The sequence below is a fragment of the Paenibacillus sp. sgz302148 genome (assembly GCF_056120465.1).
Genome location: NZ_JBVYOJ010000003.1, coordinates 1 through 57,671, shown reverse-complemented (window position 1 = coordinate 57,671; position 57,671 = coordinate 1). Strand labels below are relative to the sequence as shown.

At 51.6% G+C, this 57,671-nt stretch carries 52 protein-coding genes (1 of these 52 running past the window's edge); 36 read left to right on the top strand and 16 right to left on the bottom strand.

What is annotated here, in order from left to right; translation table 11 throughout:
• The 3 genes from AC0LWM_RS05685 to AC0LWM_RS05675 form a co-directional block, all read right to left on the bottom strand.
• A protein-coding gene (locus AC0LWM_RS05685; protein WP_474673944.1) for a hypothetical protein crosses the window boundary here: on the bottom strand, positions 1 to 102 show its 5' portion. It extends 60 nt beyond the left edge of the window; the window shows 102 of its 162 coding nt (coding positions 1-102); it begins with the start codon at positions 100 to 102; the stop codon falls past the left edge of the window.
• A gap of 5 nt (positions 103 to 107) precedes the next feature.
• Positions 108 to 299: a hypothetical protein gene (locus AC0LWM_RS05680; protein WP_474673943.1), complete on the bottom strand. Its 192-nt coding sequence runs from the start codon at positions 297 to 299 to the stop codon at positions 108 to 110.
• Between the two features lie 282 nt (positions 300 to 581).
• On the bottom strand, positions 582 to 1,145 hold the full coding sequence (locus tag AC0LWM_RS05675) for a hypothetical protein (RefSeq protein ID WP_474673942.1): 564 nt from the start codon (positions 1,143 to 1,145) through the stop codon (positions 582 to 584).
• 68 nt (positions 1,146 to 1,213) lie between these two features.
• Here AC0LWM_RS05675 and AC0LWM_RS05670 point away from each other — a divergent pair, with 68 nt between their 5' ends.
• Positions 1,214 to 1,903, top strand: coding sequence for a hypothetical protein (locus AC0LWM_RS05670; protein ID WP_474673941.1), 690 nt, complete (start codon positions 1,214 to 1,216; stop codon positions 1,901 to 1,903).
• 490 nt (positions 1,904 to 2,393) lie between these two features.
• Here AC0LWM_RS05670 and AC0LWM_RS05665 read toward each other — a convergent pair whose 3' ends face one another.
• The gene (locus tag AC0LWM_RS05665; protein WP_474673940.1) at positions 2,394 to 3,368 is read right to left on the bottom strand and encodes an aldo/keto reductase; all 975 of its coding nucleotides are present in this window, start codon (positions 3,366 to 3,368) and stop codon (positions 2,394 to 2,396) included.
• A 109-nt stretch (positions 3,369 to 3,477) separates the two neighbouring features.
• On the opposite strand from AC0LWM_RS05665, the gene AC0LWM_RS05660 reads away from it, so the two are divergent.
• From AC0LWM_RS05660 to AC0LWM_RS05630, 7 genes are all read left to right on the top strand, one after another.
• Complete coding sequence (locus AC0LWM_RS05660) at positions 3,478 to 3,750, top strand: carbohydrate-binding protein (RefSeq protein WP_474673939.1); 273 nt, start codon at positions 3,478 to 3,480, stop codon at positions 3,748 to 3,750.
• On the top strand, positions 3,747 to 3,992 hold the full coding sequence (locus AC0LWM_RS05655; RefSeq protein WP_474673938.1) for a helix-turn-helix domain-containing protein: 246 nt from the start codon (positions 3,747 to 3,749) through the stop codon (positions 3,990 to 3,992). Before AC0LWM_RS05660 ends, AC0LWM_RS05655 begins: the two co-directional genes overlap by 4 nt.
• A gap of 41 nt (positions 3,993 to 4,033) precedes the next feature.
• Positions 4,034 to 4,336: a hypothetical protein gene (locus AC0LWM_RS05650; RefSeq protein ID WP_474673937.1), complete on the top strand. Its 303-nt coding sequence runs from the start codon at positions 4,034 to 4,036 to the stop codon at positions 4,334 to 4,336.
• 164 nt (positions 4,337 to 4,500) lie between these two features.
• The gene (locus tag AC0LWM_RS05645) at positions 4,501 to 4,854 is read left to right on the top strand and encodes a nuclear transport factor 2 family protein (protein WP_474673936.1); all 354 of its coding nucleotides are present in this window, start codon (positions 4,501 to 4,503) and stop codon (positions 4,852 to 4,854) included.
• A gap of 16 nt (positions 4,855 to 4,870) precedes the next feature.
• On the top strand, positions 4,871 to 5,668 hold the full coding sequence (locus AC0LWM_RS05640) for an aminoglycoside adenylyltransferase domain-containing protein (protein ID WP_474673935.1): 798 nt from the start codon (positions 4,871 to 4,873) through the stop codon (positions 5,666 to 5,668).
• Positions 5,669 to 5,768: 100 nt separating this feature from the next.
• Entirely contained in the window at positions 5,769 to 5,981 is a 213-nt protein-coding gene (locus tag AC0LWM_RS05635; RefSeq protein WP_474673934.1) for a hypothetical protein, read from the top strand.
• Positions 5,944 to 6,768 carry a hypothetical protein gene (locus tag AC0LWM_RS05630; protein ID WP_474673933.1) on the top strand — a complete coding sequence of 275 codons (825 nt, stop codon included), beginning with the start codon at positions 5,944 to 5,946 and terminating at the stop codon, positions 6,766 to 6,768. Before AC0LWM_RS05635 ends, AC0LWM_RS05630 begins: the two co-directional genes overlap by 38 nt.
• An 84-nt stretch (positions 6,769 to 6,852) precedes the next feature.
• Here AC0LWM_RS05630 and AC0LWM_RS05625 read toward each other — a convergent pair whose 3' ends face one another.
• On the bottom strand, positions 6,853 to 7,791 hold the full coding sequence (locus AC0LWM_RS05625; protein WP_474673932.1) for a dihydrodipicolinate synthase family protein: 939 nt from the start codon (positions 7,789 to 7,791) through the stop codon (positions 6,853 to 6,855).
• An 80-nt stretch (positions 7,792 to 7,871) separates the two neighbouring features.
• On the bottom strand, positions 7,872 to 8,849 hold the full coding sequence (locus AC0LWM_RS05620) for a sialidase family protein (protein WP_474673931.1): 978 nt from the start codon (positions 8,847 to 8,849) through the stop codon (positions 7,872 to 7,874).
• A 204-nt stretch (positions 8,850 to 9,053) separates the two neighbouring features.
• Here AC0LWM_RS05620 and AC0LWM_RS05615 point away from each other — a divergent pair, with 204 nt between their 5' ends.
• Positions 9,054 to 10,070: a LacI family DNA-binding transcriptional regulator gene (locus AC0LWM_RS05615; protein WP_474673930.1), complete on the top strand. Its 1,017-nt coding sequence runs from the start codon at positions 9,054 to 9,056 to the stop codon at positions 10,068 to 10,070.
• 67 nt (positions 10,071 to 10,137) lie between these two features.
• On the opposite strand, the gene AC0LWM_RS05610 is transcribed toward AC0LWM_RS05615, so the two are convergent.
• Positions 10,138 to 10,635, bottom strand: a complete 498-nt coding sequence (locus AC0LWM_RS05610) for a DinB family protein (protein WP_474673929.1) — start codon at positions 10,633 to 10,635, stop codon at positions 10,138 to 10,140.
• A 126-nt stretch (positions 10,636 to 10,761) separates the two neighbouring features.
• Here AC0LWM_RS05610 and AC0LWM_RS05605 point away from each other — a divergent pair, with 126 nt between their 5' ends.
• The gene (locus tag AC0LWM_RS05605) at positions 10,762 to 11,712 is read left to right on the top strand and encodes a helix-turn-helix transcriptional regulator (RefSeq protein WP_474673928.1); all 951 of its coding nucleotides are present in this window, start codon (positions 10,762 to 10,764) and stop codon (positions 11,710 to 11,712) included.
• Between the two features lie 154 nt (positions 11,713 to 11,866).
• Here AC0LWM_RS05605 and AC0LWM_RS05600 read toward each other — a convergent pair whose 3' ends face one another.
• Positions 11,867 to 11,953 carry a putative holin-like toxin gene (locus AC0LWM_RS05600; RefSeq protein WP_474674206.1) on the bottom strand — a complete coding sequence of 29 codons (87 nt, stop codon included), beginning with the start codon at positions 11,951 to 11,953 and terminating at the stop codon, positions 11,867 to 11,869.
• A 179-nt stretch (positions 11,954 to 12,132) separates the two neighbouring features.
• On the opposite strand from AC0LWM_RS05600, the gene AC0LWM_RS05595 reads away from it, so the two are divergent.
• Positions 12,133 to 13,221 (top strand): DNA alkylation repair protein, encoded by a 1,089-nt coding sequence (locus AC0LWM_RS05595; RefSeq protein ID WP_474673927.1) that lies wholly within the window; start codon positions 12,133 to 12,135, stop codon positions 13,219 to 13,221.
• 233 nt (positions 13,222 to 13,454) lie between these two features.
• The gene (locus AC0LWM_RS05590) at positions 13,455 to 14,519 is read left to right on the top strand and encodes a PsbP-related protein (protein ID WP_474673926.1); all 1,065 of its coding nucleotides are present in this window, start codon (positions 13,455 to 13,457) and stop codon (positions 14,517 to 14,519) included.
• 66 nt (positions 14,520 to 14,585) lie between these two features.
• Here AC0LWM_RS05590 and AC0LWM_RS05585 read toward each other — a convergent pair whose 3' ends face one another.
• The 3 genes from AC0LWM_RS05585 to AC0LWM_RS05575 form a co-directional block, all read right to left on the bottom strand.
• Positions 14,586 to 15,407 carry a carbohydrate ABC transporter permease gene (locus tag AC0LWM_RS05585; RefSeq protein WP_474674205.1) on the bottom strand — a complete coding sequence of 274 codons (822 nt, stop codon included), beginning with the start codon at positions 15,405 to 15,407 and terminating at the stop codon, positions 14,586 to 14,588.
• Between the two features lie 133 nt (positions 15,408 to 15,540).
• Positions 15,541 to 16,443: an ABC transporter permease gene (locus AC0LWM_RS05580; RefSeq protein WP_474673925.1), complete on the bottom strand. Its 903-nt coding sequence runs from the start codon at positions 16,441 to 16,443 to the stop codon at positions 15,541 to 15,543.
• Positions 16,440 to 18,095, bottom strand: coding sequence for an extracellular solute-binding protein (locus AC0LWM_RS05575; RefSeq protein ID WP_474673924.1), 1,656 nt, complete (start codon positions 18,093 to 18,095; stop codon positions 16,440 to 16,442). The genes AC0LWM_RS05580 and AC0LWM_RS05575 overlap by 4 nt, the downstream gene beginning before the upstream one ends.
• Positions 18,096 to 18,354: 259 nt before the next feature.
• Here AC0LWM_RS05575 and AC0LWM_RS05570 point away from each other — a divergent pair, with 259 nt between their 5' ends.
• From AC0LWM_RS05570 to AC0LWM_RS05475, 20 genes are all read left to right on the top strand, one after another.
• Positions 18,355 to 19,911 carry a hypothetical protein gene (locus AC0LWM_RS05570; RefSeq protein WP_474673923.1) on the top strand — a complete coding sequence of 519 codons (1,557 nt, stop codon included), beginning with the start codon at positions 18,355 to 18,357 and terminating at the stop codon, positions 19,909 to 19,911.
• A gap of 28 nt (positions 19,912 to 19,939) precedes the next feature.
• Positions 19,940 to 21,046, top strand: coding sequence for an SGNH/GDSL hydrolase family protein (locus AC0LWM_RS05565; protein WP_474673922.1), 1,107 nt, complete (start codon positions 19,940 to 19,942; stop codon positions 21,044 to 21,046).
• A 95-nt stretch (positions 21,047 to 21,141) separates the two neighbouring features.
• On the top strand, positions 21,142 to 22,155 hold the full coding sequence (locus AC0LWM_RS05560; RefSeq protein WP_474673921.1) for a zinc-dependent alcohol dehydrogenase: 1,014 nt from the start codon (positions 21,142 to 21,144) through the stop codon (positions 22,153 to 22,155).
• 28 nt (positions 22,156 to 22,183) lie between these two features.
• Positions 22,184 to 23,344 (top strand): mandelate racemase/muconate lactonizing enzyme family protein, encoded by a 1,161-nt coding sequence (locus AC0LWM_RS05555; protein ID WP_474673920.1) that lies wholly within the window; start codon positions 22,184 to 22,186, stop codon positions 23,342 to 23,344.
• Between the two features lie 20 nt (positions 23,345 to 23,364).
• Positions 23,365 to 24,078 (top strand): SGNH/GDSL hydrolase family protein, encoded by a 714-nt coding sequence (locus AC0LWM_RS05550; RefSeq protein ID WP_474673919.1) that lies wholly within the window; start codon positions 23,365 to 23,367, stop codon positions 24,076 to 24,078.
• Positions 24,079 to 24,105: 27 nt separating this feature from the next.
• Complete coding sequence (locus tag AC0LWM_RS05545; RefSeq protein WP_474673918.1) at positions 24,106 to 24,810, top strand: PIG-L deacetylase family protein; 705 nt, start codon at positions 24,106 to 24,108, stop codon at positions 24,808 to 24,810.
• Between the two features lie 339 nt (positions 24,811 to 25,149).
• Entirely contained in the window at positions 25,150 to 26,778 is a 1,629-nt protein-coding gene (locus tag AC0LWM_RS05540) for a sensor histidine kinase (protein WP_474673917.1), read from the top strand.
• Between the two features lie 2 nt (positions 26,779 to 26,780).
• Positions 26,781 to 28,460, top strand: coding sequence for a response regulator (locus AC0LWM_RS05535; RefSeq protein WP_474673916.1), 1,680 nt, complete (start codon positions 26,781 to 26,783; stop codon positions 28,458 to 28,460).
• Between the two features lie 87 nt (positions 28,461 to 28,547).
• A complete protein-coding gene (locus AC0LWM_RS05530; RefSeq protein ID WP_474673915.1) occupies positions 28,548 to 30,224 on the top strand; it encodes an extracellular solute-binding protein in 1,677 nt (558 codons plus the stop codon).
• A 22-nt stretch (positions 30,225 to 30,246) separates the two neighbouring features.
• Positions 30,247 to 31,287, top strand: coding sequence for a peptidylprolyl isomerase (locus AC0LWM_RS05525; protein WP_474673914.1), 1,041 nt, complete (start codon positions 30,247 to 30,249; stop codon positions 31,285 to 31,287).
• Positions 31,288 to 31,462: 175 nt separating this feature from the next.
• A complete protein-coding gene (locus AC0LWM_RS05520) occupies positions 31,463 to 34,552 on the top strand; it encodes a carbohydrate binding domain-containing protein (protein WP_474673913.1) in 3,090 nt (1,029 codons plus the stop codon).
• 57 nt (positions 34,553 to 34,609) lie between these two features.
• Positions 34,610 to 36,028, top strand: coding sequence for an ABC transporter substrate-binding protein (locus AC0LWM_RS05515; protein ID WP_474673912.1), 1,419 nt, complete (start codon positions 34,610 to 34,612; stop codon positions 36,026 to 36,028).
• A 76-nt stretch (positions 36,029 to 36,104) separates the two neighbouring features.
• Complete coding sequence (locus AC0LWM_RS05510; RefSeq protein WP_474673911.1) at positions 36,105 to 39,062, top strand: extracellular solute-binding protein; 2,958 nt, start codon at positions 36,105 to 36,107, stop codon at positions 39,060 to 39,062.
• The gene (locus AC0LWM_RS05505; RefSeq protein ID WP_474673910.1) at positions 39,059 to 39,958 is read left to right on the top strand and encodes a carbohydrate ABC transporter permease; all 900 of its coding nucleotides are present in this window, start codon (positions 39,059 to 39,061) and stop codon (positions 39,956 to 39,958) included. The genes AC0LWM_RS05510 and AC0LWM_RS05505 overlap by 4 nt, the downstream gene beginning before the upstream one ends.
• A 3-nt stretch (positions 39,959 to 39,961) precedes the next feature.
• Complete coding sequence (locus AC0LWM_RS05500; protein WP_474673909.1) at positions 39,962 to 40,819, top strand: carbohydrate ABC transporter permease; 858 nt, start codon at positions 39,962 to 39,964, stop codon at positions 40,817 to 40,819.
• A 26-nt stretch (positions 40,820 to 40,845) separates the two neighbouring features.
• Positions 40,846 to 42,903 carry a YIP1 family protein gene (locus tag AC0LWM_RS05495; RefSeq protein ID WP_474673908.1) on the top strand — a complete coding sequence of 686 codons (2,058 nt, stop codon included), beginning with the start codon at positions 40,846 to 40,848 and terminating at the stop codon, positions 42,901 to 42,903.
• Positions 42,896 to 45,097: a DUF5696 domain-containing protein gene (locus AC0LWM_RS05490; RefSeq protein ID WP_474673907.1), complete on the top strand. Its 2,202-nt coding sequence runs from the start codon at positions 42,896 to 42,898 to the stop codon at positions 45,095 to 45,097. The genes AC0LWM_RS05495 and AC0LWM_RS05490 overlap by 8 nt, the downstream gene beginning before the upstream one ends.
• Complete coding sequence (locus tag AC0LWM_RS05485; protein ID WP_474673906.1) at positions 45,097 to 45,990, top strand: carbohydrate ABC transporter permease; 894 nt, start codon at positions 45,097 to 45,099, stop codon at positions 45,988 to 45,990. The genes AC0LWM_RS05490 and AC0LWM_RS05485 overlap by 1 nt, the downstream gene beginning before the upstream one ends.
• Before the next feature lie 4 nt (positions 45,991 to 45,994).
• Complete coding sequence (locus tag AC0LWM_RS05480) at positions 45,995 to 46,978, top strand: carbohydrate ABC transporter permease (protein ID WP_474673905.1); 984 nt, start codon at positions 45,995 to 45,997, stop codon at positions 46,976 to 46,978.
• A 15-nt stretch (positions 46,979 to 46,993) separates the two neighbouring features.
• Entirely contained in the window at positions 46,994 to 48,142 is a 1,149-nt protein-coding gene (locus tag AC0LWM_RS05475; RefSeq protein WP_474673904.1) for an ABC transporter ATP-binding protein, read from the top strand.
• 219 nt (positions 48,143 to 48,361) lie between these two features.
• Here the strand turns inward: AC0LWM_RS05475 and AC0LWM_RS05470 are convergent, their stop codons facing one another.
• Together AC0LWM_RS05470 and panD are read right to left on the bottom strand one after the other, a co-directional pair.
• Positions 48,362 to 49,765 (bottom strand): YheC/YheD family protein, encoded by a 1,404-nt coding sequence (locus AC0LWM_RS05470; RefSeq protein WP_474673903.1) that lies wholly within the window; start codon positions 49,763 to 49,765, stop codon positions 48,362 to 48,364.
• Positions 49,749 to 50,150 carry an aspartate 1-decarboxylase gene (gene panD, locus AC0LWM_RS05465; RefSeq protein ID WP_474673902.1) on the bottom strand — a complete coding sequence of 134 codons (402 nt, stop codon included), beginning with the start codon at positions 50,148 to 50,150 and terminating at the stop codon, positions 49,749 to 49,751. The genes AC0LWM_RS05470 and panD overlap by 17 nt, the downstream gene beginning before the upstream one ends.
• A gap of 165 nt (positions 50,151 to 50,315) precedes the next feature.
• Here panD and AC0LWM_RS05460 point away from each other — a divergent pair, with 165 nt between their 5' ends.
• Positions 50,316 to 51,542: a threonine synthase gene (locus AC0LWM_RS05460; RefSeq protein ID WP_474673901.1), complete on the top strand. Its 1,227-nt coding sequence runs from the start codon at positions 50,316 to 50,318 to the stop codon at positions 51,540 to 51,542.
• Positions 51,543 to 51,781: 239 nt separating this feature from the next.
• On the opposite strand, the gene AC0LWM_RS05455 is transcribed toward AC0LWM_RS05460, so the two are convergent.
• From AC0LWM_RS05455 to AC0LWM_RS05445, 3 genes are all read right to left on the bottom strand, one after another.
• The gene (locus tag AC0LWM_RS05455; RefSeq protein ID WP_474673900.1) at positions 51,782 to 53,041 is read right to left on the bottom strand and encodes an MFS transporter; all 1,260 of its coding nucleotides are present in this window, start codon (positions 53,039 to 53,041) and stop codon (positions 51,782 to 51,784) included.
• On the bottom strand, positions 53,038 to 53,673 hold the full coding sequence (locus AC0LWM_RS05450; RefSeq protein WP_474673899.1) for a TetR/AcrR family transcriptional regulator: 636 nt from the start codon (positions 53,671 to 53,673) through the stop codon (positions 53,038 to 53,040). Before AC0LWM_RS05450 ends, AC0LWM_RS05455 begins: the two co-directional genes overlap by 4 nt.
• A 109-nt stretch (positions 53,674 to 53,782) precedes the next feature.
• Complete coding sequence (locus AC0LWM_RS05445; protein ID WP_474673898.1) at positions 53,783 to 54,616, bottom strand: phytanoyl-CoA dioxygenase family protein; 834 nt, start codon at positions 54,614 to 54,616, stop codon at positions 53,783 to 53,785.
• 210 nt (positions 54,617 to 54,826) lie between these two features.
• Here AC0LWM_RS05445 and AC0LWM_RS05440 point away from each other — a divergent pair, with 210 nt between their 5' ends.
• From AC0LWM_RS05440 to AC0LWM_RS05430, 3 genes are all read left to right on the top strand, one after another.
• The gene (locus tag AC0LWM_RS05440) at positions 54,827 to 55,513 is read left to right on the top strand and encodes an HAD family hydrolase (RefSeq protein WP_474673897.1); all 687 of its coding nucleotides are present in this window, start codon (positions 54,827 to 54,829) and stop codon (positions 55,511 to 55,513) included.
• A 14-nt stretch (positions 55,514 to 55,527) separates the two neighbouring features.
• Complete coding sequence (locus AC0LWM_RS05435; protein WP_474673896.1) at positions 55,528 to 56,019, top strand: VanZ family protein; 492 nt, start codon at positions 55,528 to 55,530, stop codon at positions 56,017 to 56,019.
• A gap of 460 nt (positions 56,020 to 56,479) precedes the next feature.
• On the top strand, positions 56,480 to 57,250 hold the full coding sequence (locus tag AC0LWM_RS05430) for an alpha/beta hydrolase (protein WP_474673895.1): 771 nt from the start codon (positions 56,480 to 56,482) through the stop codon (positions 57,248 to 57,250).
• Positions 57,251 to 57,671: the final 421 nt, after the last annotated feature.

Sequence of the window (57,671 nt, the reverse complement as noted above, 5' to 3'; positions counted from 1 at the left end):
CGCGTTGCCGCCTTGGTTGATCGTCGCGTTGGCGGATTGCTTTACCTTAACTCGGATGGATTTCCGATTTACTTTTTTTGTTTGGGACGATGAACGTTTCATCGGGATCACCTCCTTTTTTTCGTTTTGCCGGGCTTGCCGTCTTTATGCTGCTCTTTCATGATTTGAACGTTAACCGCATTGCTTGCCAGTACGTTCCCTTGAGTGGCCTCTGCGTTAGCCCTTTGCGTTATATGGATGACGATAAAATGATTTTTGCCTACGCGGTACCGGTACGTTTTGACGTGGTTGCGCTGCACGGAAACCCTCCTCCCATCGAAGCCTCATTGTTATGTTATGGCCGAGCTCGAGCCGCCGCCGCGGCAAAATGGCGATGGCGATGAGCATATTATGTTGTCCAATGGATAGACATGGCAATGACGGGGTAATGTATCATCGAATGCACGTATGATGAGGAGGTCTATCCATGAAGCGATTGACAAAAATATTCGCGCGGCGCGTTCTGCCCGTTATGATGACCGTCGTTATGGCGGCAGCCGGCTTGACCGCCGTGGGAACAGGCACAGCGAAAGCCTCGGCGGTCATGCAAGAGGCGAAGGTTCTATCGCGGGTACCGCTGCAGGAGCCATCACGGGTACCCGTTCAGTCACAGTCGCAGGTAATGCCGACGGTACCAACACAGTCGCCGTCGCAAGCAGCGACAGAGGCGTCGCAACAAGCTCCGACGCAAGCAGCGACAGAGGCGCAGTCGCAGGTGCCGACTCAAGCACCGTCTCAGGTGCCGACACAAGCAGCGACAGAGGCGCAGTCGCAAGTGCCGACACAAGCACCAACAGAGGTGCCGCCGCGAGCGCCGACACAAGCACCGACAGAAGCGCCGCCGCAAGCGCAGTCGCAGGTGCCGACTCAAGCACCGACAGAGGTGCCGCCGCGAGCGCCGACACAAGCACCGACAGAAGCGCCGCCGCAAGCGCAGTCGCAGGTGCCGACTCAAGCACCGACAGAGGTGCCGCCGCGAGCGCCGACACAAGCACCGACAGAGGTGCCGCCGCAAGCGCCGACACAAGCACCAACAGAGGTGCCGCCGCAAGCGCCGACACAAGCACCGACAGAGGTGTTGCAACAAGCTCCGACGCAAGTACCAACAGAAGCGCCGCCTCAGGATTCGCACCAAGATCCTTCGCATGGACAAGCGCCTTCGATCCGTCCGAGAATGCATAACGGAACGATGCTGCTGACCATTCAGACGGACGAAAAAGATGTCACCGGCGATCGCAAGCCGGACCATATTATGCTGCTCGGCCGTAAAATCGACCCCAGCAGCCCGTATTTCAAGAGACTGGTCATTCTTGTCGATAACAAAGCCGGGAAAACCGTCACGTTAATTCCGGCAATCGGCGGCTATAATCCGAAGATGCAATTTTGCGATTTTACCGGCGACAAGGTGAACGATATATTGGTTTCGGCGGAAACGGGAGGGAGCGGGGGAACGTCGGATTATACGATCGCTTCGGTCAAAGACGGCAAGCCGGTCAAATTGCCTGTACCAAAGCCGCTCGATATCAAGGGTCAGTTGGCTGACGGTTATAAGGCTAACATTACGATCGTCAATACGAACCAGACGGTGACGATCGATCTGATGGACCATAAGCAAACCTACGACCAGGCCGGCGTTTATAAGGACGGCAAGCTCGTTAAGCCGGTTGAAGTGATGGTGAACGGTTATGGAGCGCTGAAACCGGTCGATATCGACAGAGACGGCACCTGCGAGCTCGTTGGAATTCAGCGAATCAGCGGAATCGCCAATGCCGATACGATTGCTTACGCGACCTCCGTCTGGAAGTGGGACAAGGATCATTGGAAGCTGCTGAAAGCCGAAGTGAAGAAAACGCTGTTAGAATAGGCGCAATATTGCCGGAGCATACAGCGGAGTTCGTCGCGGCGATAAAGACGTAGGCCATGAGCTTATCTGGCTAAGGGATAATGGCAACGGCCCTGCGATACGATGCGACGTCCAGCGTCGAGACATCGGCGAGAGTCCGTATCTACGAAAAGCTGCCGGCAAGAGGATAAACGCTTACCGGCAGCACCATAACAACTGGAAAACCTGCAGTTATTTTTGTCCCAAACCGCCAACTTCCCCACTTTAACTGGAAAACATGAAGTTAATTTTTGCAAAATACTCCCCTTGAGAGGAATCCCGTCAGATTAACTACATGAAACCCATTTAAATCCGTAAAATACCTTCCGTCCTACGGAATTAACTGCACCTTTTCCAGTTATTCCGCACCAAGAAAAAAGGGAAACGACCCGCATGAGTCATTTCCCTTTCTTATTGCCCATTACCCTCTCCTGTTGCCCATTACCAGCCCCCTGCGCTTCGAGCCGCCTGGTTAAGGCAGCGCTCTCCCACGCGAGCTGACGTACAGCGAGTACCATTCTTCCCGCGTCAGTTGCACTTTCTCCGCATCGGCGCATGCCATGATCCGCTCCGGGTTCACGGTGCCGATGACCGGCTGAATACCGGCCGGATGCTTCATCAGCCACGCCAGCACGATCGCTTCCGCAGTCGTTTCCTTTTCCTCCGCCAACTTCCGAACGAGCTCCGCGGTTTGCTTGATGTTGTCGCTCTGGCCGTCCAGCGAACGACCCGAGAACACGCCTTGCGCAAGCGGTCCCCACGACTGAATTTGAATGTTCTCCAGGCGGCAATATTCCAAAGTCCCCTCAGGGAAAATATCGCCTTTCGCAGCTTCCTGGTTCACATGAACGCCCTGATCAAGCCAGCCGATTTTGGCCAAGCTCAGCTCCAGCTGGTTGGCGACAAACGGCTCGTCACAATACGTCTGCAGCAGATTGATTTGCCCCGCGCTCATGTTCGATACGCCGAAAAAGCGGACCTTGCCGGACGCCTTCAACTGATGAACCGCACCGGCCACTTCCTCCGGATCCATCAGCGGATCCGGGCGGTGGAACAGCAGGAAGTCGATGTAATCGACGCCGAGCCGCTCCAAGATGCCGTCTACGCTGCTGAGGATATGTTCCTCCGAGAAATCGTACCGCCCCGGCACGCCGTCTTCGGCGAAACGGATGCCGCATTTGGACTGAATGAAGATGTCGTCGCGCAGCTCCGGTCTTTCCTTCAGCACTTGCCCGAACACTTTTTCAGCTTTGCCCATTGTGTAAATGTTCGCATGGTCGAACATATTGATGCCGATCGATAAAGCGGCTTCGACGGCGCGATGCGCCTGCTTCACATGCTCTGCCGTATAAGGCTCATGGTTCCAACCTCCGCCAAGCCCCATGCAGCCAAGTACGAGCCGGCTGACAGGAATGCCGCGCTGTTGTAGAGGAATTGCTTTTGCCATATGTCGATCACTCCCGGTGTTGTCGTTATGGTTATCGTTAATTTCATCGTAAGTTTACTACATCCGGAGGCGAAAGAATAGGCAAGTATCAGGAAAAAGGATCGCCAACTTGTTTACGGTGAATGCTTCGTCGGCTGGCGACAACAAGCTCATTGTCAAATACTCGAACGGAATGGGCAAAGATCAGTCGTTGGGGCTGCTCGTTAATGGCGAATTCGTCAACAACACGGTGTATTCGCAGACCGGCAGCTGGGATACGAGCTGGGGCACAAGTGGAGCAAACACTCCGAATTGTACCGCGTACTCTGCTCGAGGGCTTAAGAAGACCGGGTTTTGGCTAAAATGCGGATATACATTCAATATCGGAGTTGAAAACATATGAAATTCGAGCTAGGCCGCTGCCTGCTTCATGAACGCTTGACCGCATCGGGGATGACGGCAAACGAGCTTGCGCACACTTTGCAATATAAGCCGGAGCGTATAGCGGATTATATGGACAATAAGAGGATCATGCCGCTCAAAACAGCGATATCGATCGCATATACGATCGGTTGCGCGGTGAATGAGCTGTACGAGCTCACCCCGATTTCAGTTGACACTCCAGCGGCCGATAACTACAATTAAATTGAACTGACTAGTCAGAATAACAAAAGAGGAGTGATTCCATGCCCGAATTTGCTTATGATCTGAAAGTCGAAGTAGAACCGACGGAGCAAGCGCGCAGAGGAGAATTGGTGACGATATTTGCCAATGTCAGCAACAGCAATGAACAAGTGCGAAATGTCGTATTTACCGTTCCGGAACATGGCATTTATTTGACATTCCAACATGTCGGCGAAGGGCGTTACCGCTTGAACTTCAGCATTCCGTACGATGCGCCGGCGGGATCGTACCTGCCTCGAGTGCACGCCACGAATTCGCTCGGACAGAAGGGAACCGTTGTCTCCGTCCCATATCGCGTTCAATAATTGGATCATCTTATTGATAGGGTACTCATACGGTGCATTTATACGCCGGAGGGTACCCTTATTCTTTTGGACATCATATTCGCTCATAATCAAACTTTCATTAGATTCGGGTTATGGAGATATGTAGAATATAACTTATAGATATCGAAGCCGGAGGGGTTAGGATGCAAAAAATGAGCTCGCTCGCCGAGCATATACGCGAATTGGAAGAACGGCTGCTGAGCCCTGAAATTCGAACGAATGTCGCCGAGCTGGATCGGCTGCTTGCGGATGATTTTTTTGAGTATGGGAGTTCCGGCAATGTTTACTATAAAAAAGATTGCGTCGTAGAGGGCGGCATAAGCGTTCGCGAGCTGTTCCTCTTTGACTTTCAAATCCATCCGCTAGCGGTGGATGCAGTACTGGCAACGTACCGCATAGAAGACAGGACCAGACTGCAGCATACGTTACGCAGTTCGATATGGAGATACAGGGACGGACGATGGCAAATGTTTTTTCACCAAGGAACCGTAATTTGATGGGGGGCCGGTAAAAATGAACTTGTACGGCTGGGCGAACTGTCCCGAACAGCACAAGGAACAGATCTTGAAGTTGAAGGACAAGCTTGTTGACGATTTGGGAACGAATCTTGCCGGGATTTACCTTCACGGGTCGTTGGCTCTTGGCAGCTTTAATCCGAATGCAAGCGACGTTGACGTTATTGTGCTGCTGCATGAAGGGATCGGCACGGATTTGAAATTTGAACTTGTCCAGGCTTTCCTTGAGCTTTCCAATCATCCGTCTCCGATTGAGATTAGTTTGATTACGATGGACGCGGTCCACCCGTGGAAGCACCCGACTCCTTTTGAACTACATAGCAGCGAGTACTGGAGAGAGCGGTATGAAGAGCAGGTCCGCTTGAAAAATAAAGCGTTTTGGGAAGGGACGCCGGTAGACAGCGATCTCGCCTGTCACATCACGCTCATTAATCAAAGGGGCATCTGCCTGTACGGATTGCCGATTAAGCAAGCATTTCCGCCCGTCCCCGAACAGGACTTTCGGTCTTCTTTGCTAAGCGATATTCAATACGCCGCGAATGCCGTCCATACGTTGCCCGTTTACGGGATATTGACTTTAAGCAGGGTGCTGTCCTACTTGGAGACTGGGGATATATTGTCCAAGGCTCAGGCCGGAGAATGGGTGCTTCCGTTGATTCCCGAGAATCTTAGGTACATCGTCGAGTGGGCTGTGAATCGATATACAGGGATAAGCGATGAAAACATTCAATTTGACGAAGGCGATTTAGAGCAGTATAAAAATTTGATATTGTCCAGGATCGATGAACATCGCTAAGAACGGTAAGGGAAGAAATATTTTTTAAGAAGGTTGATAGATTTCGAAGCTCATTTGCATCTAGGTAAAGTGAATACGAAACCAAAGGAGCAGATGCAAAATGAAACAAGTTTTGGAACGGCCCCAGTTGACATGGGGCGAATGTTACAGCTCGCTGCCGTTGGCGCTATACGGTGCGACAAAGTATACCCGGAAGCGGGCGTATGGGTTGCCCGAGTTTCTTGCCCATACGACGTTTGCGTTCCGTACGAGCGTGAGGCGTCGTAGGAAGGACGATGGACAATTTGGGCTTCGGCGCAACGTTTATTCATGAACGGGATCTTGAGGAGCTTTCCACCGGGCTGCTTGACCGCGCTTTATCGATGATTCGCGATTCGATCGGGAGAGGCATTCCCGTGGTCGGACACAATCTCGAAAATTACGAATACGGGCTCATTTACGGTTACGACGACGCAGAAGCGCAATTGTACATATGCGATATTTCGGCGCAAGAAGGGAAAACGCTCGCGTACGATCAGCTCGGCAAACGTCCATTGAACGGCATGCCGATCGGTCCGGAGCTGACTTTAATCGCGCTGAAGGATCGGCCCGAGGTACCGCAGCTGGACGTCAACCGGAGCCCGGAGCAGGATGGAAGCTATAGGAGGACGCTTGCGCGTACGCTTGGTTTCATTATTGATCACCTAACGGGAGAGGAGCCCGTCGTCGGCGGGTTCGAGCATGGACGGGGCGCATTTGACGCGTGGGTCGAGGCTTTTCAGGAGCGGAAGGTTCATTCGATCGGCAACGGCTACAACATTATGCTGTTCGCCAATGCGAGAAAGTTTGCGATCCGGTTTCTGCTCGAATCGAGCCAGCCGGACTTCTTCCGGGTACATGACGTAAGGCTGCAGGAGCTGATGGCCCAAGCGGCCGTGCATTATACGGAAGCTTATGCGGAATGGATTGCGCTTAGGCACCGGTTTCCGTTCACTCAGCCGATTGATACGTCAAGCGCGGAGGTTGTGGAGCCGACCGTCCGGCAGCTGCTGCGGATCCAAGAGCTTGAGGGCAAAGCATTGGCGCTGTTTCAACAAATGCGTGACGTATTGCAGCAATAAAAGGGCAGCGTAAGCCCTTGCCCCTAAGCGAAGGTTCCGCAGGGCGGCGTCGATGAAACGACCGCCCGGGTGGAATCTTCCGGCTTAATTGCGATCGATACATGCCTCCATCCATTGCCCCGTCATCCGGAGCTGCTCGACCTCCAGCTTCATGGTAGGGGCAAGCGATCCGGCATCGGCGACGCGGCTGCGAAGCTCTATAGGCAAACCTTCAAGCTGCATGTGATACTTCGCATTGATCGGGTAACATTGGCGCTCAATAACCGAGGCAAGTCCTAAGAAGCTTTGCAGCCGTTCCGCGTCGAAGGAAGGGTCGCCCTGCCGTTCGATCAAGCGGACATACAGTTGCGGGTGGAAATTGGCCATAACCCCGCTGAAACCGGATGCGCCCATCCGCAATGATTCCAGCAGCGTCGCCGAATTGGCGTTGAACAGCTTGAGCCCGCTGCCGCGAACGGCATCCAGCTTCGCCTGAATAAGCCGAAGATCGCAGCTGGTGTCCTTCAAAAATTTGAACCTCCCGGTATCTGCGCACCACCGAAGCAAATCGGGGGACAGCAAACGTTTGAAGGGGTAGGGGCATTCGTATATGCCAAACGTCATGTCCGGTACGGCGTTCAGGATCGCTTCCGCATGGATCCGCCACATTTCCTCCGATTGCTCCGGTTCGGCAAGCCGGTTGCTGACAAGAACAAACGCATCGATTCCGGTGTCGGAAATCCGTTTGATCTCCTCAATTTGCTCCTTTGAATCCTCCGAGATATGTCCTGACGCGATGACGGGCACTCGCCCGCCTGCTTGTTCCCGGACAAATCGGGCGATCTGAACGCGTTCGTCCAGCGATAAGCGGAACATCTCGCTGGACTGGCAAACCGCGAACAATCCATGTACCCCTTGTCCGATATACCACTCGACCAGATGCTCCAATCCGTCGTAATCCGGCTGCCCGTCCGCCGCAAACGGCGTAATCATCGTCGGCCAAACACCGTCGCAGATTACCGAACGCTGAGCTTTTTTCGACATCGACTCCGACCTCCTTCCAGTCTGTTTCTGCCTGCTTCAATTGCCTCATTCGTCTTCGACGAAAATTCGAATCAGGACCTTCAATCAAACGCGATTTCCCAAAAAGCGATCGTCTCCCGGTTCCGGGTGTATGTAATATACAGCTTGTTATTTCTAGCCACGATAGCCGGGTAGGAGAACTCGCCGGGCTCGGATTCGAGTGTCAGTACTTCCTGCCAATTGGCGCCGTTATCGGAAGAGTGGCTAAGGATGAGCGGAGAACGCGCCGCCCAGTTGCCGGCAACCGGATTATGAACAAGGAATAGCCGCCCGTCTTCCAGCTTCACCAGATCGATGCCGCTGTTATTGTTCGGCTGGGATGTCGCGTAAGCTTCGCACCATGTCGCGCCGCCGTCCATGGAATCGCTCCGGTAAATCGCACCTTCCGTGCTGCGAAGCAGCATATGGACGATTCCGGGTGCGCTTTCCCACAGCGTCGGCTGGATGACGCCGAGTCCTTGCAAACCGGCATGCCGAAGCGGGACAGCGGTGCTTGGCGTCCAGCTGCGGCCGTTGTCGCGGGATCGATCAACGAATGCATCCCATGCCGTAGCGGTTTCCACGGATGCGGGGGCCAGCCATGTCCCGTCCTGAAGCACGATCATTTTGTTCTTGACCGGCCCCCGTCCGCCGCTGCGGTCGCCCTCTACGAGCTCGATTGGTTTGCTCCATGTCAAGCCGCCGTCCGTCGACGTGCACACGCGGGTGTACCATTCGGGAATATGATGGCCGACTTTGTAGAACAAATAGAGGGTGCCTCCGTCCGGACTTTCGAATAATACGGGGTTCCAGTGAGGCAAGTCGGGTTCGCCGGCAAATCGGAACGGCGGGGACCAAACGCCGTTCTTGCGGACGGAGCCCCAAATATCCACGTCCGAGTCGCCTTCCACTGTTCCTCCGAACCAGGCGCTAACGATCGTGCCGTCGGTTAATACGGCGAGTGTCGAGGCATGGCATTGCCGAAAAGGCCGGTTAGGTTCGGCAAAAATATAGCTTTTGTCCGTCATCGTAAAATTCATAACGGTAATTCCGCCTTTCAAAGGATTATATGAATCGCTTGCTAAAACGTTAAACTAAACATAGTTTAGTAATTATCCAAAGCAGTGTCAACAGTTTTAAGCAGTTGAGAGTTGAATGTCACAAAGGGGGAACGTATAATATGGGCAGGAGATATAACGTTTTAGCATGGGTTTGTTGAAACAAGCAGAGGAGATATTCCCTAGATGGTTACGATCAAAGACATTGCCGCCAAAGCGAACGTATCGCTTACGACGGCGTCCCTGGTTCTGAACGGAAAGGAAGGCGCGGTGCGCATTTCCGACAAAACGAAATCGCATGTACTGGAGGTCGCCGCCGCGCTGGGTTATGTCCCGAACTTATCGGCTCGCTTGCTGCGGCAGCAAGGAGGCAACCCGCTGTCGATGGCGTTGCTGCTGCCGCACGATTCGCGGGTGTCCATTATGGGGGACATTATAACCGGGATCCAGCGGTTTCTCGGATCCGGCGAAGCGCCGGTCAAATGCTCGTTGACGGTGGAAATGTACAATTCGGGGGAGCTGTCCCATATTCAAGGATTGAAGGAGTCGGTCAGGTACAATGGGGCGATTCTAGCCAATTTATCCGGCGAAGACGAACAATACATGCAGCGGGTTCCGAGCAAAATCCCTTGCGTGCTGCTGCAGCGGAAATCGGCTGCGCACGACAGCGTCGACGCCGACAACATAACGGCAGGCAAAGAAGTCGCCCGCCATTATGTCGCGAACGGACACCGCAAAATCGTCGTCCTCGTACCCGAGCTTTCGTCCAACGCGCTAAGCAGGCGGGTGAACGGCATTATGGAGGAGTTGTCGATGGTCAAGACGCATGCGGTTGAGCCGGTGATCCGGTTTTGCGCATTTTCCGAAGAAGGAGGCTACCTTGCGGTCAACGATCTTCTTGCCGAAGGCATCATTCCAACGGCGATCGCGAGCCTTAGCGACCAGATTGCCATGGGCGCCTTGTCTGCGTTGAATCGGCATGGAATCGCCGTTCCGGAAGAGTGCGAATTGATCGGCTTCGATAACTTGTCGATGTCGCCGTATACGGTGCCGCCGCTGTCCACGGTTTCCGTTCCCGTGCAGGAAATGGCGTTTGAAGCGAGCCGGATGCTGCTGGAATCGATTATGAATCCGAACCGCGCCCCGTCGCAAATGTCTTTTTCGATGCCGCTCATTCACCGCTCCACCACGATCGTTCGGTAACGCCTGCATGAAGAAATAGCCGATTGCCGCTAAATCTGAAGCGCGGGACTCGGGCCATCCGCGCCGATCAATAAAGATCAAACATCGTGACCGGATGGCCGAGCTGCTTCAAATAATTGAACAGCTGCGCCCGATGGTGAAAGGCATGCGTCGTAATTTCGACTAGCCATCTGGCTTGCGTCGACGCATGGTCGAGATAGAATGGCTTCGTCTTGAGCGTCAATAGCTCGTCCTCCGTTAGTCCGCTCATGTACGTCCGAAGCTGCTGCAATCCGCGATCCATCGCTTCACCGAGTGCCGCCGCATCGGTCACGCCGGCTATTTCATCATCCAGCTTATGAACTTGCTCTTCGCTTTGCTCCTGCAGGATCGCGAGGTCCGACGCAGGAATAAGCACAAGATGATGGGCCAGCTCCTGCAGCGTGCGCATCTTGTCGGCCGGGCGGTACGACCACTCGTCCTCTTTGATCTTCTTGAGCAATTCCTTCGTCGTGCGAACCGCCAATTCAATCTCCTGCATCAGCAGATCGCGAATGACGAACGTTCCTTTCGTTTCTCCGTTCATTGTTAAACACCCTTTCATTGTTTAATTTCCTCACCCCAAACGTATCATGAAAGTATGACAACCGCTGTCACACTTTTGTGGTATATTGGAGAAAAGCTTGGCCATGGAGTTGACGGTGTTCCCGTTATGTTCAAATCGCAACGATTAATACAATTGATGATGACCGTAAATGCGAAACGTAAATTTACGGTCAAGGAGCTGGCCGACGAGTTCGGCGTTTCGACCCGCACGATCGCCCGCGATCTCGAGGATTTAAGCATGCTCGGCGTACCGCTTTATTCCGAGATGGGCCGCAACGGCGGCTATAAGCTGCTGAAGGAACGGGTGCTCCCGCCGATCGCGTTCTCGGAGAACGAGGCGTTCGCCATGTTCTTCGCCTGCCAGTCGCTGCAATATTTCGGCTCGCTGCCTTTTGAGGCTGAATCGTCCTCCGCCTTGCAGAAGTTCTATCATTATTTGCCTGAAGACATCAAGGCGCAAATCGACGGGATGAAGAGCAGGGTGGTGTTCTGGAGCCCTTACCGCGAGCAGCCTTCCGCTTTTTTGCGCATCCTGCTGCGTGCAGCGGTGGATCAGACGGTCGTTACCATCGAATACGATTCCAGCAGCGGCGCCGCCCGCCGGGATATTCAGCCCGTCGGTTTGTATTCGTACCACGGCTTCTGGTATTGCCCCGCCTATTGCTTCGACCGTCAAGATTACCGCGTATTTCGCGCGGATCGCGTGAAGATGGCGGAGCACAACGCCGTCATTCAGCCGAAACCGGAAGTGTCCAAGGTATCCGTCCGGCAATGGCTGGAGCCGGAGCTTGCCCCGGAAGAGGAATCGGTACGGCTCGTTGTCCGGCTGACGCGCGACGGCGTCCGAAGGTGCAGCTCGAATCTTGATCTAGGCGGGGTCATCCATACGCAGCAGGACGGCAGCGGCTACATTGACATCAACATCCCGCCGGGCGAGCTCCGTTATTTCGCGGACGTTATATGGGATTACGGAAGAGATGCGGTGATCGAGCAGCCCGCGGAAGCAATAAGCTACCTTAAGGAGAAGCTGGCCGCAGTTGCGGCTCTATACGGTTAAAGGGAGGAGGCGATCGAGGAGGCTTTCCAGGCATAAGAGGCAAGCGTCCCTACATAAAAATTAGAGTCAGGGAGACGAAACCCGACTCTAACCCAACTTCATTCTTGACGGGGCTTTCACAGTATGGTTCAGACCACAACCGGAAGGTTCGGATTTATTTCCTCTTCTCGAGATAAGTCAGCAGGGCAAGTATGAACATCCCGAATGCGAACATCACCGCAAGAGCCTGGAATACATCCATTATACAGCCTCCTCCTTTCCAGAAGAGACGCCCCGTCCCTGAATAAGTTGTACTTCCATTGTAGTGCTATGTGGTTAATTTTGGAAGTGTCATTGGAACTGTTTAGCCGACAGCGCCATAACACGATTCGCTACGTTTCAGCAATCCTTTTACAATCTTAGTCGGAACAGGTGGGTCCTATGGCAGATGCATTAAAGCTGATGTACAACCGATCGTTCTTCGATCAATTTGCAATGAAATTGGGGCAAGCCTATCCCTTATTCGATACAGGCAAATTTATTTCGCTCATTTATGACAAGCACTGGGAGGAACGGGAGCTGAAGCAGCGCATTCGCCATATATCGCATGTGCTGACGGCAACGCTGCCCGAATCTTATCGCGAAGCGCTGGAAGTGCTATCTTCGGTCGCCGATGCGTGCAGCGGGTTTCCATATTTGTTCTTCCCGGATTTCGTAGAATTGAACGGACTGGACGATTGGGAGGCTTCCTTGCCGGCGCTTGCGCTGTTCACGCGGTATTCGAGCGCGGAATTTGCCGTCCGGCCGTTTATCATGCGGGATGCCGTGAGGATGATGGCCCAGATGGAACGGTGGGCCGAGGACGACAACGAACACGTTCGCCGGCTGGCGAGCGAAGGATGCCGCCCCCGACTGCCATGGGGCATGGCGCTTGAAGCGTTCAAGGCTGACCCTGCGCCGATTCTGCCGATATTGGACAAGCTGAAGGCGGACGCGTCCGAATATGTCCGGCGCAGTGTCGCGAACAACCTTAACGACATTTCCAAGGATCATCCCGAGCTTGTGCTGTCCATTGCGCGCGACTGGTACGGCAACCATCCGCACACCGATTGGGTCGTCAAGCATGCATGCCGCGGGCTGCTGAAGAAAGGACACCCCGATGCGCTCGCCTTATTCGGCTTTCACGGGGATGCGGATGTTGAGATACGCGAATTGGCGTTGTCCGCCAAGGAGGTTGCGATCGGAGGGCGGCTCGGATTTTCGTTTCAACTGCGCAACAACGGCTCCGAGGCGAAGTCGCTCCGCATCGAATACGGCATCGATTTCGTCAAGGCGAGCGGCAAGACGTCGCGCAAGCTGTTCAAGCTAAGCGAAAGCGCATATAAGCCCGGGGCGACGGAGCTGTCGCGCTCGCAATCGTTTCAGGATTTTACGACCCGCAAGCATTATCCGGGCACTCATCGTTTAAGCATCGTCGTGAACGGCTCGGAGCTGGCGGAGATTTCGTTCGAAGTTGTTGCCGGGGAATGAAGTAAGAGCCGAACTCCTTATTCATGAGGGGGCGGCTCTTTTTTTTTGATTTTTTTTGAAAGCGTTTAATGCCACTCCAGGCTTGGTGTTCGAGTTCATAAGAGAAGTTTGTCCTGAACAATTCGACTTGACGCAACGCTAAAAAAAGCTTATGGTACTGCCGATAGAAAAATGGAAGTTCCAAATTTATCCTAAGTGGGACGGACAAGAAAAAGAGGAAGAGGAGAGAAATGATGTTAGGAACGAATCTAAAGCTTTACAAGTATCTGTTCGCCGCGGTGCTTGCAGCAGCCTTGCTGATCTCGGGTTGCGCAGGCAAAGGCGACACAGGCAACAAAGCCGACAATGGCGACAAAGCCAACAAGGGCACGACGATTACAAGCACGGACGGCGATATCCAACTGACCGTAGGCTCCGACTGGAAAACCGATTTGAAGCTGAATCCCAATGCCAAATTAAGCGCCGGCAATCCGGGCAAGGAGCAATACGTGATCGTTGTCCCGAACTCCAAGTCGGATATGTCCGACGGTGCGACGCTGGAAGACTTTAAGCAATTATTTATCGCGAACACGGAAGTCATGGCCAAAAATTTGAAAGAAATCGAAACAAAAGATATTACGATCGACTCGGTACCCGCGAAGCAGGTTGAATTTACTGCAGAAGCGAGCAATATCAAGGCGCATTACTTGGCGTTCCTGCTGGGCAAAGGCAATACGTTCTATCAAATCGTAACGTATTCCACGGACTCCAAATTCGCCGAGAATAAAGAAGAGTTTGTGAAAATCGGCCAATCCTTCAAAGTGCTGAAGGAGAGCACAGCACCTCCAACACCTGCAAAATCCGAGTCCAAAGGCGAGCCGACGGTGTTCGCGAGCGACGACAAGGCGATGGAAATTACGCTTCCGGCGGGCTGGAAGAAAGAAACCCAGTTGAACGATGTCGCTCAAATTCAAGCTTCGCTGGCGGCCGAGGATAAATGGCTGCTGGTCATCGGGGAAGATAAAAACAGCTTTGCAAAAGATATGACGTTGAAGGACTACTACGACATTATTGTGGAAAATAACTTCAGCGTGCTGGAAAATGCGACGATTTCGGAGCCGCAAAATATCGAAGTCGGTGGCTTCCCTGCGCTGCAAACGGAAGTTCAAGGGGAAATCAGCAAAGTTAAGGTCGCTTATTTGCTCACGATTGTCCAATCGCCGAAGCAATTCACGCAAATCATGTTCTGGACCGGCCAGCAGAAAATGGACCAAAGCCGGGATACATTTATCGAGGCTGTCAAAACCTATAAGGAATAGGTCCAATAACAACAAGCCGCTAGGAAGCTGGGTTATATCAGCCTTATGCTTCCTGGCGGCTCCGTTTTATTCTTTGACGCTGCCGAGCACGATCCCTTTGACAAAATATTTTTGCAATAAAGGATAAACAATCAAGATCGGCAATGCCCCCAAAAAGATTTGCGCCGCTTTGGCCGTCCGGTCGGACACCTCGGCCAGCGTCATCAAATCGCTCCCCGTCACATTCGTCAGCGTTTTATTGATAACGATCGTCTGCAAGTAGCTGGACAGCGGATAACGATCGGGGGAATTCATCAAAATGAGTCCGTCAAACCAAGAGTTCCAATGCCCGACAAGAGCAAACAGGCCAATCGTCGCGAGCGCCGGCATGGAAAGCGGAACATACATGCTCCATAACACTTTCCAGTGGCCCGCTCCGTCGATGAATGCCGATTCTTCGATTTCCTTCGGCAACCCCCGGAAAAAGTTAAGCAGCAAGATGACGTTAAACACGGGTACCGCCCCCGGAATAACCAACGCCCAGATCGTATCGAGCAGTCCGGTCATTCGAATCGTCATATACCAGGGGATGAGACCGCCCCCGAACAGTATCGTAAATACGAAGAACCATGCGTAAGCGGTCCGGTAACGGAAAGCAGTCGTCTCTTTGGACAACGGGTAAGCCGCCAGCAGCGTGAGCACTGTATTGAAGGCCAATCCAAGCGCCGTCCGCTGCAGCGTAATGCCGAACGAACGGAGAAATTCCGGTTTCTGCAGTAAGAATTCGTATGATTTTGTCGTGAATCCGACCGGCCATAGTTTGACCAATCCGGCCGTCGCCGCCGAACTTGAGCTGAATGAAACGGCCAGCACATGAACGAGCGGAAACAAACATAAGCAAGATATCATGATTAAAAATATGTAATTCGCAGCGTTGAAACTTTGCCTGCCTATCGTATTTTGATATCGCAAACGGCGCTTCCACCCTTTCTTTCGCTTATTTGCCAATCGGTCTACCCCCGCCGGATCCGACAAGATGCTGTTAAAAAATTCGATAGTTGGCCAACCGGTAAGCCAGAAAATAGGAGGTCGAAATAAGCGCCAGCGAAACGATCGATTTGAACAGGCCTACAGCGGTGGCCACACCGTATTGGTATTCCTCCAGACCGAGCCGGTAAATGAACGTATCTAGCACGTCGCCCGTCTCATAGACAGCGGGACTAAGCAGATTGAACACCTGGTCGAAACCGGCATTGAGTACGTTTCCCAAGCTGAGGGTCATTAGCAGGATGATGATCGGGCGCATGCCGGGCAGCGTGATGTGCCACGTTTGCTTCCATCGGTTCGCTCCATCAACGATCGCCGCTTCATACAAAGAAGGGTTGATGCCCGTCAATGCCGCCAAATAGACGATCGTATTGAACCCGAATTCTTTCCACACGTCGGAAACGACAAGTACGGTTCGAAACCAATCGTTATCCCCGAGAAAGAAGATTGGCTTTGCGCCGAACGATGTGAGCACTTGATTGACGACACCTTGGGACGGGGACAAAATATCGATCAAGATGCCGCCCAATATGACCCACGACAAAAAATGCGGCAAATAGATGACGGTCTGAATGCTTCTCTTGACAAATCGATGGGCGACTTCGTTCAACAACAGCGCAATCATCATCGGCATGGCCAGACCTGCGATGATTTTCATCACCGCAATCCAGATCGTATTCCATAATACTTGAGTCATATTCGGCAGCATCAGCAGGAAACGGAAGTTATCCAAACCGTTCCATTCGGAGCCGAATATGCCTTTGGCCGGTATAAATTTTTGAAATGCGATCACCACCCCCGCCATCGGCACGTAGCTGTATACAATCAATATGACGACGCAGGGCAGCAGCATGAGATGCAGAGGTATTTCGCGAAACCGTCTTCGATTTGTTATCATTGACTTGCTCTCCATGCGTTGACTTCTTCCGTTAGCTGATCGCCGCCGAGGTTTTTCCAGTTTGATACGAATTCGTCGAACGAATCGATCGGGGCCGCGCCCATGATGATTTTCGTTATTTGTTCGATTTCCATCTTGCTGAGCGTTGGTTTTTTCTCGCCCATCGATGCCGTTGGCGCGCCGATAAATTCATCCATTTGAAATCCGTGATTTACGTAATATTGATGAAGCAGCGATTGGGAGCCTTCAGGTCCGAACACGCGGGCATACCCCCATCCGGATACGTCTCCTTTGTTGAATTTTTGGATTTCATCATAATAAACCTTGCTGCCCTGGATCAGCTTAGCCGGGTCGTTTGTTTCCAGAGCCGCTTTGACGGAAAGGTATGCATCGATATTTTGCGTGACGGAAGCTGCTTTCGCGATAGCATACTTGTATAGTTCGATGCCGTCCTTGAAACTGAATGCGCCTGTCGTATTCGGATCCTCCGTCTGCCGCAAGTAATAATTCATCATTTTGACGACGGCTTCCGGGTGTTTGAAATCTTTTTTTACCACGTAATATTCCACAGTACCTAGGCCGATTTGCGGTTTCGCCGGCGTCCCGTCGATCGAAGGAAGCGGATATCCTTTCCATTCCATTGCAGGATCGAGCTTTTTGCCGTCCAGCAGCGGCCAAAGCGGCGTCCACATTTCCCCGAAATACATGCCCAATTTGCCCGATGTGACGGCCTCCGCCAATTTGTTGGAATCTTTGACGCCGAATTCCCCATCCAATTGTCCTGCTTTGTACATTTCGTTCAGTTTGGCGAGCGCCGCTTTCATCTCCGGCTGAATGCTGCCAAAAGCCAACTTGCCGGAGGCATCCTGAATCCATTTGCCGGGATAAGCGTGATAGGCGTTGAAGAAGCCTTGCAGACCGCCAAAACCGCCGTAAATATCTTTGAACGCGCCCAATCCGAACGTATCTTTCTTGTCATTACCGTCAGGATCTTGAGTGGCAAACGCCTCGGCAATCGCAAACACGTCCTGCATCGTTTGGGGTTCCGGCAGATTGAGTTTCTTCAGCCAATCGGTACGCACCCATAAGAGCGGAGCCCCGTCGTATGCGGAATACGTAAACGGAAGCGCAAGCAGCTTGCCGTTAAAGGTCGCGGCCTTTAGCGATATCCCGCCGTCCTTCTCCAAGAACTCCTTAGTCCTCGGGGAAGCGTACGTTTGGTATATTTCGCTCAGATCGGCCAACTGATCCGCTTCGGCCAGCTGCTTCAATTGCGTCGCGGTGACGGCCATGACGTCCGGCAGCTGGCCGGAAGCGATCGTCAAGTTCAGCTTCTGCTCGTATTGATCCGAAGTCCACAAATATTTGATTTTCATGCCGAGATCCTGCTCGTATCCCCGGGTCCAAACGTTATCTTCGATCGATTGCCCTTCCGGAAACTTGTATGTGTTGTTCGTCTCGTGTACCGATGTGACTTCGATCGCCGGTTCGAATTTGCCGAACGGGTCGGCTTGTTTCGTTTCTTCGGTTACGGATTGGCTGTCTTCCCCTGATTTTACATCTTCGTTTTTTCCGCCGCATGCGGCTAGAAGTACGGACAGGCCGAGCATAACACCAATCGCGACTGACATTTGCTTTCTGAATTTTTTCATAGCTGTTCCCCCTTATAAAGAATGATGAGTGCCTGTTTCAATCATAAGGCGATCAATTCGTTCCAACTACGAGATTCTGTTGACTTTACTTGACTTCCGTTGTCCTATTTTTTGTTTTTAAAAAAATAAGCAACAAAGTATAACGAAAGGCAATGGAATGCCGTAGTTGCGGCTTCGCTGCCAGTTTACAATGAAGAAAAGTTGGATCATGCGATTCAAGCTTTTCTCATTATTACGATGGATAAGGGGAAGATTCCGAATGAAGGTGCATTACCCGCTCGATCCGAAAGTCGTCCTGGACCCGGGGAAAAGAGAACTCTTGTTTACGATGAAAAAAGCCGGCGTGGATAAAATTTGGCTTCACGGTTATTTTTACGGACATATGGTTTCATCCGTGGAGGACATGGTGAAAGCAAAGGACGTTCTATATGAGATGGACTTTGAGGTCGGCGTCATTAACTTGCCGCTCGGACATCCGGGCAATGCCTTGAATCCCGACGATCCGACGTTGGAGCTGGCTTTGCCGCCTCATTGGCGATACCGGATCGACCGGCACGGGAGCAAGGTTTATTTTTGCGCCGATATCGAAAGCGGTATGACGAACGACAGCGTTGCCGCGATGACGATGTTGAGAGATGCGGGTTTCACGGAAATATTTATGGACGACGATATTCGGCAAGGGAACTGGGACAGGGAAATTCAAGGCTGCTTCTGCGATGCGTGCGTAGAGCGGTTTAACCGGACGTGGGAGCGAAACGAGTCGAGGGTAACCTTGAGCCGGCGCATTGAGGCCCGTGAAACAGGGGACGTATTGAAGGAGTGGATGTCCTTTCAATGCTCTAAAGTAACGGAATTTATGAAGGCGCTGGCTGTGCCGGGGGTGCGGCTTGGGGCCATGCTGATGGTGGACGGCGACGAGCGGCACGGCATCGATGCCGGTGCGCTGCGGCGGGAGCTTCCCGATTGCCTGTTTCGGGTCGGAGAACACCAGTTCACCGATAAGGATTTCGGCACACCCGCCGGAAAAGCGCAGGAGCTGATCAGCATACAGAAGCAGTTGAACCGAATCGGCCGGGAGAACATGTACAGCGAAACAACGTGTTTTCCCCACCGTGCCTTAAGTGCCGCCAATCTGATATGCAAGGCGAAATTGGCGATTTGCGCGGGAATCCCCAACATTATGCTCATGAGCGGAACGTACGTATACGAGGAAGACTATTGGGAAGCGTGGGGTGAACATCAGCTTGAATTACGCCGCATGGAAAGCGATTTCGCACCGTGGGAACGGGTAACCCCGGTTCATTTTGCCTATGGTTCGCATGCCGTTTATCAGGAGGCGTTATATCCGACAACGCTCCCCACGTTATCGGGGCTTCCCGCCAAACCGGTGCGCGGGTGCGAGCAGGATGCGGCCGGCGGCGAGCTTCTGCTTGTTTTCGGCGATTATGTTTTGGATCGGGATTGGGAGCAATCGCTGTCCGGGTATAAGAAGGTTATTCTCGATGCCGCTGCCGCCAGAACGAATCCGGATATCGATCCTTCGAACTATAAGCATATTGAGATATGGAATCACGAAGTCGGTACGGGCGACCCGCAAGTCGAAATTCGCGGGCTTCGGGCTTTGATCGAACAGGATCCCTGGGAGTTTCCATGGATTGCGGCCGGGGACAACGCTGTTTTGTTCTGGTTGAAAGACCGCCATGGCGTGAGCGTATTCAATATGGAGGAGAAGAGCAGCACATGCACGCTTTCCTATAAAGGAGTGCGGCGGGTTGTGTCCCTTGGTCCGCTGTCGTGCCAATGGGTAACGATTTGAGATTTGATCTCGGAAGCAGGTGTATTTTATGCAGGAACAGGCCGGATTGCAGCATATCGATGCGAATATGAAGACAAACGAAACGCCGGAGGCGGGACTGAAATGGCAGTCTCCGATGGAAGGGCTGTTTGGACTGGCTGGGTTTGCTTGGTTGAAGCAGGACGGAAAGTATCGAAGAATGCCTGTTTCCCCTGCGTATCCGCTTCCTGAAACGGTGGATCATCTGGCTAATCATACGGCCGGAGGACAAATCCGCTTTCAGACGGATACGGGCAAGCTGGCGATTAAAGTCCGACTCAGCGGAGCGGACATGATGGATCATATGCCGGCAACCGGGATGAAAGGATTCGATTGTTACATCGGTGCTCCGGGGAACGAGAAGTATTATTCTACAACACGTTTTGATCATACGATACAACAATACGAATGTACTTTGTTCGAATTGAATTCGGGGCAGCTTCGCCATATTACATTAAATTTCCCGCTATACCAAGGCGTGGAGGAAGTGCTGATCGGAATCGACCCCGACGCGGCGATTGCCGAACCGCTACCTTATGCCAACGACAAGCGGATTATCGCGTACGGCACGTCGATCACACAAGGCGGATGCGCCAACCGTCCCGGCATGGCATACACGAACATCATGAGCCGCAGAATTCCGCTCGAATTTGTCAATCTCGGTTTTTCCGGCAACGGAAGGGGCGAACCGGAGGTCGCTCGCGTCATCGCCGAAATCGCCGATCCGGCTTGTCTCATCATCGATTATGAAGCGAATTGCGGTACTGCCGAGCATATCCAGGCAACGCTTCCGCAGTTTATCCGCATCTACCGCGACAGCCATGCGCAGGTGCCGATTATCGTCGTGTCCCAAATCCGCTTCGGCATGGAATGGTCGGACGATTCTTGTCTCCGTATGCGATTAGCCCGCAAACAAGTTCTGACCGACACCGTAGATCAGCTACGGCAGCAGGGAGATGGTCATCTCTATTTCGTGGACGGCTCGAAATTGCTCGGCGACGATTTCGAAGAGTGTACAGTGGACGGCACACATCCGACCGACCTCGGATTTTACCGGATAGCGGAGGGGCTAACGCCGATATTGAAACAAATATTGAAGGAGGAAGCCGTTCTCTGAAAATGAAGAGATTCGCAAAATCAAGATACGCCAAAGCCGTAGCGAAATTGTACTAGTCGAAGTCGAAATCAACCTATGAAAGTTGAGTGATCAAAATGGCGATAACGGGTCAACGAATTTGGGAGTGGACGGGAGTTAACGAAGTGCAAAGCCGCGATGCCGAACGGGAGGAACCGCGCCCCGGCGAAGTGGAGGTACGGGTGAAGGCGATCGGCATTTGCGGCACCGACCTGCACATCATGAGCGGCCACGTTCAGTTCGGTACGCCGCCGATGCCGCTTGGCCACGAGCTGGCGGGTGTCGTGGAGCGAGTCGGGCCCGGCGCTCACGGATGGCAGCCCGGCGACCGCGTATGCGTAGACCCGCTTGTTGGCTGCGGCAGCTGCGAAGCTTGCCGCCATGGGCGCAAGCACCACTGCCCGCGCGGCGTCGAGATCGGGCTGCACCTGCCCGGAGGCTGGCGCAGTTACATGAATGTGCCTGCGGCCAACCTGTACCGGCTGCCCGATGCACTCGGTTTCGCCGAGGCAACGCAGGCGGAAACTCTGCATTGCTGCGTCGGCGGCGTCGACAAGCTCGATATTGCCGTCGGCGCGCATGCGGCGGTGATCGGTGACGGACCGACCGGCCTATTGTTCGTGCAGCTGCTGAAGGCGGCCGGCTGCGGACACGTAACGCTAATTGGCCGGCGCGATAAGCGGCTGCAGCTTGGGCGGCAGCTCGGCGCCGACGTCGTACTGTCAGCTGACGACGACCCAATGCCGCAGCTGGAAGAGACGTTCGACATCGTTATCGATGCCGCAGGTACGGAAAGCTCGATCGCGTCGGCATTAGCGCTGCTGCGGCGAGGCGGGCAATTGCTGATGTTCGGCCTGCCCGGCCAACCGGTAATCGTCGACGTACAGGCGCTCGTCATGAAAGAGCTGCGCATGATCGGCTCGACGAATGCCCCGCACGTATGGCCGCGGGTGCTCGAGCTGATGGCGTCGGGGCAGGTGCAAGTACGGCCGCTTTTTACGCAAGAGTATCCTTTCGATCGATTGAATCAAGCTTTGGTGCTGGCCAGGTCGAAGCCGGACGAGGTAGTCAAAGTAATTGTAACGATATAAATCGAGCAGTTTCCAGAGGAGGTACCATATGAGAATTACTGATGTTAAAACATACCCGATTCAAATTCCTTTTCATAAAGGGGAGAGATGGTCCGGAGGCACCCGGTACAGCGCTCCTTCGCTCGTCGTGCAAATCGAGACGGAAGAAGGGCTCTACGGCATCGGCGAGTCGGTGGGGCCGACGATTCCGGTCATTCAATCGGTCGTGGAAAAGGAATTTAGGCCGTTCCTGCTCGGGAGGGACCCGATGGATCTCGAGCCGATATTGCATCAGCTGGAGGAGTACAGTGTCAACTGGAAGCAGATCGCATATTACGGTTTGGCCGGTGTCGAAATGGCGCTTCTTGATTTGCGGGGAAAAATATTGAATATGCCGGTATACAATTTGCTTGGAGGCAAATGCAAAACGGCAGTCGAATTTTCCGGCTATATATTCATTGATACTCCCGAGAACAACGTGAAGGAAGCGATGAGCTTCGTCGCACGCGGTTACCGCGAATTAAAGCTGAAAGTGGGGCGCGATATCGACCAAGACGTCGAACGCGTCAAAGCGGTGCGCGAAGCAGTCGGGCCGAAGGTGAAGATTCGCATCGATCCGAACCAGAACTGGAGCGTTCCGACCGCGGTAAAGGCGATTCGCCGCATGGAGAAATACGATCTGCAAATGGTCGAGCAGCCGACCCCGTATCACGACGTCGATGCGATGGCGGCCGTGGCGCGTGCGGTAGACGTGCCGATTACAGCGGATGAAGGCTGCGCGACGCTGGAAGACGCGCTGCGGTTGATCGACAAACGGGCGTGTGCATGCTTTACGGTATACCCGTCGGAAGCCGGCGGCATCCTGAAGGCGAAACAAATCGCCGACATTGCGAGCCATGCGGGAGTATGGTGCATTACCGGAAGCTGGGCGGAAACCGGTATCGGCACGCTTGGCAACGTCCACCTGATCGCGGCCAATCGCAACTTCCCGTTCGCCAACGACACGCATCTCGACTTCATGACGGGGGATGTGCTGCGCGAGCCGCTGAAGTTTATCCAAGGGCATATAACCGTCCCTGACAAACCGGGCTTCGGCATCGACCTGGATCCGGCGCGCTTGGCGCAGTATGGCAAAGAACTCGTGCGTGAAATGGTGTTTTATGACAAGCAGGACCCATCGTTCCAGCCGCGTGTCGGACAAATTCTTTAAAGCTCGCCGGAGGTGCCTGGATGAAGCAGCGCTTTCCGATGATTCGGCCGAGTTACCTGCCTTCGGCCGTGGCATACGATTTACGCAGGGCGGAATTGGATATGAACAACGAGATTTTAATGTCTCATCGGGTAACGGTCGATTATGTGTTCTTCGGCGATTCGATTACGCATTATTGGGAGCTGCAGACGTATTTCGGGCGTAACGGCGCGATTGTCGTTAACCGCGGCATCGGGGGCGATTCGACGAAACACGGCTTACACCGGTTCCAAGCGGATGTCGTGCAATTGAAGCCGCGTTATGTCATGATTGCGATCGGCATCAACGATACGATCCTGCTTGATGATTGGATCCGGCAGGGGAGTGCGGATCCGGCCCGGCTCGTGCAGATGAGAGAATGTATCGTGAACGGCAATCGGGAGATGATCCGCATCGCGCGGGAGAACGGTATCCATCCGATCGTTTGCTCGCTTTTGCCAACGGGTGTCGAACGGTTCGGATGGGAAATACGCAACCCGTTGATTGCGGAGACAAACAACGGGCTAGGACAGCTAGCGGGCGAGCTTGGCGTCATTTATATCGATTATCATGCTGCAATGTGCGAGCCGGACGGCATAACGCTGCGCAGCGAATACGCTTATGACGGGGTTCACCCGAACGTTGACGGTTACGACATCATGGCGGAAACGCTGCGTAGGACTTTGGCGGAACACGGTATAAAACTAACGAATTAGACGGAAAAAAAAGGAGGAGTGATCGACATGAGAGTGTTGGCAATCGGGGCGCATCCGGACGATGTGGAAATTTTATGCGGCGGCACGTTGGCGAAATGCGCGGCTAGAGGAGATCAGGTAACGATTATGGTCGCCACGAACGGTAACGTCGGATCGCCGACATTGAGCAAGGAAGAAATCGCCGCGGTTCGCAAGAAGGAACAGGAAAATGCGGCGGCCATCATCGGAGCCGATGTCATCTGGATGGATTATGACGACGAATTTTTGATCCATGACCGCGAAACTCGGCTGGCATTCCTTAACGCGATTCGCAAGGCGAATCCGGATATGATGTTCGTGCATGGCGCAAACGATTATTTGCCGGATCACCGGATAAGCGGCGAAATTGCCATCGATTGCCGCATTCCGGTAACGGTTCGGTTGATTCAAACCGAATATCCGGCGATGGATCATATTCCGCACGTATTCATCATGGACAACGTCGGCGGGATCGGCTTCGAACCCGAGGTGTACGTCGACATCTCGGATACGTTCGAAATAAAAAGCCGGATGCTGAAATGCCATGCAAGTCAGGACGAATGGCTGCGTCACCTATACGACGGCATGGATTATGTCGCTTTCATGAGCAAACTGGCGTCCATGCGAGGGATGGCTATCGGCGCTAAATATGCCGAGGCATTCCGCAGCTTGCCGATGTATCCGGTAAGCGGCAGGCCGCATTTGCTGCCGTAAGATCCAAAAAGCCTCTTTGCTGCGTTAAGCTGTTGAATACAGCTCGACTGCGACAAAGGGGCTTTCGAGTACTACAGCCGTGCAGCCGATCTGCGGGACCCGACAAGGAGATCGGCACTTTTTGTCGAACTTGACTTTACAAGCAACCGGTGAACCGGCGGGGATCCCCGGATTAGGTTGACGATGGTGACGAAACGGGCGGTGGGATCAAGCAGAATGTTGAATAAGCTGAAGATCAACAGCAAATCTATTTTTCCTAAATTGATTCTAACATTTCTTTTGATTACAACCCCTATGTTTGCGCTTAGTCTTACCTTGAATGTATTGGGCGAACAGGAAGTGCGGAAACAGAATTCCAATACAGTGACGGCGCAAATTCACTATTATTTTTTGCTGCTGGAGAGGGAAGTACAGCAAATCATTAAAGCGCAGCAGGAAATGGTAAATGACGAGGAACTGCAAAATTTAAGCAGTCTGGCCGAGATCATGACGGATTACCAACGATCGAAGGCAATCAACAGCCTCTACAGGAAACTTAAGCTGTTTAAAGAATCAAACGCTTACATCCAGGACGCAAGCATCTATATCCCGTCTGTCGATGGCGTAGTTTCTACTTTGGAATCCGCGGACCCCGCGGTGATGAAGGAAGAAATGCAAGACATCGCCCAAGCTATTTATAAAGAAGGATTTCCTTTGACTTTTTGGAATAATCGTTTTTTTCTAAACTTGACTTATCCGAACTATTTGAACGCGCAACATGTGAATAAGCCTCCTTTGTTTATTCAAAACGTCGAAATATCGGTCGATGCGATGAAAAATGTGCTGGATACGTTTCATAAAGACGGGGGAGCGGTGTTGTTCAGCGACAATTGGAGCATTGCTAACGATAAAGGGTTGGAATACTTCCCGAAAATCAGAAATCTTATTGGATATGATCACCGCAAACTTCAAGAGCCTGTTACGCAAACCGTATCCGTCGGCAAGGTGGACTATGTCGTCACTTTGGAAAAATCGCAATCGCTCAATGCCGTGCTTATGGTATTCATCCCCGAGGAAACGATGCTCGGAACGCTGAATTCGTACAGAACGTGGTTTTGGCTGCTTGTTTGCAGCGCGGTCATTATTGTTATCTTGTTTTCGTATGGCATCTATTTGCTCATTCATCGTCCGATGAGAATGCTGATCAAATTGTTCAAAAACGTGGAGGAAGGCAACTTTCAAGTTTCCATGCTGCCTAAGAAAAAGGACGAGTTCGGCTATTTATACAGCCAATTCGATAAGATGGTCCGCAATTTGAAAATTTCGATCGACGAGCTTTACGTGCAAAAAATCAGGAGGCAGCAAGCGGAATTAAAGCAGCTGCAGGCGCAAATCAATCCCCATTTTCTGTATAACAGTTATTTTACCCTCCACCAGTTGATCAAGATGAATGAAAATGATGTCGCGGAATTGGTTTCCAAAAATTTAGGGGACTATTTTCAGTATATTACCCGCAACGCGAAAGAAGTGGTTCCCCTCGAAACGGAAATCAACCATATCCGTTCTTATATCGAAATTCAAAACATCCGTTTTTCCAACCGGATTGAAACCGTGTTTGAAGATCTCCCGGAGCAATACCGGCAAATTCCGGTGCCGCGGCTTATTTTGCAGCCCGTTATTGAAAACGCATACCACCATGGATTGGGGGAAAAGGTGTTTGGCGGACAGCTGCATATTCGATACTGCACGGAAGGAGACAAGCTCTGCATTGCGATAGAGGATAACGGCCCGGGCTTGAACGAGAGCCAAATGGAGAAGCTCAACCGACGATTGAATCCGGAGTGGGACGACGGAGAGAGCACGGGATTGATCAATGTTCATCGGCGCCTGCAGTTAAAATACGGTTTAAACGGAGGGATCGAGATTGCCCGGGGAACAATGGGAGGGCTGCTGGTTCACATTTTCATACAACTTGAAAGAGGGGAATAGCCATGCATCGAATGTTGATTGTGGATGACGAACCGATCATCGTGAAAAGCTTGTATCAATTGTTCCGGGATGCGGTACACCTTGATCTCGAGGTTTACCGTGCTTATAACGTGTACGAGGCGCTTGATCATCTTCATAAAACGAGGATCGATCTGGTCATCACCGACATTCGGATGCCGGGGATGAGCGGTATTGACCTGCACAAGCAAATTATGGCCAGCTGGCCGCGATGCCGGGTTATTTTTCTTACCGGGTACGACGATTTCGAATATGCCAGGCAGGCGATCCGCAACGGGGGAGTCGTCGACTATTTGTTGAAAAACGAAAACGAAGACATGATTGTCAAAGCGATGGAAAAAGCGGTGGCGGAAATTGAAAAGCACGAAAGGGCGGAAGATTACTTGCATAAGGCCAAGGAGAAGCTCCAAAGGGCGATTCCGGCCATGCAAAAAAATTATTTGTTCGATTTGATGCAGGGTTCCGTCCCGCCGCTGGAAATGATGGAAAACAAATTCGCACAGCTGGATATTCCACTTCATGCAGCAAAGCAAGTTTATATGGTCATCGGTCGAGTAGACGGATGGAACGCGGATTTGAACGAAACGGACCGGACATTGTTAATTTACGCCGTACAGAACATTGTGGAGGAATATTTGTCGTCTGCGGCGGTATCCGTTTCCGTTGTGTTCGATACGTATAAGTTCCTTTGGTTAATGCAGCTGGGCGATTCCATGGGCAACGATGCGCCGGAAGATGAACAGCAATGGAGCAACTTGATCTCCATGGTCGACGGGATTATGGAGGCCGCGCAAGAAACGTGCAGGAGATTGCTCAAAATATCGGTTTCCTGCGCGCTTAGCCGCGAGCCTTGCGCCTGGGAACGTCTCGGGGCGCAGTTTCATTATTTGAAAATACTTCTTGGCCAAGGCTTGGAGGGAGAGCAGGAATTGCTCATAAGGGATAAGGGGATGTTCGAACCTTTTACGGAATCGAACCGGAGGCATCTTTACTCCGGGTCGCAGCAGCTTAGGAAGCAGCTGGGATTATGGGAGGAGTATTTGGAGAGCGGGCATAGGGAGGAATTTCTCAAGCAATATGAACAATTGATGAGCAGAGGACCTTTAGGCGGCCAAACGTACATGTTGGAGCTATTTTATTCGGTCTCGCTTTGCTTGCTTTCTTATTGCAACCGGGCCGGGTTATTCCATGAGATTTCTTTAAAGATGAACGTAGGGAAGATGACTCGATTCGACGCCCATGACAGTTGGGATGACGTCGTGCGATATTTCAAGGAATTCGCCGGGTTGTTGCTCGATGCAAGACACAACCAGAATCAACCCGAGGCGCGGACGCAGCGGATGATCCATTTTATTCATGAATATATCGACAATCATTTGGATCAGGCGATATCGCTTACGGAGCTGTCGGCATTGGTAAACCATAGTCCGACTTACTTGTCCCGTCTGTATAAACGGCTTACCGGGGTCATGCTGTTCGAATACATTACCGAGCGGAGGATGACAAAAGCAAAGGAACTTCTTGCCGGGACGTACATGAAAGTGCATGAAATTGCGGCGGTTGTCGGTTACGAGACGGCCCCCCATTTTACCCGTACTTTCAAAAAAACGTTTATGATGACTCCTCAAGAATACCGGGATACCTTTAATCATCCTACTTCATGAAATGAGCAATACATAACAAGGAAAGGCAAGATGAGCCCGTAGTTAACGTTTTCATAGCCATCTATAATCAAATCAGAAGGGTCAGTGATGAGGCGGATGAAATGGATATCTTTTGCGAAAGCGGCGTCAATCCTGTCAATTGTCATACTCGCCACGGCTTGCAGCTGGACATCCGGCACGGATGAAAAGGATCGGGCTGCAGCGGGGGATACGGGACAGACGATGCAAGCGACGAAAGAAAATTTCGACCCGTTAGGCAAATATGACCCGCCCATCGAAGTGACGGCCGTCCGTCCTGCCGATGCCACAATGAAGTTCGAAAACGGCGAAACGATCGAGAAGAACGGTTGGACGCAGTTATACGAAAACGAGCTCGGAATCAAACTGAGATATTTGTGGATTTCCGGTCAATACGAGCACAGGATGAATGTAACGATGGCTTCGGGGAACTTGCCCGACATCATGCCGCTTAACGGCATTCAATTAAGACAATTGGCGGAAGCGGACCAGCTTGCCGACTTGACGGAAGCTCTTGAAAACTACGGATCCCGGCAATTGAAAAATATTTTGAACAAAGACGGCGGCATGGCGCAAGCGTCTGCGACCTTCGGCGATAAATTGCTGGCTCTTCCCGTCTTGGTGAGTTATACGGATAGCGCTCCGCTGTTATGGATTCGTACCGACTGGCTGGAAAAGCTGAACTTGCCCGAACCGAAAACGATGGACGATGTGTTCACAATCGCCGAAGCTTTCGTTAACCGGGATCCGGACGGCAATCATGTGAAGGATACGTACGGACTTGGGGTAAGCAAGGAAATATACAACAGTCTTGCGGGATTGGAAGGATTTTTCAACAGCTATCACGCCTATCCGAACATATGGATCAAAGATTCCGCGGGGAAAACGGTATACGGGAGCGTTCAGCCGGAAATGAAAGCGGCTCTGGCCAAATTGCAGCAAATGTACAAGTCGGGATGGATCGATCATCATTTCGCCGTGAAAGACCCGGAGAAGGTCGGGCAAGACATGAACGCCGGCAAATTGGGCATGATGTACGGCGCCCATTGGGTACCGCTCTTTCTGCAAGACGGGAAAAACTGGGATACGAACATGCAGTGGAAACCGTATCGCCTTGCGTCGATTGACGATCAGCCGGCTCAGCCGCAAGCGCGATACGACGTAAGCCAATATTATGCGGTTCGTAAAGGAATGGAGCATCCCGAAGCTGCGGTCAAGATGTTGAACGCCTTCCTTCATCGCTGGGATCGGAACCGATATCCCCAATCGATGCTAAGCGTCAACGGCCAAGTTGAAAAATGGCGGTATGCGCTGTTATTCAACGCCAATCCGACCCAAAATCTCGATGCCTACAAAAAAGTAAACGAAGCGCTGCAAAAACATGATGAATCCATATTGGATCCGAATACCGGAGAACCTGCCATCTATAAAGCCGTGAAAGCTTATTTGAACGGCGATCAGAGTGGATGGAGCTATGAAAGGATATTCGGCGCGGAGGGTGCGCAATCGTTATATGAGAATTACAAAAATAATAATCAATTCAAAATAACGGAATTTATAGGATCTCCTACCCCGACCATAGCAGAAAAAGGAATTGCCTTAACCAAGATGGAGTTCGAAACATTTACGAAAATCATTATGGGTGAAACTTCGATCGATGCGTTCGACGAGTTTGTAACAAACTGGAGCAAGCTCGGCGGTGCCGCCATTACGAAAGAAGTGGAACAATGGAAGGCGGGACAATAAAGTCGCTATAGGGGTGACGAATATGGGTTTGAAGAGAAGGGCTGCATTGTATTCGGCAATCGGAATTGCGTTGTTGTCGCTCTTGTATATTGTCACTCAAGAGCGACTCAAGGCTCATGCAGGAGACGATACGGTCATTGCTTCCATAAACGGCGAGGAAATCGTGAAGCGGGAAATTGAACTCCAGGCCAATCAACTAAGAAGCAACGTATATGATTACTTCAAGAAAAAATACGGGGCGGAAGATAAGAAAGGGTTTTGGGAAACATCGTTCCAAGGGGAGATTCCGGGCGAAATATTGAAAGAGCGGGCTTTTCAGAAAATAAAGGAGATCAAAACGGAAAAACTGCTGGCCATGCAGCATAAGCTTGTCGATGATATCAGTTATCGATCTTTTGTGCATGCATGGAATGAGGAAAATAAAACCCGAGAGGACGCGGCTGCCCAAAATGAGATTTTATACGGACCCATCCAATACGATGAAATGAATTACTACAACTATGTCCACTTCAATTTGGTCATTCGTTTAAAAGAAACGTTAGCCCGGAAGCAGTTTGACCTGTCCGAAGCAAACCTTAAGCATCATTATGAAACGATCAAAGAAGATCAATTCAAGAGGGAAGACACCGTACGTATCAAAAAAATAGTCGATTCGGTTGAAACGAATATGACAAAGCTCAAAGAGGAGATCGATGCGGGGCGAACATTTGACGATGTGTATCGGGAACATGCGGAAACAAACGATGGAGACGGCGAACAGACTTTGGGCGGCAACACACTTGGGAATACGCGCAAAATAAACGATAACCTGCTTTTACAGGCTCAACAATTACGGGTGGGGGAAGTAAGCGAGATTTTCGAGATGAATGGGGTGTTCTATCTCATACAGTGCACCGCCAGGGAGGATAACGGTTACAGGCCGTACGAAGAGGTGGAAAATAAAGTTTTGCAAGATTACGTCGATCGATCCTATAAGAAGTTGATTGCGGCTCAAGTGAAGTCGGCCAAGATGGATGTGATACAACAGCAATATGATGCGCTAAAATTGGGCGGATCGCAGTGATAAATATACGAAACGGAGGTGAGTCACATGTAGACCCTAATGATGCGGATACATATTGGTCATCGGTTCTCTACCCACTACGGAAAGGGTGATGGTCATGATTGTAAACAGGGCGGCAAAAGCAAAGTCAAGATCAATGTCAAGGTTTTACGGTTTCCTGGGGGCAACTTTTGTAATGTTTTTACTTATGGTTATTTCAGTGTATTGGAATGGGGGCAGTCCGAAAGCGTTTGCAGCCGGTACAAGTTATTATGTCGATTCAGCGAACGGCAATGACATGAATAGCGGTACCAGTCCAAGCAATGCTTGGCAATCGTTATCGAAAATCAACAGCACGACGTTTCAGCCGGGGGATCAACTATTATTTAGCAAAGGTGGAATATGGAACGGGCAGCTTCATCCGCTCGGGTCGGGCAGCAGCGGCAATCCGATTACGATCGATGCCTATGGTTCCGGGAACCGGCCGATCATAAACGGCGGGGGAATCGCCGGGGCGACCGTGCATTTGTCGAATCAATCGTATTGGGTCATTCAAAATTTGGAAGTGACCAACATCGATACGAGCAACACGAACGTGCTCCGATACGGGATTTATGCCGAAAGCAATAACGGGGGGACGATAAGCGGTATCCATATTATGGATAACTTCGTGCATGACGTTTCCGGGGCTTACGCCGGTACGCCGACGGATCCTCATATTAACGGTGGCATTTCCGTTCATGCCCAGCAAACGAACGATTCGTTGCACGACGTTATCGTGCAAGGGAATACGGTGACCAACGTTAGCAAGACGGGCATTGTAGTCTGGGACGAATCCTGGAGCCTGCAAACGAATGCTTCCACGAATGTCGTCGTGAAAGGCAACGCCGTTACGAACACGGATGGCGATTCCATTCTCTTATTCGGGACGGACGGAGCATGGATTGAACGCAATGTAGCCAGTTTCAGCGGACTATCCTACGGCTGCAATGCGGGCATCTGGCCTACCCGGGCGTTCAACACGATCATGCAGTTCAATGAATCCTACAGCAGTGTGGCATCATGCGACGGCCAAGGATTCGACTCGGATTTAAATACGATCAATACAACGATTCAATATAATTACAGCCACGACAACGTGGGGGGATTTTTGTTGTTATGCGGTCAAAGCAGCGATACGGCGATCGTTAGATACAACATTTCCCAGAATGATGCCGGTCACGGGGCAGTATCGTTCGGCTGCAATATGACGACGAACGTGCAAGTGTATAACAATACGTTTTATTTCGCTCCCGGCCAAAGCGGAAAAATAATCGACAATTACGGGGGAATTGCCGGCAGCGTACCTTATTATTTTACGAATAACATCTTCTATAACTTGGGGACAGCCGACTATTCCTATCCGGGAACCGGCGGCGTATTCGATCACAACGTGTTTTACGGCAATCATCCGCCGAATGAACCGAGCGACGCCAATAAGCTGACATCCAATCCTTTGCTGGCCAATCCGGGAAGCGGAGGAATCGGCTTGAATTCGGTAGATGGATATAAGCTCTTGAACAATTCGCCGGCACTTCTTTCCGGTGCGTTGATTTCAGGCAATGGCGGAAAGGATTATTGGGGGAATCCCGTATCGCAGACAGCTGCTCCGAATCGCGGGGCTTACAACGGATCGGGAGTGGCAAGCGCAGCCGTTGTTTTAAACGCGGATTTTGAATCGGGGAGCCTGAGTCCTTGGACAAATTCGAACGCTGCCAGCATTGTCGGTTCCAATGTGCACAGCGGTTCTTACGCGCTGCAAATCGGCGCGTCGGTTACGGGGGCCGAGCAAGTCATCACCGGATTGCAGCCGAATACGACGTATGCGCTGACCGGTTGGATCAAAAACGCGAACGCCGGGGACGCCACTTATTTGGGGGTGAAAAATCACGGCGGACCGGAAACGAACCAGGCGGTAACCGGCTCATCGTATTCGCAAGCGGCAATTACCTTCACGACGGGCTCCGCCAATACGACCGCCACCGTGTATATCTGGAAAGGCAGCGGCACATCCTCGTCTTATGCCGACGACATTCAACTCGTCAAGAATGTCATTCAGAATGACGGTTTTGAAACGGGAAGCCTGAGTCCATGGACAACGGTAAACGGTGCAAGTGTTGTCAGTTCCAATGCGCACAGCGGTTCTTACGCGCTGCGAACCGGAGCATTGAACAGCGCCGCCGAGCAGGCCATCACCGGATTGCAGCCGAATACGACGTATGCGCTGACCGGATGGATCAAAAACGCCAATGCCGGAGATGCGGCTTATTTGGGGGTGAAGGACTTTGGCGGGCCGGAAACGAACCAGGCGGTAACCGGTACATCGTATTCTCAGACAGCAGTGACTTTCACTACGGGGCCTACCGATACAACGGCAACCGTGTATATACGGAAAGATGCCGGCACTGCGTCGTCATATGGCGATGATATCAAGCTCGTTATGGGGAAGGACTTCGTCCGGAATGCAGGCTTTGAAACCGGACACTTGAGCCCGTGGACAAAATCTGCGATTGTCAGCGTCGTTGGTTCAAATGCCCATAGCGGTTCCTATGCTCTGCAGACCGACGCGTCGGATAGCGGCGTGGAGCAGGCCATTATCGGATTGCAGCCGAATACGACGTACACCTTAACGGGATGGATCAAGAACACGAATGCCGGAGACGTCACCTATTTGGGAGTGAAGCATTACGGCGGGCCGGAAACGAACCAGACGATTACGAGTTCGTCGTACTCCCGGGCGGCGGTAACGTTCACCACGGGCCCCGCCAATACGACGGCAACGATTTACGTATGGAAAAACGCGGGCACGGCGCCGTCGTTCGCCGACGATATTCAACTCGTCAAGAGCATCGTGCGCAATGCCGGCTTCGAAACGGGAAGCCTGAGCCCTTGGACGAACTCCAACGCCGTAAGCGTTGTCGGTACGAACGCGCATAGCGGTTCTTACGCGCTGCAAACCGGAGCGAACAATACGGGCGCAGAGCAAGTCGTTACTGAATTACAGCCGAATACGACGTATACGTTAACCGGTTGGATCAAAAATGCGAACGCCGGGGATGCCGCTTATTTGGGCGTGAAAAATTACGGCGGACCGGAAACGAACCAGGCGATTGCGGGTTCATCGTATGCTCAGGCGTCGATAACCTTTACGACAGGCTCCACGAACACGACGGCACTCATTTATATATGGAAAAGTGGGGGTACAGCGTCGTCTTATGCCGATGATATTCAATTGGTAGCTCCTTGAAAGGAATACGCTTCGAATGTCTCAGGTCTACAGAAACGAAAAATGGAGGATTCTACAATGAAAAGCCTTAAAAAAATGTCCGTTATGTTACTAGCTATCACGATGTTGTTCGTATTGGTTTTGTCCGCATGTTCGAGAGGGGAAGGGAACAAGGAAACAACCAAAGAACCGAGTGGCGAGGGGACGGCGACCCAACCGGCGAAAGACGATCAAACACAGCCGAAAGATGATCAAACACAGCCAAAAGACGATAATAAGGCGGAAGCAGGAAAAGAGGAGGAAGTTACGCTCCGCATTCTGACTTGGAACGATTCGCCTGAACAGCTGAAGCTGTACGATCTGTTCATGCAGCAAAACCCGAATATTAAAGTGAAGGTCGAGTTCGCATCGCCGGGCCCTGAAACGATGCAAAAAGCGACGGCTCTTGCCGCAGCGGGAACTCCCGCCGATCTTGCCTGGACGAATGTATTGACCGACTTATATAAGGACGGAATGCTTGAAGACCTGACGCCTTACTTCGAGTCGGATCCGGTATTGAGGAACGCTGCGATTCCGAAGGAAGCTTTGGAATCCATGCAAATCAAAGGGAAGCAATACGGCGTACCCAGAGCGATTAATCCGCTCTTCGTATTCGTAAATAAAGATTTGCTGAGCAAATACGGGATGGAAATGCCGGGGAACGATTGGACATGGCAGCAATTCCGCGAAATGGCGAAAAAAGCGACCGATCCGAAAGTCGGTGAATACGGGATTGGCACGAGCTGGTTTAATATCGCGTTCCCGTTGATGGCGCTCAGCAAGGACAACGGGCATACCCCGAACGTATACTTTTTTAACGAAGATTTTACCGAAATGATGCTTAATGACCCGGGTGTAAGAAGCGACATCGAATGGTATAAGGAGCTTGTGACGAAGGACCGCTCTCTACCAAGCACCAAAGAAGAAAAAGACAAACAGGTGGACGGCTTGTGGACGAACGGCAAAGTGTTGTTCGACGTCATGGGGGTATGGGAAGGAAAAACTAGAAAAGAAGCGGCAAAATTCGATTGGGACGTGCTGCCGCTGCCTTCCGGCACCGCAGATCAGGTTGGAATTAACGAGGTCGCCCCGATGGCCATGTTCAGCGGATCGAAGCACAAGGAAGAAGCGCTTAAACTTCTAGCTTTCCACTTCTCCAAAGAAGCGCAGCTATATATGTTGTCACAAGGCGACTTCCCGCTCACGGAGGACGAGGATGTATGGAAGGCTTTGGAGGAATCGGATATTTGGAAAGGGAAAAATGCAATTGCTTCGAAAAAGTCTTGCTGCACCGATCCGGGAGCGACCATCCCGGCGTGGAGCGAAGTAACGACTTGGTTTCTGGGAGAATTCGTACCTAAAATACGCAATGAAGAAGATTTGAGCGGAAGCCTGCAAACGGCCGGGGAAACGTATAACAAAAAGATGAAGCAATTACGCGAGGAATTGGGACTGTAATTCAAGTTTTCTTTATTCCGGACCTGGATGGACCTTCTTCATCCGGGTTCGGGCATTCATCGTAGGGGGATGAGGCATGAGATTTGCCAAATATCATAAATTGTATATTTCCTTGATCCTCTTCATCGCGGTGATCGGATTTTATGCCGTCAAAGCTTTCACGAACGAGGAAGAGCAATACTCTTCCGTATCGGCGGAAGCGATTGTTCAAAGCCTTCAAGGCAATTCCAAAGATCATTCGGGAATACCAAGCTATATGGCGGTTCGAAACGACGGGATCAACGACGTTCCTCGGGCGGCCGGTCACCCAGCCATAATCGTAGATGCCGTTTCCTATAGCAATCGATCGGCGGACGCCGTCGTCAAAAAAAAGCCGGATCGGGAGATAGGGAAAGAGGTGCTTTCCTGGAGTAACGGGAATGGATGGATGGAATGGGAAGTCGACATTCCGGCAGACGGACCTTACCAGCTTCGTCTTCAATATAAGTCGTTAAAGAAAGGGTTTACGTCCATCAACATCGGACTGGAGATCGATGGGAAATCCCCTTTTCGCGAAGCGAAATCCATAGAGCTCGTTAGAAATTGGAAAGACCTTAAATTTCCGTATGCCCGAAACGCATTAGGCGACGAAATTCGCTCGGAACAGGAAGAAATCGATTCATGGAAAACGGAATTTGTTACGGACTACGCCGTATCGTCCGAACCGTTAATGTTTCATCTGAAGAAAGGAAGCCACTCGATCAAGCTGTCAGGCTTGAATGAACCGCTTGATTTGGCGGAAATTCGCATTCAGTCCCCGAAATCGATCCCGACTTATGAAGAGTACGTCCAAAGCCATGCCGCAGCGGCAAATGAGAAGATGTGGTTTCAGATGATCGAAGCGGAGCAGTATTTGCAAAAATCACATCCTTCCATTCAGACGGGAAACGTCCAGGAGCCTTATGTTTCCCCCGATCCGCAAGGAAGGCTTGTCTACAACGTCATTGACGGAAGCCGTTGGAAAAAAGCCGGACAGTGGATCGAATGGGCGTTTGAAGTGCCCGAGACCGGCTCGTATGAAATCGATATGAAATATTTCCAAAGATATCAAGGGAAGTCGAACGTATACCGTACGATCATGATCGACGGGAAAGTACCTTTTATAGAAATGCTGCATTACACGTTTCCGTATAACAATCAGCTTGAGATTCAACCGTTGCGCAATGAACAAGGCAAGCCGTACCGCTTCTATTTGAACAAAGGCAAACATGTGCTGCGTGCGATCGCCGATGCGTCTCCTCTCGATCCGGCATTGCAATCGTTAAGCACGGCCATTCGAGATCTAAGAAAACTCGAACAGTCCGTTCGGCAAATTACGGGAAATTACGGAGAAGGCATTGGCGATACGAATCGGACATGGGATATAGATACATATATACCTAATATTAGCGATCAACTCCAACATATAAAGTCAAATCTAACGATTGTTAGGGACTATTTAAACGGCATGAATCAACATTCGACGGACGCAACTTCCGCGTTATCGATCTGTATCCGCGAATTATCGGATTTTATCGACGATGTCAATGAAATTCCGAATAAAATGAACAAATTTGCCGATTTGCAAAGCAGATTGAGCGGACAGCTCGATTCCTTGTCGGAACAAGCTTTGATGCTGGATTATCTCGTTGTCCGAACCCCCTCGGCCAAACCGGATTTGAAGCAGTCGACCGTGTCCGCGAAGATTCCGTATGCCATGGGCAATTTCGTCCGGACGTTTTTTATGGATTATAATCTGGGGAAGTTTGCGACGGATCATACGTTGAAAGTATGGGTAGGCCGCGGTAGGGATTATGTCAATTTGCTGCAGGAAATGATCGATCAGCAATTTACGCCGGCGACAGGAATTCAAGTCAACGTCAATCTGATGCCGGATCCGAACGCCCTTATTCTGGGCAACGCTGCAGGTGATCATCCCGATGTAGCGCTCGGGGTCGGGCAAGACGCTCCCGTAGATTATGCGATGAGAGAAGCGGTGGTCGATCTGACGCGATTTGATAATTTCGGCGAAGCGGCTTCGCGGTTTCACCCCGGGGTGCTGCGATCCTTTTCCTACAAAAAAGGCGTTTACGCGCTTCCGGAGACACAGTCGTACAAGATGCTGTTTTATCGCAAAAGCATATTGGAGCAGTTGGAAACGGAAGTACCGCAAACATGGGAGGAGGTATATGCTCTGCTCCCTTCGCTGCAGGAGAAAGGGATGGCATTTTATTACCCGGCCAAAGAGTTCGCGCCGTTTTTCTATCAAAACGGAGCCGAGTTTTATACGTCCGACGGTTTAAAGCCTGCTTTAAACGAGGAGAAATCATATGCCGCATTCGAGCAATGGACGGATTTATTCGCCAAATACGATTTGCCCAAAGAAGTCCCTGCATTTTTCCATCATTTTAAATTAGGGGACATTCCGATCGGCATCGCCGACTTCAACACGTATATCCAATTGCTTGCCGCCGCCCCGGAGATCCGGGACGATTGGGGGATCGCTCCGATACCCGGAGTGAAGCAAACGGACGGAACAATCGCCCGATGGATACCGAACGAATTGACGGCAGGGATGATCATGTCCAAGAGCGATAAGAAAGAAGAGGCATGGAAGTTTTTGAACTGGTGGACTTCTACCGATACGCAGATTCAGTTCGGAAATAATATTGAATCCTTCTACGGGATCGAATATAGATGGAACACGGCCAACCTGCAAGCATTAACGTCTTTGTCATGGCCAGCCGACCATCTGAAGGTCATTCGCGAGCAAAATCGATGGAGCAAAAACATTCCCGTTGTCCCGGGTTCCTATTATTTATCCCGCGAGTTGGACTTTGCATGGAATCAAACGGTCCTCGGGGGAGTGCCGGCCAATGAATCGCTCGAAAAGTCGTTCATCTCGCTGGAGCGAGAAATGAAGAGGAAACAAGCGAATTTGAATTTGTCGCCCTCGGATCAATTCAATATTCCGTCGGTGGAAATGCCATATGATTGGAGGGGGGAATCGCGATGATCGCTTCCCTATGGAAAGAGCGGATCTCCTATTTACTTCTGGCGCCGTTCCTGGTATGTTTTATTGTCTTTATTCTTCTTCCGGTGATCATGGCCGTTTTCTTAAGTTTCACCTCATTTGACGGGTTCAGGTTTCCTCATTTCAACAATATAAGCAACTATGTGAAATTGATTACGCAAGATGAAGTCTTCATGAAATATGCGCTGCCGAACACGTTGAAATTTGCGTTTTTTGTCGGACCGATCGGATATTTGTTGTCGTTTTTTCTCGCTTGGCTCATTTATCAATTGCCCAAAAATGTCCGGGACTACGTCACAATGGCTTGTTACGCACCTTCCATGGCGGGCGGAGTTGCGCTTACGGTCGTTTGGAAGGCGGCGTTCAGCGGCGATTACGTCGGATACATCAATCATTTTTTGATGGAGCTTGGCATGATTAAAACGCCGGTATTATGGCTGCAGGATCCGCAGTACTTGTTGAATATCATGATCGTCGTTACGTTGTGGATGGGTTTTGGGGTCGGATTCCTTGCTTTGCTGGCCGGTCTGGACACGGTGAACAAAGAGTTGTATGAAGCGGGGCGGATTGACGGAATTAAAAACCGGCTTCAGGAAGTGTATTACATTACGGTTCCTTCCATGAAACCGCAAATGTTATTCGGTGCCGTCATGACGATCGTCGGAACGTTGAAGGCCGGAGCCATTTCGGTGCAGCTGTCCGGAATGCCGATTACGCCGAGTTACTCGGGTCATCTGATCTTGAATCATATCGACGATTACGCTTTTATCCGATTCGAGTTAGGCTATGCTTCGATGGTTTCCGTTGTGCTCCTGCTGCTCTCCTATGCCGCATTGAAGCTGAGCTACCGATTGTTTGCGCCGAAGGACGGTGAGTAACCGATGTTCAAGCAGTTGAAGACGATGAACATTACAAATATCGGTTTGTTGGCCTCGTTGCTATTGCTGGCGGCATTCCTGCTTTTGCCGATCGTTTTCATCGTGAATCATGCCTTTAAACCTTTTAACGAATTATTTTTGTTCCCGCCTACGTTTATCGTAAAGGAACCGACCTTGTCCAACTTCTATGAATTGTTTCTGAATTCTTCCGGCGGGGTCGTTCCGTTCACGCGTTATTTGTTCAACAGTCTCGTTGTTGCCGGTTTAACGCTTGCAGCCGTTATTTTTTCCAGCTGTTTTGCAGCCTATGTCCTGTCCAAACATACCTTTTCGCTTAAAAAGATCATTATGGGCTGCATTATGCTCGCGCTCATGTTTGCGCCGGAGACGGTGGCGATTCCAAGATATTTGATTATTAGCGGCCTGGGATTGAACAATACGTATTTTGGCCATATTTTGCCATTCGTCGCATCGACGGTCGGCGTGTTCCTGATGAAACAATTTATCGATCAAGTGCCGAACGAAATATTGGAAGCGGCCAAGATGGACGGCTCGTCCGAGTTCCGCCTATTGTTTCATATCGTGATGCCGCTAAGTTTTCCCGCCATCGCGACCATATCCATTTTAACGTTTCAAGGGGTTTGGGGAGATACGCAAGCTTCGACGTTATTTATGCAGGACGAAACGATGAAGACGCTTCCCTACTATGTAACGGCGCTGACCAGCGGGGCGGCAAACAGCGTTTCCGGTCAAGGGATGGCGGCTGCCGCGGGTTTGCTCTTATTTTTGCCAAATCTGATTATATTTTTGCTGTTTCAACGAAGGATTATGGAAACGATGATTCACTCCGGGGTGAAATAAACGGCGTGGATAAGGGGGGGGCCGATATGCTTAAGATCACGAGAATCGCGATCACTGTCATGCTTGCGGTATGTTTAATGCCTTCGGCTCCGGTATTTGCCGAACAATCTTACCGTTCAACCTATATAGACCACCGTGCCGGGGATGAGGCTTATATCATACAGGATGTATATGCGACATCGACTACGATTGTCGGCTCCGGACAAACCGCATTCAGTCAACCGAGCGATCTGTTTATTACTGATCGCGATCATGTGTTTGTGGCCGATACCGGGAATGACCGGATTGTCGAGCTCGACGGCAAAGGGACATACTTGCGGGAAATCGGGAATACGGACGGACCGGGCAAGCTAAAGTCGCCCGAGGGCGTCTTTGTCGCCAAGAACGGCACGATCTATGCGGCCGATACGGGGAACCAGCGCGTTGCCGTTTATAGCCCGGAGGGCAACTTTGTGCGGGAATATCGCAAACCCGAATCGTCTTATTTGCCCGCGGACTATTATATGGTTCCGGTCAAACTTATCGTAGACGCACGGGGCGTCATGTATATTACTTCCAAAGGCTCTTACCAAGGGCTGCTCCGAATGAATCAACGCGGCGAGTTTACCGGTTTTTTTGCCGCGAATAAAGCAAGCGCCGGGCTCATGGACCGGTTCAAAAAACTGTTTTTCACGCGGGAACAACGCGAACAGGAGAAAGCGATCAGACCGCAAGAGATTTCCAACGTGACGCTCGATAAGGACGGTTTCATATTTACGACCACGCTCGGAATCGGGCAAGGCCAAATTAAAAAAATGAATGCCGGCGGAATCAACCGGTTCGATCAACTCCGAACCGCGAAATTTTCCGGGTCTACGCAAATCGTCGACGTTGCCGTCGACGGGAATTTGTTTTTCTACGTGTTGGATCGCAGCGAGCAAGATTCCGGCTCCTCCCGGGGAATGGTATCCATTTATAGCCCGGGGGCGACCGAATTGTTCCGATTCGGCAAAGTAAGCAATCTTCCCGAACAGCGAGGGGTGTTATCCTACCCGACAAGCATAGCGGTGGATTCGCAGAAACAATTGTGGGTGCTCGACAACGCGCTGAATTTGATCCAGGTATATAAAAGAACCGATTTCGGAGAAACCGTTCTTGCGGCCGCCGCCAATTATTATAAAGGCGATTATGAACGGAGCAAAGCTGATTGGGAAAAGGTCATTTCATTGAATGAAATTATCGGCATTTCTTACATGGGATTGGGCAAGTCGGCACAACGCGAGGGCAAGGTCGACGATGCCATGCAATATTATATGACGGCCTATGATGCGGAGGGTTACTCGGATACGTTCTGGACGTACCGTACGCAGTGGCTTGAAGATCATGTCTTCGCAGTCGCTTCGGGCATCGTTATCGTTATGGTCCTGTATCGGATTCTAGGAAGAAGAGCCGGTCGATATGTGCGGAAAGCTCCTCCCCGATTGCTCGGTTTCATTCACGATCTGAAGGAATGCGCGTATGTCATGTTCCATCCGTATGAGGGGTTTTATAAATTAAAAGGGAAAAAGGTTTCATTCCTCAGCTTGATTACGATCCTTATGTTCGTTTTTCTGGCCAATCTATTGTCCATTTATTGTAGAGGATTCATTTTTCATCCTGTCGATTTGAGCAAGATCAACCTGTTGTATGATCTGGCCTTTTTTTATGTGCCGTGGCTTACGTGGGTGATCGCCAACTATTTGGTCAGCACGGTCAAGCATGGGGAAGGGCATTTCAGGGAAATATTCCAGGCAAGCATATACGCGTTATTTCCTTACATTGTTTTTACGATCCCGATTGTCGGCTTGTCGAACATCCTTGTTCTGGACGAGGCGATTTTGACTCAGTCGTTATCCACCGTCATGTGGTTATGGATTTGCGTCCTGTTTATCGTCAAAACCCAAGTCACTCATAATTTCGAATTCGTCGAAAATTTGAAAAATGTGCTAATCACTTTATTTACGATCGGCATTATCTGGATATTTTCCATGGTAAGCATGGGATTGACGTTTAATTTATACGACTTCATCTATCAACTGTTCAAGGAGGTGACTTTGCTTGGCTAATGTCATCCATACGACAAAAAAGCAATGGATTGTTGCGGGACTCGGTTTGCTTATCGTTTGTTTATGTATCATGTCATGGATCATCTTCCGAATGTCCGAATCGGAAAACCTTCCGATCGAACCGTATCGACCCGCATTCATCGATTTCACGCCTGCTGCGATACCATGGGATCAATCCGGAGGGGATAAAGAAGGATTCGTCGCGGTAAACGAGAACGATAAATGGGCTTTGAGCGTTCATCCGCAGTCCAGCCAAATCCGGTTATCGGATAAACATGCCGGGTACGTGTGGAGCAGCAATCCGACGCAGGAACAGATGAAGAACGAAACCGTAAGAGGGACATTGCTGGCCAACTTGGAGTCTCCTTTTATTATGGAATATTTCGAAAAAACAAGAACGCAGCGTCTGATTGCGAATGCCAAAGACCCGAGCTTGCAGAAAACCTATTCCCGACTGCCCTCGGGAATACAGGTCAATTACGAATTCGTGAAATTGAGCATGAAATTCAGCATCCAGTATGAGCTGACGGACAACGGGCTGAAAGTTTCCGTTCCTTACAAAAGCATCGAGGAGAAAGAAAATTACAAACTGGTCTCGATCGAAGTGCTACCTTTTATGGGAGCAGCCTCTGCAGAGTCGGAGGAAGGTTATTTGTTCGTTCCCGACGGTCCCGGCGGGATTATCCGGTTTCCGCAGAAGCGGGAACTCGTAGGCAAAGGGTACGTGCAGCCGGTGTACGGGCGGGAAATGACGAGCGGAAAAACATTCGACAACGATAGGATGCCGATCGCCATGCCGGTGTTCGGAATGAAGCAGGGCGATCGCGGTTACGTCGCCATTATTCTGAAAGGGGCGGAGTCATCCAATATTCGCGCGATTCCAGCCGGTGTCGCGAATACGTTCCATTCCGTGAACGCGCAGTTCCTTTACCGGGAAGAGTACAACCGGCGGCTGAACTTGAGCGGGAAGTCAGTGCGCGTGTTCCAAGACCGAATGACCGAGCAGGACGGAGTCATCGAATACCGTTTCCTGCACGGACAAGACGCCGGTTATGTAGGGATGGCTAAGGAATACAGGAAATATTTGCTATCAGGCGGACAGCTGCTTCAGCGGCTTCAACCGGTCGAGCATACGCCGCTCGACTTGTCCATTGTCGGAGGCGACTCCAGAGTAGCGTTTGGGCGCAAAGAATACGTCCCGGCAACCACGTTTCAACAGGCGGAGGAAATCGTGACGGACTTGTCGCAATCGGGCGTTTCGAACATGTCGATTACGTATTGGGGATGGCAGGAGGGAGGCAACTTATCCAAGAACAAATCGTTTTCGGCGGAACATAAACTGGGCGGGAAATCGTCGTTGCAATCGCTGGCGCAGAAAATTCACGATCTCGGATACAAGCTGTTTCTAAAGGCCGACCTGTCTTTCGTGAACAAAAAGTATAGCGACTTATCGCCCAAAACATATGGGATACGCAGTATCGAAGGCGACGTGCTGACCTTTGACAATCAGTTTATTTTGAGTCCGGCGACTTCTTTGTGGTTAACGGACGAGATGGCATCCGATGCGAAGCCGCTCGGAGTCGATGGCATCGTCTTTGACCGGATCGGCGAATCGGTGTATCGGGACTATAATCCCGATTATAGGTTTCAGAGGGAGGAAACCGCCTATTACTTTCAAAAAATGACCGCCCGTGCCAAACAAGAGCTCGGATCAAGCGGAATCGTTTATGGAAACAGTTATGCGCTAAAAAATACGGATAGGATTCAAAATTTCCCTAGCGAAACGAATCAAGATTACGTCGTCGACGAGGTGGTCCCTTTTTATCCGATCGCTCTTCACGGCTATGTGGCTTATTCGATGACACCCGGCAATCTGAGAAACCATTACGAGAATGAATTTCTGAGAGCGGTTGAATACGGTGCCATTCCCGCCTTCTTATTCACGTATGAATCGAGCCGAAAATTGATGGACAGTTCGACAAAAGGCATATTCAGCAGCCAATACGCGGTGTGGAAGAAGGCCGCGCTTGAAGAATACGGAAGCTTTGACCAACTGGCCTCCACTTACCATCAAACGATTACGAATCACTGGAAGAAAGCGGAAGGCGTATACGTCACGGAGTATGAGAATGGAGATCAGGTGACGGTAAACTACAATAACAAGCAATTCCGGCTGACGAAGGGGAGAGAGTGATGGGCTTCATATCTCCGAACAAACAAAAAGCGGGAAGATTCATTTACAGATGGAAGGAATACGGAGGCGGCTATTTATTCATGCTGCCGTGGTTGATCGGATTTGGCGTATTCATGGCATTTCCGATCGGATGGTCGTTTTTCTTGTCCTTTCATAAAGTCCGAATGGGGCCGGAAGGGTTTCGCTACGAATGGACCGGTTTGCAAAATTTTAAGGACGCTTTTTTGAAAGACAACATTTATTATGTGGAGCTGATCGGTTTTTTTCAGGATCTGCTCATCATTATGCCGATTATTATCATTTTTTCGCTGTTCGTCAGCATTTTGTTGAACCAGAATTTTCCGGGCCGATTCGTATATCGGGCGATTTTCTTTCTTCCGGTTATTTTTTCGACAGGGCAAGTTTTGACGGAATTGTTCCAGCAAGGGGCGGGGAAACTCCCCTTTATTTCGCAGTATGGCATCGATACGTTCGTATACGCCAACTTCAGCAGTTCGGTTGCCGAGCCGGTCATGAGAATACTCGGCCTGATCATCATCATTTTATGGTCCTCAGGGGTTCAAATCTTAATTTTTATTGCAGGGTTCCAAACGATCCCCAAATCCGTATACGAAGCGGTTAGAATCGACGGCGCATCGCCGTGGGAAAGCTTCTGGAAAATAACGCTGCCCGGAATCATGCCGTTTATCGGGTTAAATATGCTGTATACGATGGTCGATTTGTTTACGTTCCCATTCAATAAAGTGATGGAACATATCAAATCCAACATGTTCAAGGCAGACACGGGGTATGGGTACGCCAGCGCAATGGCATGGATTTACTTTATGATCGCGATCGTGTTTATTGCGCTTATTTTATGGTTTCTGGGAAGAACCAACCGGAAAAGGGGGTAACGGAGTGAAGAACGGAGTTTCGATTCGACAAAGGATGAATCGCTTCGGGTTGCTACTGGCGGGCAAAAGAGCCCAAAAAGTAAAGCTGGTCGTACTCGGAAGGAACGTTAACGACGGTTGGTTAGCGAAACTGTTCATATTATACATGCTCTCCATTGTAGCCTACTTGTACCTCCAGCCTTTTTTGTACATGGTTACGACGATGCTGAAAAATTTGAGCGATTTGCTGGATCCGACGGTACAATGGATTCCGCGAACGATCGACTGGAACAATTTGTCCCGTGCATGGGAAGGTCTTCAGTATCCCGGGTCGTTTTCCAATACGCTCGCGATCGCGCTTATCGGTTCGATTTTTCAAGTCATAATTTGCGCCGTTACCGGTTACGGTTTGGCAAGATTGAGGTTTCCCGGCAAGGGACTCATTTTTTTTCTTGTATTCCTTACATTTTTAATTCCTCCGCAAATCGTCATTATTCCGCGGTATGTCATATTCAGTACGTTCGACTGGCTGAACACGCCTCTCGTTTTTCTTGTTCCGGCTTTGTTCGGCCAAGGAATTAAAAGCGCTTTGTTTATTATTATTTTCAGGCAATATTTCAAGACACTCCCGATGGCGCTGGAAGAAGCGGCCAAAATCGACGGAGCTTCCATGTTCCGGATGTTTTTCCGCATCTTTTTGCCTTTATCGAAATCGGCATGTCTTGTCGTGTTTCTGTTTTCGTTTATTTGGTACTGGAATCAGTATTACGAGCCGTCCATGTTTTTATCAGGCGGTTTTACGCCGCTGTCGATCCGGCTGCAAATGTTGGAGGTTGTGCTGTACGGTTCCGTGACGCATCCTTCGATGAGCGAAATGTTGGCCAATCCCGTAACGGAAGGAACGAAGATGGCGGGCGCGTTCCTCATTGTGTCCCCTCCCTTGCTGCTCTATATGATCATGCAGAGGTGGTTTGTGGAAGGAATCGAAAGAACCGGCATCGTCGATTAATAAGGAGGGGGATCCATGGGCAACATTACATTTCACCATGTGTATAAACATTATAAGGACGAAGCGAAACCTGCCGTCAAAGATTTTCACTTATCGATTGAAAAAGGAGAGTTTCTCGTTTTGGTCGGCCCGTCCGGCTGCGGCAAATCGACGACGCTTCGCATGTTGGCGGGATTGGAGGAAGTATCGGAGGGCGAAATTTACATCAACGACAAGTTCATGAATTACGTATCGCCCAAAAATAGAGATATCGCGATGGTATTTCAAAACTATGCGCTTTATCCGAATTTGTCCGTATACGAAAACATGGCGCTTGGCTTGAAGCTTCGTAAAACCGCCAAGCATGAGATCGAACTGCGAGTGGGCCGGGCGGCGAAAATATTGGAAATATCCCACCTGCTGGACAAAAAACCGAATCAACTGTCGGGAGGACAGAAGCAGCGTGTCGCTCTCGGCAGGGCGATCGTCAGAGAGCCGCAGGTGTTTCTCATGGATGAACCTTTGTCCAACTTGGATGCGAAGCTTAGAGCTCAGACGAGGGCGGAAATCAGCAAGCTGCACGGCGCATTGCAAACGACCATGGTCTATGTGACGCACGATCAGGTGGAAGCCATGACAATGGGAACGCGGATTGTCGTCATGAAGGACGGCATCATCCAGCAAGTGGCTCCCCCGCATCAGTTATATGACGAGCCGGCCAACCTATTCGTGGCCGGGTTTATCGGATCTCCGCAGATGAATTTTATCGAAGGCGGCATTGTGTTGGAGAACGGAAGCTATTACTTTGAGAACCGAAGAATGAAGCTCAGCATTCCCGAACATGTTGCAAAACAATTGCAAAGCGGAGCAGGCAATTGGCGTCAGATCATCATGGGGTTGAGGCCAGAGCATATCGCGCTGGAACCGTCGGATGATAAGGAAGGATGGAGCCTCCCGGCATCGGTAGAAATGAAGGAGCTCATGGGGGCGGACACCTACGTTTATGTCAAAATCGGCGATTACAGCGTCATATCCAGGGCGGAAGCCCATACTCCGGTCGTGGCAGGCGATCATGTAAAGGTTGCATTCAACATGAATAAAGCGCATTTTTTTGATCAACATAGCGGAATGTCCATCCGAAAGCGCGGAGGTGCTGAAAGCGATATTATGGATAAGCAGCTTTGATCGGTTGGAGCGATAGGGGCTGTCCCAAAAGTGTTCGTATTGAATAGGAACGACCAGAATCATGAACGAAAGGACCTCAAATTCCACTGCACAGCGGAGAATGAGGTCCTTTTTTCTGGCAAAATTTAACTCTAATTGGGCGCTAAAAATCATAGATTGACTTTTGGGACAGCCCATGAACGACGCAAATCTTTATGACGCAAGAAATATCCTAGAAGCTCATGACTCCGAGGCCGCAGTTGAATCGGCCGATCCGGCAGGAGCGCCGGCGGATTTAGCAGGGACACCGGAGGACTTCGCAGGGGCGCCGGTGGATTTAGCGGGAGCACCTGTGGATTTCGCAGGAGCACCGGTGGATTTAGCGGGAGCACCGGAGGACTTCGCAGAAGTATCGGTCGATTTGGCGGGCTGGCCTACGCTTTTGTTCCACAGTCTTGATCTGTGCTCGGCAGCCATTTGGGCATGCTCCGTTTGCTTGCTCGATAGGTGCTCGGCCTGTCGGAATTCGGGGAGGACCGACTTCGACAGCCGCTCCGCCTGCGGTTTGGCTGCTTCGTGTTCGGGCTTCAACGTCTCGTTGATTGACCTGCTCGCCTGATTGATCGGTTGGACCGGCTTCAAGGCTTGTTGTTCTTCCGCCTGCTTTGGCTTAAGAGGCCTTTGTACTGTACGCCTTATTTTGGATGGATCGATCACTTGTTTGTTGATGCGTTGGATCAGCGAAGGATCGCGAATGACGACCCGCCTGACAGGCTGCTTCTGCGCAGCGGGTGGCGCTGCTCCATTGCGCTGAATGCGCTGAGGCCGCTCCGTCTCGACATGACGCTGAACGCGCTGAGGTTGCTCGGCCTCCGCGACTGGCGTGGTTTGCGCGGACAGCTTCGCTTTTTTGTAAGAGCAAATACGGCGGTACATCGTTTTGTCCTTCAAATAATTGAACAGCGCCAGCATCGGCAAAAAGTTGGCCTCGATAATCCATACCTTGCCGTTGCGGTCGATTCCCAAATCGAGTCCGACCGTGCGCAAATTGCTGTAATGTTGGCCCAGATGAGCCGCAGTCTGAAGAGCGAGCTTATCGATCTTGCCGACCAGATCGGCTTTCTTAGCGGTTATTTTCGCCCTTGCGATCGCCGATTCTACCGTTGTGACCTTGCCGTGGCTCCGCTTGATATTCGTTACGATAAAGCCCTTGCCGGCTACTTTGGCAAGCTTCCCGGTGACGATCCAGGCTGAACTCGTATTTTTGCGTTGGACCATAACCCTCAAATCGAATGGACGCCCGTCCACCCGCGCAAGTGCGATACGGCGCTGTACGATGCAGCCTTTTGCTGCCCGTCCTTGGATAAAGTCGCCGAGCGCCGGTTTGCTGTTGAAATGCTTGACCACGCTTTCGAAACGGACCGTATATTTCCCTTTTCCGCGCTGCGCCACTTGAATGACCCCGCTGCCGCCATAACTGCCCGACGGCTTGACAATAACATTGCCGTATTTGCCGAGCATTTGCCAGAATACGTCCAGATTCATCACGTGCGTTTCCGGCAGCGCCTGCGATAAGGCGGGAGATAGACTCATGATGCGATGCTTGCTGAGCTTCCCATGTCCCGGGTTAGACAATCGCTCCACCTTCTTGTTGCTCCACGACGATGTCGTGGGATTCTACACGCTGAACTTGGTTCCGTTCATCCACAAAAACGACCTGCGGCTTCAATTGTTCGATTTCTTCCTCCGTAAACAACCCCATGCTGAGGATAATGACCAGATCGCCGGGCTGGAACAAGTGCGCGGGCGGTCCGTTTAAGCATATTTTCCCGGATAATTCGGGCCCAGGAAGCGCATAGGTCTTCCAGCGAGTTGCGTTGCGAAGGCTCGTAATTTGCACCATTTCATACGGTTTGATATTAGCATGCTTCATTAAAGCAGCATCAATCGTGATGCTGCCCACATAGTTCAAGTCGGCCTCGGTAACCGTGGCGCGATGGATTTTGCCCTTGCACATCATTCGCTGCATCGTGAGACGGATCCTCCCTTATCGGACGATATGGTTCAATGTATGACGGCTGTTATACGTTTGCTTCCGGTATCCGCCCAAACCGGATGAATCGTAGGTGGGAGCCGTTCCATATTTGTGCTTATGGCGTACCGTGGATAAGACAGCTTTTGAAGGAGGCGAACCATGAAAACGCGCTGGTTGGTTTGTTTGAAGTGCGCCGGGAAGCAACCGTTCAGTCTTATCGGAAAATGTACCTGCGGCGGGACGCTGCTGGTCGAATACGATATGGACGAGGTTAAATATACGTTTAACCGTGGGGCCTTGCGCGACCGGGAAACGACGATGTGGCGTTATTTCGAATTGCTGCCCGTCGAAGCGCAGAGATCGGTCGTCAGCTTGGGCGAAGGGTGGACGCCGCTAGTCCGGCTTTCGGCGCTCGAAGCGAAACTTCCGGTTCAATCGCTTTATGTCAAAAGAGAAGAGCAGAACCCGACGGGCAGCTTCAAAGCCCGCGGTTTTTCGGTTGCGGTTTCGCTGCTGGCGGAGGACGGAGCGGACAAAGCCGCCGTTCCATCCAACGGCAATGCCGCATCGGCACTCGCCGCTTATGCCGCGCGAGCGGGCATGAGCGCCTTCGTGTTCATGCCGAAGGATTGCCCGCCTGCCATCGTGGAGGAGTGCATTCATTACGGCGCGTCGGTTTGTTTGGTTGACGGATATATTCATGATGCGGGGAAAATCGTCGAAGACGGGAAAATAGAGCAAGGCTGGCGTAACGTCGGAACGCTGAAGGAACCCGGACGGGTCGAAGGGAAAAAAACGATGGGCCTCGAGCTTGCGGAGCAGTTCGGCTGGAAGCTGCCTGACGTCATCGTATACCCGACGGGCGGAGGTTCGGGTGTCGTCGGTTTGTGGAAGGCGTTCAACGAATTGAAGGCGCTTGGCATGGTGGAAGGCGACTTGCCGAGGATTATAAGCGTGCAGGAGGAAGGATGTCAGCCGATCGTCGACGCGATGGCAAGCGGCGGCCCGGTTGCGGAAACGGAAGGAACCGTATCGGCTGCGCCGACGGGCCTCAGGGTACCCAGCCCGCCGGACGGCGAGCTGATCGTCCGGATCTTGCGGCAGACGGGCGGATCGGCCGTCGCGGTAAGCCGGCGGGAAATCGAGGAGGCACAGCGCTTATTCGGATGCCACGGCATTTCGTCTTCGCCGGAGGGCGCGGCGACGCTGGCCGGTTTGCAGCGGCTATGCGACAGCGGTACGGTGCGCCGGAGCGACCGCGTCGTGCTGTTCAATACGTCCCATGCGATGAAGTATATCTCCGGCCCGATAGACTCTCAGGTGCCGTTTGCGCGCAACTACGGAGAGTGGATCAAGCAGACGGGGGCGGAGGGACGCGTCCGGTAACGTTGGCTTTATCGATTGCGATGCATTGCAAGATAGCGAGCTCATGCACCCGATCGGAATCGGCCCTGCTGCCGTTGATAACGGATCTGTTGCCACCCGGGAATGATCCAATTGCTCATCAAGGCACAGGTTCTGCGGGGCAGGGCTGATGCAGCCGTACTTCCATACTCCGATGCAGATGGAGTACGGCGAAACTGTGGGCCAGGCGTACGGGAGACAACGCGAGTCCGATCGGCCTGTTACAAAGGAGCTGCCTCCGTGGCGGTTTGCTTGTGCTTGCGGTTTAGCGCAGGCAGGACAAGCAAGTAATACAAGCTTGCGATGAGGATGCAAGCCCCAAGCAGGATATACATCATACCGATGGTCAGCAGGGAAGGGAAGGCCAAGGCGATCAGTCCTAATGCGGCGGACTGCGCCAGCATCATGAGCGGTTCGATCCAGGCGTTGACGCGGCCCATCTTGCCGGGATCGACCAACTGTGGGATCCAGCCGCCAAGTGCGACGTTGACCGGGGCGAGAATCATGCCGACGATCAGAACGACTGCCAAGTAGACCCAGACGTCCTCGGCAAACGCCAGCACGACGGTCGAAGCCCCGGACAGCAGCAGTCCCGCGATGACGACGGCAGGTTCCGAAAATTTCTTGACGAGCGGGGCGCCTAGCGCGCTGCCGATAAGGAACCCGATGCCAAGAAATACGGTAATAAGCGAAGAATATTCCTGGTAGTGCTCAGGGCTAAGCTTATATTTCATCGTGAACATCGGCAGCACGGCAAATCCGCCGTTGACGAAGCCGAACATAAAAAAACCGGTGATGATGGCCAGCAGCAGTTTATTGCTGCGAATATAGGCGAAGCCTTCCCCGAAATCGGCCGTCACGGCCCGAAGGCGCAGGCTTCCAAGCCGGGACTTGCCGTTCGGCAGCCGCACGTCCATCGAGAAGCGACAGAGCGATACGCATATGCCGGAGAGGATAAAGCTGACGCCGTCGATGAGGACCGCCCCCTCCATGCCGATCCAGTGGTAGGCGATCGCGCCCAAGCCGGTGCCGAACAGCATGAACAATCCCATGACCGTCTGATTCAAGCCTGCCGCCTGCACGTATTGCTCGGGCTGCATGATGCCTTGAAGCAAGCTTGCCTCGGCAGGGGCGAAAAACTTCGAAACGGCGCTGCGCAGAAACAATATCGCGAACGTCGCGATAATCCAGTCATAGTGTATCGTAAAGAATAGCAGGGCGGTTAACCCGGCGCGTATCCAATCGCTGTTCGCGGCGATTTTCTTGCGGTCGAACCGATCGGCGAGCACGCCGACGAACAGGAAGACGAGCAGCGTCGGCAGCGAATACATCAGCTCCGCCAAGGTGGCGTAATAAGGCTGCGAGCTGAAACGATCGAGCAGGTAGAAGGCGAAAGCCATGTTGCCGATGACGGTGCCGAGCTGCGACGCGAAGTTGGCGATAAACAGTTTCGAGAAGTTTGCGTTTTTGAACAAGCTCATGGTTGGGTTCCTCCTTCTATGCGGACGCCGAGCAGCTGCTTGAGATGGGCTGCCAGCATATCGATTTGCAGCGGGATATCCAATTGATCCGGATCGCCGGCAAGCGAGTGCATCAGGATGCCGTCCAAATGCGAGGCCATGAATTTGGCGATGGCCGTAAGCGGAACGGCGGGGGCGAATTCGCCGCGTTCGACGCCGATGTTCAATATGGCGACGACGCTGGCGATGGAGCTGTTATACCTGCGCTCAAAGATGGCTCTGCGGTTTTCGTCGCGCCAGCCCGACGTATAATATTCGAAAAAAGCGGGAGCGACGCCGTCCCGGGCCTGTGCAAGTTCCATCATATGCTGGGCCAAATTCGCCTCCAGCGCTTCCCACACGGTGGCGGCGCCGGCAAGCTGATCGTTCATCTCGTTGACGTTCTGCTGATCGTTCTGGGCGACAAGCGCTTCGAAAATTTCCTCCTTGGATTGAAAATAGAGGTAAATCCAGCCGCGGCTCATCTCCGCTTCCTCGACGATATCCTTCATCGTCGCCGGTTCGTAGCCTTTACGTATGAATACGCGAACGGCAGCGTCCAATATTTGCTTCCTTCGTTGTTCCTTGTGCTCCTCCGTTACTTTAGGCGACATGTGATCGCTCCTTTCCTGGGTGACCGAAAAAATAAATGAACCGTATGTCATTTATAATAATGACACGCGGTTCATTTTGCAAGGGGGGGATGGAAATATTTTTATGACCTTATTTTTGCCAGAGCACGGGGAACGGGTCGCCCGCAAACAAATCGCCGTCTTGGCCGTTCAGCAAACCGACGTTCATGTGGCCTTCGCCGACGGTGCCTTTTTTGTACCGGGTATCGCCCGTCATCAAGTGGACCGCCATCGAACGGCGCGGCTGGTCGGTCGTGTTCGGCCCGCTGCCGTGAATCGTCAGCGCGTGATGGAAGCTGACTTGTCCGGCTTTCATGATGAACGGAACGGTGGTGAACCGTTCGCCTTCCGGCAGGTCCATTTCTTCTTGCTGCTTCTCGATATTTTGCTCGAAGAAGTCGTTTACTTTCAGCAGCCCCCATTTATGGCTGCGCGGCACGGCTTGCATGCATCCGTTGGACAAGTCGACGTCAGTGAACGCCACCCAAGCGGTGACCAACGAAGGTTCGGCACAGCACTGCCAGTAGGAATAATCCTGATGCCAGCCGACATTCGCCGTTTCTTTTTTCGTATTGCGGCCGGGTTTATACAGCAGCTGGTCGTGCCACAATCTGATGCAGTCCGCATTCATTAACGCGCCGGCGATTTCGCCGATGGCCGGGCTTGTGGCGACGCCGCGCAGCGTCAGGTCGGACCAATGCGAATTATCGGTTTTGCGGAGCGCGCGAGGGTTGTCGCCGTTTTTCCAGTAGCCGCCCCACGGCTTGCGGCCGGTCTCGAATTTTTCGTCGTAAATAAGCTCCATATGCTCGATAATGCCGGCTAGTTCCTCGTCGCTGAATATTTTTTGCGAAACCCAATATCCGTTTTCCTTGAAAAATGCAATATCTTCTCCCGTAGGCATCAAGTGACTTGGTGTGCTCATCGATTTCCGGCTCCTTTATTGTTTTTGGTTGTCCTTTGTCGTTCGTCGTAACGTTACAAGCCTATTGTAGAGCGCCGTTTGCGTTTCGTCTTTGTTTCCGCAGGGCATGTTTTTAAACATTTTGATCATCCGTACTATATGATTTGACGATATGGTATGATGGGTACGGAAGGACGGATCTACAATTTCTGGATGGGGAGCCGGTGTAGATTGGGAGTTAAAGCGGTCTATTTCGATTTGTTCGAGACGCTCATTTCGGAGTTTGCGGACGGGCAGCGAATTTCGAAAAGGCACTATGATTACCGGGAGCTGCTCGGGATCGAATGGAAGGATTTCAAGGCGGAGTGGGGAAGCCGCCAGCAGAGACGGATGACCGGCGAGCTACCGAACTTCCCCGCGGTGATCGAGGATATATTACGCTTGCGCGGATTGCCTCCAAGGGACGAGTCGGTCCGACATTTGCTGGAGGAGCGGGTGAAGGACAAGGTGCTGCCGTTCCTTCAAATCCGCCCGGATGTTATGGCCATGCTGAAGGAGCTTCGGCAGCGGGGCATTCGCCTCGGCCTGATCAGCAACTGTACGGAAGAAGAGGTTACCTATTGGGAGAAGAGCGAGCTGTCGCCGTATTTTGACGACGTCATTTTCTCCTATAAAGTTGGCTTGGCCAAACCCGACCCGCGTATTTATCGGCTTGGCTGCGAACGGTTGTCGGTTGCTCCGGAGGAAGCGTTATTCGTCGGCGACGGCGGATCGGACGAATTGAACGGCGCCTTTGGCGCAGGACTGCGCGTCGTCCACGCGGTATGGTTTAACGCAACGATCGGAAGCGATTATCGACGGGCGGCTGATCCGATGGATATTGTAATAGCGCTGGAAGGCGAAGAGGCGGCGGGATAAAGGTTGCAAGCGACATGACAGATATGAAGGACATGACAGATATGAAGGACATGACGGGAAAAAGCAAGCGGATCGTGCAAGGCATACTCTGGATCGTGTTTATCGGCTATACGGCGCTGCTCGTCTATTGGATGTTTGCCGGCTTCGGCCGGGTCAGGCACGAAACGGGCGGGCTGCGGTACAATCTTGTGCCGCTCCGAACGATCAAGAACTATTTCGTCAACTTTCATCATTTCCATTTATCGACTTGGGTTATCAATGTGTTCGGCAATATCGGGGTGTTCATGCCCTTCGGCGTGCTGCTGCCTGCCTTGTTCCGGCGGGCGCGCCGATGGTACCGGTTCTACGCCGCGTTCATTAGCGGCTTGCTCGTATTGGAGCTGCTGCAAATGCTGCTTCATGTGGGCAGCTTTGACGTGGACGACCTCATTTTGAACTCTGTCGGAGCGATGGCCGCTTATTTTCTATACGATGCGATTTCTCGCCGCTATGGAGGCGGCTGTTAACGTCATCCGGAGACGTCGGAGCTGTAGACGGCCGCATAGTGGCTGTAAGTCCGATTCGGGTATACCGAAGCGGTCGTATTATGCTGCACGGTTTGTCCGGCGCGACGAAAGCTTAGAAAAAGCAGGATCGGAAGAGGAAAAAGCCATCGTCGTGAAGAATACGACATGGAGTGAATCGGCAATCGCGGTTAAGCAGGCCGGTCAGCCTTTGGCGCAATCAACAGCTAGGTCAGCGTAATTGACAGCGTATTCAATCTCGTTGATTTTGCTGGTGCGAAACCAGCGGACCTGCACATTCGGATGCTTCAAGCCATCTATTATGTATTCCAATGACAGGCCATTGAATACAACGTAACTGAAGAACAAGAGGAGCGATTCGAATCCGTTTGTTGCGATCGTCGAATGGGTCCGAGGGGAGTATCGGTTTCGGGCTCGCAAACTTCCAAGGAGGAACTGTGGTATGGCACTTATTCAATGCAAGTTTTATTCCGAAGCATTAGGGTTAAGCACGCAAATGACGGTCATTTTGCCGGAGCACACGACAACGCAAATCGGGATGGAAAACCGCAAGCGCGGCAAACTGCATCCCACGTTGTACTTGCTGCACGGGTTGTCGGACGACGATTCGATCTGGCTTCGCCGCACCTCGATCGAGCGCTACGCGGCGGCTTACGGCATCGCGGTCGTCATGCCGCAGGTGCATCGCAGCTTCTATACGGATATGGAGCACGGCTACAACTACTGGACGTTTATTAGCGAAGAGCTGCCGCACGCGGCCCGTTCGTTTTTCCCGCTTTCGTCCGAGCGCGAGCATAATTTCGTCGCAGGACTGTCGATGGGCGGGTACGGCGCATTCAAGCTGGGGCTGCGTTGCCCGGACAAATTCGCAGCGGCCGCCAGCTTATCCGGGGCGCTGGATTTGGCATATTCGAACGCCATTGAACGATTTCCTTCGGATTACCGGTTGATCTTCGGCAACCGCCAAGTGGCGGGGTCGGACGACGATCTGCTGCATGTGCTTGGAGAGCTGGACAAGAAGGACGTTCCGAAGCCGATGCTGTACCAGATCTGCGGTACCGAGGATTTCTTGTATCAGGAAAACTTGACGTTCCGGGATGCGTGCAAGCGCACGAGCATACCGTTAACGTACAAGGAAGGTCCGGGCGACCATACCTGGGAATATTGGGACGAACATATTCAAGACGTATTGGCTTGGCTTCCGCTCAAATAAACCGAATCGAGCCGCCGCGGCGCAAACACGGACTTGCATCAGCAGGTCCCAATGCACCACGGCGTTTTTTTTATTTTGTGCAAGGAGGTGCCGTAATACTGAAGTGGTGCATGATGTGCGGGGATGGGCTTAAGTAATCGTGATGTTGATGTGGAAAGAGGTAGGTTTGAGTAGTCTTTGTGCATGGTGCGATATGAGTTAGGCTCGAGCAAATCGAAATAACTACAATTCTACATTTATTTCCCACGCAGACTTTGAAGTAACTCGAATAGCTGCGAAAATACATCTATTTTCCGGGTATATTCCGCTATTGGAGTTGAGTCTATATAATTGTGTAAAATGCTAGGTTCTCTAAAAAAGGGGGAGCCATAGGCAGAATCCTCGTTTAGAATGTAGTTGTCGAGACCCATTCAGAGGAGGA

What these genes read in the sequence shown, in the direction of transcription:
- AC0LWM_RS05670 (WP_474673941.1), top strand. Translation starts at nt 1,214, where the DNA reads ATGCATAACGGAACGATGCTGCTGACCATTCAGACGGACGAAAAAGAT.
- AC0LWM_RS05665 (WP_474673940.1), bottom strand. Translation starts at nt 3,368, where the DNA reads ATGGCAAAAGCAATTCCTCTACAACAGCGCGGCATTCCTGTCAGCCGG.
- AC0LWM_RS05655 (WP_474673938.1), top strand. Translation starts at nt 3,747, where the DNA reads ATGAAATTCGAGCTAGGCCGCTGCCTGCTTCATGAACGCTTGACCGCA.
- AC0LWM_RS05650 (WP_474673937.1), top strand. Translation starts at nt 4,034, where the DNA reads ATGCCCGAATTTGCTTATGATCTGAAAGTCGAAGTAGAACCGACGGAG.
- AC0LWM_RS05645 (WP_474673936.1), top strand. Translation starts at nt 4,501, where the DNA reads ATGCAAAAAATGAGCTCGCTCGCCGAGCATATACGCGAATTGGAAGAA.
- AC0LWM_RS05640 (WP_474673935.1), top strand. Translation starts at nt 4,871, where the DNA reads ATGAACTTGTACGGCTGGGCGAACTGTCCCGAACAGCACAAGGAACAG.
- AC0LWM_RS05635 (WP_474673934.1), top strand. Translation starts at nt 5,769, where the DNA reads ATGAAACAAGTTTTGGAACGGCCCCAGTTGACATGGGGCGAATGTTAC.
- AC0LWM_RS05630 (WP_474673933.1), top strand. Translation starts at nt 5,944, where the DNA reads ATGGACAATTTGGGCTTCGGCGCAACGTTTATTCATGAACGGGATCTT.
- AC0LWM_RS05625 (WP_474673932.1), bottom strand. Translation starts at nt 7,791, where the DNA reads ATGTCGAAAAAAGCTCAGCGTTCGGTAATCTGCGACGGTGTTTGGCCG.
- AC0LWM_RS05620 (WP_474673931.1), bottom strand. Translation starts at nt 8,849, where the DNA reads ATGAATTTTACGATGACGGACAAAAGCTATATTTTTGCCGAACCTAAC.
- AC0LWM_RS05615 (WP_474673930.1), top strand. Translation starts at nt 9,054, where the DNA reads ATGGTTACGATCAAAGACATTGCCGCCAAAGCGAACGTATCGCTTACG.
- AC0LWM_RS05610 (WP_474673929.1), bottom strand. Translation starts at nt 10,635, where the DNA reads ATGAACGGAGAAACGAAAGGAACGTTCGTCATTCGCGATCTGCTGATG.
- AC0LWM_RS05605 (WP_474673928.1), top strand. Translation starts at nt 10,762, where the DNA reads ATGTTCAAATCGCAACGATTAATACAATTGATGATGACCGTAAATGCG.
- AC0LWM_RS05600 (WP_474674206.1), bottom strand. Translation starts at nt 11,953, where the DNA reads ATGGATGTATTCCAGGCTCTTGCGGTGATGTTCGCATTCGGGATGTTC.
- AC0LWM_RS05595 (WP_474673927.1), top strand. Translation starts at nt 12,133, where the DNA reads ATGGCAGATGCATTAAAGCTGATGTACAACCGATCGTTCTTCGATCAA.
- AC0LWM_RS05590 (WP_474673926.1), top strand. Translation starts at nt 13,455, where the DNA reads ATGTTAGGAACGAATCTAAAGCTTTACAAGTATCTGTTCGCCGCGGTG.
- AC0LWM_RS05585 (WP_474674205.1), bottom strand. Translation starts at nt 15,407, where the DNA reads ATGATATCTTGCTTATGTTTGTTTCCGCTCGTTCATGTGCTGGCCGTT.
- AC0LWM_RS05580 (WP_474673925.1), bottom strand. Translation starts at nt 16,443, where the DNA reads ATGATAACAAATCGAAGACGGTTTCGCGAAATACCTCTGCATCTCATG.
- AC0LWM_RS05575 (WP_474673924.1), bottom strand. Translation starts at nt 18,095, where the DNA reads ATGAAAAAATTCAGAAAGCAAATGTCAGTCGCGATTGGTGTTATGCTC.
- AC0LWM_RS05570 (WP_474673923.1), top strand. Translation starts at nt 18,355, where the DNA reads ATGAAGGTGCATTACCCGCTCGATCCGAAAGTCGTCCTGGACCCGGGG.
- AC0LWM_RS05565 (WP_474673922.1), top strand. Translation starts at nt 19,940, where the DNA reads ATGCAGGAACAGGCCGGATTGCAGCATATCGATGCGAATATGAAGACA.
- AC0LWM_RS05560 (WP_474673921.1), top strand. Translation starts at nt 21,142, where the DNA reads ATGGCGATAACGGGTCAACGAATTTGGGAGTGGACGGGAGTTAACGAA.
- AC0LWM_RS05555 (WP_474673920.1), top strand. Translation starts at nt 22,184, where the DNA reads ATGAGAATTACTGATGTTAAAACATACCCGATTCAAATTCCTTTTCAT.
- AC0LWM_RS05550 (WP_474673919.1), top strand. Translation starts at nt 23,365, where the DNA reads ATGAAGCAGCGCTTTCCGATGATTCGGCCGAGTTACCTGCCTTCGGCC.
- AC0LWM_RS05545 (WP_474673918.1), top strand. Translation starts at nt 24,106, where the DNA reads ATGAGAGTGTTGGCAATCGGGGCGCATCCGGACGATGTGGAAATTTTA.
- AC0LWM_RS05535 (WP_474673916.1), top strand. Translation starts at nt 26,781, where the DNA reads ATGCATCGAATGTTGATTGTGGATGACGAACCGATCATCGTGAAAAGC.
- AC0LWM_RS05530 (WP_474673915.1), top strand. Translation starts at nt 28,548, where the DNA reads ATGAGGCGGATGAAATGGATATCTTTTGCGAAAGCGGCGTCAATCCTG.
- AC0LWM_RS05525 (WP_474673914.1), top strand. Translation starts at nt 30,247, where the DNA reads ATGGGTTTGAAGAGAAGGGCTGCATTGTATTCGGCAATCGGAATTGCG.
- AC0LWM_RS05520 (WP_474673913.1), top strand. Translation starts at nt 31,463, where the DNA reads ATGTTTTTACTTATGGTTATTTCAGTGTATTGGAATGGGGGCAGTCCG.
- AC0LWM_RS05515 (WP_474673912.1), top strand. Translation starts at nt 34,610, where the DNA reads ATGAAAAGCCTTAAAAAAATGTCCGTTATGTTACTAGCTATCACGATG.
- AC0LWM_RS05510 (WP_474673911.1), top strand. Translation starts at nt 36,105, where the DNA reads ATGAGATTTGCCAAATATCATAAATTGTATATTTCCTTGATCCTCTTC.
- AC0LWM_RS05505 (WP_474673910.1), top strand. Translation starts at nt 39,059, where the DNA reads ATGATCGCTTCCCTATGGAAAGAGCGGATCTCCTATTTACTTCTGGCG.
- AC0LWM_RS05500 (WP_474673909.1), top strand. Translation starts at nt 39,962, where the DNA reads ATGTTCAAGCAGTTGAAGACGATGAACATTACAAATATCGGTTTGTTG.
- AC0LWM_RS05495 (WP_474673908.1), top strand. Translation starts at nt 40,846, where the DNA reads ATGCTTAAGATCACGAGAATCGCGATCACTGTCATGCTTGCGGTATGT.
- AC0LWM_RS05485 (WP_474673906.1), top strand. Translation starts at nt 45,097, where the DNA reads ATGGGCTTCATATCTCCGAACAAACAAAAAGCGGGAAGATTCATTTAC.
- AC0LWM_RS05475 (WP_474673904.1), top strand. Translation starts at nt 46,994, where the DNA reads ATGGGCAACATTACATTTCACCATGTGTATAAACATTATAAGGACGAA.
- panD (WP_474673902.1), bottom strand. Translation starts at nt 50,150, where the DNA reads ATGCAGCGAATGATGTGCAAGGGCAAAATCCATCGCGCCACGGTTACC.
- AC0LWM_RS05460 (WP_474673901.1), top strand. Translation starts at nt 50,316, where the DNA reads ATGAAAACGCGCTGGTTGGTTTGTTTGAAGTGCGCCGGGAAGCAACCG.
- AC0LWM_RS05455 (WP_474673900.1), bottom strand. Translation starts at nt 53,041, where the DNA reads ATGAGCTTGTTCAAAAACGCAAACTTCTCGAAACTGTTTATCGCCAAC.
- AC0LWM_RS05450 (WP_474673899.1), bottom strand. Translation starts at nt 53,673, where the DNA reads ATGTCGCCTAAAGTAACGGAGGAGCACAAGGAACAACGAAGGAAGCAA.
- AC0LWM_RS05445 (WP_474673898.1), bottom strand. Translation starts at nt 54,616, where the DNA reads ATGAGCACACCAAGTCACTTGATGCCTACGGGAGAAGATATTGCATTT.
- AC0LWM_RS05435 (WP_474673896.1), top strand. Translation starts at nt 55,528, where the DNA reads ATGACAGATATGAAGGACATGACAGATATGAAGGACATGACGGGAAAA.
- AC0LWM_RS05430 (WP_474673895.1), top strand. Translation starts at nt 56,480, where the DNA reads ATGGCACTTATTCAATGCAAGTTTTATTCCGAAGCATTAGGGTTAAGC.